This window comes from Pseudomonas mandelii (genome assembly GCF_006438925.1).
In the GTDB taxonomy this organism is placed as follows: Bacteria; Pseudomonadota; Gammaproteobacteria; order Pseudomonadales; family Pseudomonadaceae; genus Aquipseudomonas; species Aquipseudomonas mandelii_C.
Window position 1 is genome coordinate 113864 of record NZ_RCZA01000012.1, and the last position, 56594, is coordinate 170457.

General features: G+C 59.6%; 60 protein-coding genes and 2 pseudogenes (1 of these 62 cut by a window edge). 20 read left to right on the forward strand and 42 right to left on the reverse strand.

Going from position 1 to position 56594, the window contains the following annotated elements; translation table 11 throughout:
• Positions 1–43: 43 nt before the first annotated feature.
• Positions 44–895, reverse strand: a complete 852-nt coding sequence (locus EAH74_RS25225; protein ID WP_056745045.1) for a glycine betaine ABC transporter substrate-binding protein — start codon at positions 893–895, stop codon at positions 44–46.
• A gap of 286 nt (positions 896–1181) precedes the next feature.
• Between EAH74_RS25225 and EAH74_RS25235 the strand changes: the two genes are divergently transcribed.
• The gene (locus EAH74_RS25235) at positions 1182–2777 is read left to right on the forward strand and encodes a beta (1-6) glucans synthase (protein ID WP_140681899.1); all 1596 of its coding nucleotides are present in this window, start codon (positions 1182–1184) and stop codon (positions 2775–2777) included.
• A gap of 113 nt (positions 2778–2890) precedes the next feature.
• Here the strand turns inward: EAH74_RS25235 and EAH74_RS25240 are convergent, their stop codons facing one another.
• On the reverse strand, positions 2891–3259 hold the full coding sequence (locus EAH74_RS25240; RefSeq protein WP_140681901.1) for a hypothetical protein: 369 nt from the start codon (positions 3257–3259) through the stop codon (positions 2891–2893).
• Positions 3260–3483: 224 nt separating this feature from the next.
• Between EAH74_RS25240 and EAH74_RS25245 the strand changes: the two genes are divergently transcribed.
• A complete protein-coding gene (locus EAH74_RS25245) occupies positions 3484–4782 on the forward strand; it encodes a serine/threonine protein kinase (protein ID WP_140681903.1) in 1299 nt (432 codons plus the stop codon).
• Positions 4775–5563 carry an MlaA family lipoprotein gene (locus tag EAH74_RS25250; RefSeq protein ID WP_140681905.1) on the forward strand — a complete coding sequence of 263 codons (789 nt, stop codon included), beginning with the start codon at positions 4775–4777 and terminating at the stop codon, positions 5561–5563. Before EAH74_RS25245 ends, EAH74_RS25250 begins: the two co-directional genes overlap by 8 nt.
• Before the next feature lie 189 nt (positions 5564–5752).
• Here the strand turns inward: EAH74_RS25250 and EAH74_RS25255 are convergent, their stop codons facing one another.
• Positions 5753–6667 (reverse strand): DUF808 domain-containing protein, encoded by a 915-nt coding sequence (locus EAH74_RS25255; protein WP_140681907.1) that lies wholly within the window; start codon positions 6665–6667, stop codon positions 5753–5755.
• Positions 6668–6801: 134 nt separating this feature from the next.
• Here EAH74_RS25255 and EAH74_RS25260 point away from each other — a divergent pair, with 134 nt between their 5' ends.
• Positions 6802–7407, forward strand: a complete 606-nt coding sequence (locus EAH74_RS25260) for a TetR/AcrR family transcriptional regulator (protein ID WP_140681909.1) — start codon at positions 6802–6804, stop codon at positions 7405–7407.
• Between the two features lie 130 nt (positions 7408–7537).
• Here EAH74_RS25260 and EAH74_RS25265 read toward each other — a convergent pair whose 3' ends face one another.
• Together EAH74_RS25265 and EAH74_RS25270 are read right to left on the reverse strand one after the other, a co-directional pair.
• On the reverse strand, positions 7538–7996 hold the full coding sequence (locus tag EAH74_RS25265; protein WP_140681911.1) for an REP-associated tyrosine transposase: 459 nt from the start codon (positions 7994–7996) through the stop codon (positions 7538–7540).
• Between the two features lie 199 nt (positions 7997–8195).
• On the reverse strand, positions 8196–8636 hold the full coding sequence (locus EAH74_RS25270) for a GlcG/HbpS family heme-binding protein (protein WP_140681913.1): 441 nt from the start codon (positions 8634–8636) through the stop codon (positions 8196–8198).
• A 267-nt stretch (positions 8637–8903) separates the two neighbouring features.
• Between EAH74_RS25270 and gcl the strand changes: the two genes are divergently transcribed.
• The 8 genes from gcl to EAH74_RS25310 all read left to right on the forward strand — a co-directional run bounded on the left by gcl (position 8904) and on the right by EAH74_RS25310 (position 18608).
• Positions 8904–10679, forward strand: a complete 1776-nt coding sequence (gene gcl / locus EAH74_RS25275) for a glyoxylate carboligase (protein WP_140681915.1) — start codon at positions 8904–8906, stop codon at positions 10677–10679.
• A 177-nt stretch (positions 10680–10856) separates the two neighbouring features.
• Entirely contained in the window at positions 10857–11639 is a 783-nt protein-coding gene (gene hyi, locus EAH74_RS25280) for a hydroxypyruvate isomerase (protein ID WP_010456880.1), read from the forward strand.
• Between the two features lie 127 nt (positions 11640–11766).
• Entirely contained in the window at positions 11767–12657 is an 891-nt protein-coding gene (locus EAH74_RS25285; protein ID WP_074874627.1) for a 2-hydroxy-3-oxopropionate reductase, read from the forward strand.
• Positions 12658–12810: 153 nt separating this feature from the next.
• Positions 12811–14091 (forward strand): glycerate kinase type-2 family protein, encoded by a 1281-nt coding sequence (locus EAH74_RS25290; protein ID WP_140681917.1) that lies wholly within the window; start codon positions 12811–12813, stop codon positions 14089–14091.
• On the forward strand, positions 14081–15496 hold the full coding sequence (pyk, locus tag EAH74_RS25295) for a pyruvate kinase (protein ID WP_140681919.1): 1416 nt from the start codon (positions 14081–14083) through the stop codon (positions 15494–15496). Before EAH74_RS25290 ends, pyk begins: the two co-directional genes overlap by 11 nt.
• 162 nt (positions 15497–15658) lie before the next feature.
• Complete coding sequence (locus EAH74_RS25300) at positions 15659–16573, forward strand: urea transporter (RefSeq protein WP_140681921.1); 915 nt, start codon at positions 15659–15661, stop codon at positions 16571–16573.
• Between the two features lie 21 nt (positions 16574–16594).
• A complete protein-coding gene (locus EAH74_RS25305) occupies positions 16595–17419 on the forward strand; it encodes an ion transporter (protein ID WP_140681923.1) in 825 nt (274 codons plus the stop codon).
• Between the two features lie 193 nt (positions 17420–17612).
• Positions 17613–18608 carry a sulfate ABC transporter substrate-binding protein gene (locus tag EAH74_RS25310; RefSeq protein ID WP_140681925.1) on the forward strand — a complete coding sequence of 332 codons (996 nt, stop codon included), beginning with the start codon at positions 17613–17615 and terminating at the stop codon, positions 18606–18608.
• A gap of 192 nt (positions 18609–18800) precedes the next feature.
• Here the strand turns inward: EAH74_RS25310 and EAH74_RS25320 are convergent, their stop codons facing one another.
• Entirely contained in the window at positions 18801–19430 is a 630-nt protein-coding gene (locus tag EAH74_RS25320; protein ID WP_140681927.1) for a hypothetical protein, read from the reverse strand.
• A 235-nt stretch (positions 19431–19665) separates the two neighbouring features.
• On the opposite strand from EAH74_RS25320, the gene EAH74_RS25325 reads away from it, so the two are divergent.
• On the forward strand, positions 19666–20871 hold the full coding sequence (locus tag EAH74_RS25325; protein ID WP_140681929.1) for an MFS transporter: 1206 nt from the start codon (positions 19666–19668) through the stop codon (positions 20869–20871).
• Positions 20872–20971: 100 nt separating this feature from the next.
• Here the strand turns inward: EAH74_RS25325 and EAH74_RS25330 are convergent.
• Positions 20972–21220, reverse strand: a pseudogene (locus EAH74_RS25330) (type II toxin-antitoxin system HicB family antitoxin); the annotation flags it as partial.
• 88 nt (positions 21221–21308) lie between these two features.
• On the opposite strand from EAH74_RS25330, the gene EAH74_RS33635 reads away from it, so the two are divergent.
• The 5 genes and pseudogenes from EAH74_RS33635 (at position 21309) to EAH74_RS25355 (ending at position 24245) form a co-directional block, all read left to right on the forward strand.
• Positions 21309–21434 (forward strand): hypothetical protein, encoded by a 126-nt coding sequence (locus tag EAH74_RS33635; protein ID WP_275671805.1) that lies wholly within the window; start codon positions 21309–21311, stop codon positions 21432–21434.
• A 50-nt stretch (positions 21435–21484) separates the two neighbouring features.
• On the forward strand, positions 21485–22204 hold the full coding sequence (locus EAH74_RS25340; protein WP_046054308.1) for an SDR family oxidoreductase: 720 nt from the start codon (positions 21485–21487) through the stop codon (positions 22202–22204).
• 30 nt (positions 22205–22234) lie between these two features.
• Complete coding sequence (locus tag EAH74_RS25345; RefSeq protein WP_140681933.1) at positions 22235–23122, forward strand: LysR family transcriptional regulator; 888 nt, start codon at positions 22235–22237, stop codon at positions 23120–23122.
• 83 nt (positions 23123–23205) lie between these two features.
• Positions 23206–23673, forward strand: a complete 468-nt coding sequence (locus tag EAH74_RS25350) for a helix-turn-helix domain-containing protein (protein WP_140681935.1) — start codon at positions 23206–23208, stop codon at positions 23671–23673.
• Positions 23670–24245, forward strand: a pseudogene (locus EAH74_RS25355) (PIN domain-containing protein). The gene EAH74_RS25350 and the pseudogene EAH74_RS25355 overlap by 4 nt, the downstream one beginning before the upstream one ends.
• Before the next feature lie 56 nt (positions 24246–24301).
• On the opposite strand, the gene EAH74_RS25360 reads toward EAH74_RS25355, so the two are convergent.
• The 10 genes from EAH74_RS25360 to ccmA all read right to left on the reverse strand — a co-directional run bounded on the left by EAH74_RS25360 (position 24302) and on the right by ccmA (position 31667).
• The gene (locus tag EAH74_RS25360) at positions 24302–24706 is read right to left on the reverse strand and encodes a hypothetical protein (protein WP_140681937.1); all 405 of its coding nucleotides are present in this window, start codon (positions 24704–24706) and stop codon (positions 24302–24304) included.
• 14 nt (positions 24707–24720) lie between these two features.
• Complete coding sequence (ccmI, locus tag EAH74_RS25365; protein WP_140681939.1) at positions 24721–25923, reverse strand: c-type cytochrome biogenesis protein CcmI; 1203 nt, start codon at positions 25921–25923, stop codon at positions 24721–24723.
• Positions 25916–26389, reverse strand: a complete 474-nt coding sequence (locus tag EAH74_RS25370; RefSeq protein WP_140681941.1) for a cytochrome c-type biogenesis protein — start codon at positions 26387–26389, stop codon at positions 25916–25918. The genes ccmI and EAH74_RS25370 overlap by 8 nt, the downstream gene beginning before the upstream one ends.
• Complete coding sequence (locus tag EAH74_RS25375) at positions 26386–26922, reverse strand: DsbE family thiol:disulfide interchange protein (RefSeq protein ID WP_140681943.1); 537 nt, start codon at positions 26920–26922, stop codon at positions 26386–26388. The genes EAH74_RS25370 and EAH74_RS25375 overlap by 4 nt, the downstream gene beginning before the upstream one ends.
• Entirely contained in the window at positions 26919–28907 is a 1989-nt protein-coding gene (locus tag EAH74_RS25380) for a heme lyase CcmF/NrfE family subunit (protein WP_140681945.1), read from the reverse strand. The genes EAH74_RS25375 and EAH74_RS25380 overlap by 4 nt, the downstream gene beginning before the upstream one ends.
• Positions 28908–28910: 3 nt before the next feature.
• Entirely contained in the window at positions 28911–29366 is a 456-nt protein-coding gene (gene ccmE, locus EAH74_RS25385) for a cytochrome c maturation protein CcmE (RefSeq protein ID WP_140681947.1), read from the reverse strand.
• The gene (gene ccmD / locus EAH74_RS25390) at positions 29363–29539 is read right to left on the reverse strand and encodes a heme exporter protein CcmD (RefSeq protein WP_008145547.1); all 177 of its coding nucleotides are present in this window, start codon (positions 29537–29539) and stop codon (positions 29363–29365) included. The genes ccmE and ccmD overlap by 4 nt, the downstream gene beginning before the upstream one ends.
• On the reverse strand, positions 29536–30291 hold the full coding sequence (locus tag EAH74_RS25395; RefSeq protein ID WP_046054301.1) for a heme ABC transporter permease: 756 nt from the start codon (positions 30289–30291) through the stop codon (positions 29536–29538). Before EAH74_RS25395 ends, ccmD begins: the two co-directional genes overlap by 4 nt.
• A gap of 75 nt (positions 30292–30366) precedes the next feature.
• Positions 30367–31035, reverse strand: coding sequence for a heme exporter protein CcmB (ccmB, locus tag EAH74_RS25400; protein ID WP_008155797.1), 669 nt, complete (start codon positions 31033–31035; stop codon positions 30367–30369).
• Positions 31032–31667: a cytochrome c biogenesis heme-transporting ATPase CcmA gene (ccmA, locus tag EAH74_RS25405; protein WP_007894233.1), complete on the reverse strand. Its 636-nt coding sequence runs from the start codon at positions 31665–31667 to the stop codon at positions 31032–31034. The genes ccmB and ccmA overlap by 4 nt, the downstream gene beginning before the upstream one ends.
• A gap of 197 nt (positions 31668–31864) precedes the next feature.
• Here ccmA and EAH74_RS25410 point away from each other — a divergent pair, with 197 nt between their 5' ends.
• A complete protein-coding gene (locus EAH74_RS25410) occupies positions 31865–33439 on the forward strand; it encodes a flagellar hook-length control protein FliK (RefSeq protein WP_140681949.1) in 1575 nt (524 codons plus the stop codon).
• Positions 33436–33765: an EscU/YscU/HrcU family type III secretion system export apparatus switch protein gene (locus EAH74_RS25415; RefSeq protein WP_140681951.1), complete on the forward strand. Its 330-nt coding sequence runs from the start codon at positions 33436–33438 to the stop codon at positions 33763–33765. Before EAH74_RS25410 ends, EAH74_RS25415 begins: the two co-directional genes overlap by 4 nt.
• Positions 33766–33879: 114 nt before the next feature.
• On the opposite strand, the gene EAH74_RS25420 is transcribed toward EAH74_RS25415, so the two are convergent.
• The 25 genes from EAH74_RS25420 to EAH74_RS25540 all read right to left on the reverse strand — a co-directional run.
• A complete protein-coding gene (locus EAH74_RS25420) occupies positions 33880–34272 on the reverse strand; it encodes a DUF2802 domain-containing protein (RefSeq protein ID WP_140681952.1) in 393 nt (130 codons plus the stop codon).
• The gene (locus EAH74_RS25425) at positions 34273–34758 is read right to left on the reverse strand and encodes a chemotaxis protein CheW (RefSeq protein WP_010456928.1); all 486 of its coding nucleotides are present in this window, start codon (positions 34756–34758) and stop codon (positions 34273–34275) included.
• Positions 34759–34846: 88 nt separating this feature from the next.
• Positions 34847–35734, reverse strand: coding sequence for a CheW domain-containing protein (locus tag EAH74_RS25430; protein ID WP_140681954.1), 888 nt, complete (start codon positions 35732–35734; stop codon positions 34847–34849).
• A gap of 115 nt (positions 35735–35849) precedes the next feature.
• Positions 35850–36638, reverse strand: coding sequence for a ParA family protein (locus EAH74_RS25435; protein WP_140681956.1), 789 nt, complete (start codon positions 36636–36638; stop codon positions 35850–35852).
• A gap of 43 nt (positions 36639–36681) precedes the next feature.
• Positions 36682–37572 carry a flagellar motor protein MotD gene (motD, locus tag EAH74_RS25440; RefSeq protein WP_008155811.1) on the reverse strand — a complete coding sequence of 297 codons (891 nt, stop codon included), beginning with the start codon at positions 37570–37572 and terminating at the stop codon, positions 36682–36684.
• Between the two features lie 15 nt (positions 37573–37587).
• On the reverse strand, positions 37588–38328 hold the full coding sequence (locus EAH74_RS25445) for a flagellar motor protein (RefSeq protein ID WP_111451890.1): 741 nt from the start codon (positions 38326–38328) through the stop codon (positions 37588–37590).
• Complete coding sequence (locus tag EAH74_RS25450) at positions 38328–39464, reverse strand: protein-glutamate methylesterase/protein-glutamine glutaminase (RefSeq protein ID WP_140681958.1); 1137 nt, start codon at positions 39462–39464, stop codon at positions 38328–38330. Before EAH74_RS25450 ends, EAH74_RS25445 begins: the two co-directional genes overlap by 1 nt.
• A 49-nt stretch (positions 39465–39513) precedes the next feature.
• Positions 39514–41763: a chemotaxis protein CheA gene (locus EAH74_RS25455; RefSeq protein ID WP_140681960.1), complete on the reverse strand. Its 2250-nt coding sequence runs from the start codon at positions 41761–41763 to the stop codon at positions 39514–39516.
• Between the two features lie 37 nt (positions 41764–41800).
• On the reverse strand, positions 41801–42589 hold the full coding sequence (locus EAH74_RS25460) for a protein phosphatase CheZ (RefSeq protein ID WP_074874578.1): 789 nt from the start codon (positions 42587–42589) through the stop codon (positions 41801–41803).
• A gap of 30 nt (positions 42590–42619) precedes the next feature.
• Positions 42620–42991: a chemotaxis response regulator CheY gene (locus EAH74_RS25465; RefSeq protein ID WP_003183998.1), complete on the reverse strand. Its 372-nt coding sequence runs from the start codon at positions 42989–42991 to the stop codon at positions 42620–42622.
• Positions 42992–43158: 167 nt separating this feature from the next.
• Positions 43159–43899, reverse strand: a complete 741-nt coding sequence (gene fliA, locus EAH74_RS25470) for an RNA polymerase sigma factor FliA (RefSeq protein ID WP_140681962.1) — start codon at positions 43897–43899, stop codon at positions 43159–43161.
• The gene (fleN, locus tag EAH74_RS25475) at positions 43896–44726 is read right to left on the reverse strand and encodes a flagellar synthesis regulator FleN (RefSeq protein ID WP_007975361.1); all 831 of its coding nucleotides are present in this window, start codon (positions 44724–44726) and stop codon (positions 43896–43898) included. Before fleN ends, fliA begins: the two co-directional genes overlap by 4 nt.
• Before the next feature lie 116 nt (positions 44727–44842).
• Entirely contained in the window at positions 44843–46171 is a 1329-nt protein-coding gene (flhF, locus tag EAH74_RS25480; protein WP_123364560.1) for a flagellar biosynthesis protein FlhF, read from the reverse strand.
• Positions 46172–46182: 11 nt separating this feature from the next.
• The gene (gene flhA / locus EAH74_RS25485; protein ID WP_140681964.1) at positions 46183–48312 is read right to left on the reverse strand and encodes a flagellar biosynthesis protein FlhA; all 2130 of its coding nucleotides are present in this window, start codon (positions 48310–48312) and stop codon (positions 46183–46185) included.
• Positions 48313–48548: 236 nt separating this feature from the next.
• Positions 48549–49688, reverse strand: a complete 1140-nt coding sequence (flhB, locus tag EAH74_RS25490; RefSeq protein WP_123364557.1) for a flagellar biosynthesis protein FlhB — start codon at positions 49686–49688, stop codon at positions 48549–48551.
• 3 nt (positions 49689–49691) lie between these two features.
• Positions 49692–50474 (reverse strand): flagellar biosynthetic protein FliR, encoded by a 783-nt coding sequence (gene fliR, locus EAH74_RS25495; protein WP_140681966.1) that lies wholly within the window; start codon positions 50472–50474, stop codon positions 49692–49694.
• A 3-nt stretch (positions 50475–50477) separates the two neighbouring features.
• Positions 50478–50747 carry a flagellar biosynthesis protein FliQ gene (gene fliQ / locus EAH74_RS25500; protein ID WP_007948918.1) on the reverse strand — a complete coding sequence of 90 codons (270 nt, stop codon included), beginning with the start codon at positions 50745–50747 and terminating at the stop codon, positions 50478–50480.
• Positions 50744–51502 carry a flagellar type III secretion system pore protein FliP gene (gene fliP / locus EAH74_RS25505; protein ID WP_123364555.1) on the reverse strand — a complete coding sequence of 253 codons (759 nt, stop codon included), beginning with the start codon at positions 51500–51502 and terminating at the stop codon, positions 50744–50746. The genes fliQ and fliP overlap by 4 nt, the downstream gene beginning before the upstream one ends.
• Positions 51502–51960, reverse strand: a complete 459-nt coding sequence (gene fliO / locus EAH74_RS25510; protein WP_140681968.1) for a flagellar biosynthetic protein FliO — start codon at positions 51958–51960, stop codon at positions 51502–51504. Before fliO ends, fliP begins: the two co-directional genes overlap by 1 nt.
• A complete protein-coding gene (gene fliN, locus EAH74_RS25515; RefSeq protein WP_111451927.1) occupies positions 51961–52419 on the reverse strand; it encodes a flagellar motor switch protein FliN in 459 nt (152 codons plus the stop codon).
• Positions 52420–52491: 72 nt separating this feature from the next.
• Positions 52492–53460, reverse strand: coding sequence for a flagellar motor switch protein FliM (gene fliM, locus EAH74_RS25520; protein ID WP_008151077.1), 969 nt, complete (start codon positions 53458–53460; stop codon positions 52492–52494).
• Between the two features lie 9 nt (positions 53461–53469).
• Positions 53470–53970: a flagellar basal body-associated protein FliL gene (gene fliL, locus EAH74_RS25525; protein WP_140681970.1), complete on the reverse strand. Its 501-nt coding sequence runs from the start codon at positions 53968–53970 to the stop codon at positions 53470–53472.
• 208 nt (positions 53971–54178) lie between these two features.
• Positions 54179–55540, reverse strand: a complete 1362-nt coding sequence (locus tag EAH74_RS25530; protein ID WP_140681972.1) for a flagellar hook-length control protein FliK — start codon at positions 55538–55540, stop codon at positions 54179–54181.
• 83 nt (positions 55541–55623) lie between these two features.
• The gene (locus EAH74_RS25535; protein WP_140681974.1) at positions 55624–55992 is read right to left on the reverse strand and encodes an Hpt domain-containing protein; all 369 of its coding nucleotides are present in this window, start codon (positions 55990–55992) and stop codon (positions 55624–55626) included.
• Positions 55993–56022: 30 nt separating this feature from the next.
• Positions 56023–56594 carry the 3' end of an ATP-binding SpoIIE family protein phosphatase gene (locus EAH74_RS25540; protein WP_140681976.1) on the reverse strand. It continues 1135 nt past the right edge of the window, so only the last 572 of its 1707 coding nucleotides appear in the window; its start codon lies off the right edge, out of view; the stop codon is at positions 56023–56025.

Below are 56594 nucleotides of genomic sequence, written 5' to 3' on the forward strand. Positions count from 1 at the left end.
CCAAGCGGCCTTCAGAAGTGCTGACTAGACGCGTCAGCTCAAATCATTTAGTCCAATCTGCAACACGTTCCGGGTGTTTGGCGACCCAATCCTTCGCGGCGGCTTCAGGTTTGGCACCATCTTGAATGGCCAACATGACTTCGCCGATTTCGTCTTTCGACGCCCACTGGAAGTTCTTCATGAACTTGGCAACTTCCGGAGCCTTGGTTGCCAGTTCTTTGCTGCCGATGTTGTTTACAGTTTCAGCCGCGCCATAAACGCCTTTCGGGTCGTCCAGGAAGCGCAGTTTCCACTTGGCGAACATCCAGTGCGGCACCCAACCGGTGACAGCAATGGATTCGTTTTTCTTCTCGGCACGGGTCAGCTCGGCAATCATGCCGGCGCCGGAACTGGCCTTGAGTTGATAGCCGGTCAGATCGTAGTCCTTGATGGCCTGTTCGGACTTGAGCATTACGCCCGAACCGGCGTCGATGCCGACGATGCGACCCTTGAAGCTGTCGTCGGTTTTCAGATCGGCAATACTTTTAGCTTTGACGTACTCCGGCACGATCAGGCCAATTCTTGCGTCCTTGAAGTTCGGACCGTAATCGACGACTTGATCCTTGTTCTTGGTCCAGTATTCACCATGAGTCACTGGCAGCCACGCAGACATCATGGCATCGAGTTTGCCAGTGGCCACGCCCTGCCACATGATCCCGGTGGCGACTGCTTGCAGTTTCACGTCATAACCGAGTTTCTGCCTGATCACTTCAGCGGCCACGTTGGTCGTGGCAACACTGTCCGACCAGCCGTCGACATAACCGATAGTCACTGCCTTGCCTTCGGCGCTGGCTACAGTAGAACTGATCGCCAGCACCAAAGCGGCACCTGCGCCCAAGAGTCGTCGCATCTTCATCGTTACTTCCCCGAAAGTGCTGCGCTCGACGGATGCCGAGTCGCGTCAACGTATTGTTATGGTGCACAGCGCCCCCATCACGCCCACCGCAAACTCGTCCGAACATCAGCGGAGTACTGATGCGTCGATAATCAACCTCACGACAATGGGGACCTTCTCTGCCAGCGACCTCAAGGCATCGAGAAACGACATCAGAACGCCATTAATCTAGACCACCGGAGGCCCGCCGGCCAATCCGCCCAAACTTTGCATGTCAAAAGTATGCAGGCCACCAAGCACGCGGCAAATGAAGGTAACATGCGCGGCTTTGCTCCCAGACGGCCTGACCATGCCCGCGACATCCCGCTTTCCTTTTTTTGCTTATCTATTCGCCTGCCTGCTGGGGCTTTTTGCCCTTGGTGGCTTTTGGTACGGCCTCGGGAAACCGGTGGTGCTGCCGGACGTGGCCAGCGCGACACACAAGTTGCAATGCGCCTCCTACACCCCGTTCGACAAGGACCAATCGCCGTTCGATCAGCCGTTCAAGCTGCGCCCCGAGCGCATGGACGCCGACCTCGCGCTGCTGGCCAAAAGCTTCGAATGCATCCGCACCTATTCCATGACCGGCCTAGAGGCCCTGCCCGACCTGGCGCGCAAGCACGGGCTGAAACTGATGATCGGCGCCTGGGTCAACAGCAACCCTGTGGACACTGCCAAGGAAGTCGACCTGCTGATCGCCTCGGCCAACACCAACGCGGACGTAGTGACCTCGGTGATCGTCGGCAACGAAACCCTGTTGCGCAAGGAAGTCACTGGCGCGCAGCTGGCCAAGCTCATTAACAAAGTCAAAAGCCAGGTCAAACAACCTGTCACTTACGCCGACGTCTGGGAGTTCTGGCTCAAGCACCCGGAAATCGCCCCGGCGGTGGACTTCCTGACCATCCATTTGTTGCCGTACTGGGAAGATGACCCGTCAAATATCGACGCCGCACTGCAGCATGTGGCCGAAGTACGTCAGGTGTTCGGCAACAAGTTCGCGCCCCAGGACGTGATGATTGGCGAAACCGGCTGGCCCAGCGAAGGCCGTCAGCGTGAAACCGCCCTGCCGAGCCGGGTCAATGAAGCCAAGTTCATTCGTGCTTTTGTCATCATGGCGGAGCAGCAAGGCTGGCATTACAACCTGATCGAAGCCTTCGACCAGCCATGGAAACGCGCCAGCGAAGGTGCGGTCGGTGGTTACTGGGGGCTGTTCGATGCCGATCGCCAGGACAAGGGCGTGCTCGCCGGTCCGGTGTCGAACGTGCCTTACTGGACACAGTGGCTGGTGGTGGGCGGCTTGATCTTCCTTGGCACGTTGATCCTCGGCGGCCGTGTACGCAACACTCGCGCAGCGCTGGTTCTACCGCTGTTGGGGGCGTTGGCCGCTTGCTCGATTGGCGCCTGGGGCGACCTGGCCCGTGTCACTACGCGGTTTACCAGTGAATGGCTGTGGGTCGCTTTGCTGACGGCTTTGAATGTGTTGGTGCTGGCCCATGCGGCACTGACCCTGAGCGCTCGCACCGGCTGGCGCGGACGCGCGTTCAACACGCTGGAACGTCGGGCGGGCTGGTTGCTCGCCGCGGCCGGTTTTGCCGCTGCGGTGACGATGCTGGAGCTGGTGTTCGATCCGCGTTATCGCAGCTTCCCGAGTGTCGCATTCATCCTGCCGGCGCTGGTCTATCTGTGCCGCCCGGTGAGCGTGCCGCGTCGGGAGATTGCCCTGCTGACCTTCATCATCGGTGCTGGCATTGCGCCGCAGCTTTACCGTGAAGGGTTGCAGAATCAGCAGGCCTGGGGTTGGGCGCTGGTGAGTGTGTTGATGGTTGCAGCGTTGTGGCGCAGTTTGCGGGTTCGCAAGGCTTAGTCTTCGGCGCATCTGCCGGCCTCTTCGCGAGCAGGCTCGCTCCCACATTGACCGAGTTCTTCAGGATAAACACGGTTAAATGTGGGAGCGAGCCTGCTCGCGAATACTGACTATCAGGCGACGCGGGTCGCGCGGACCAAACGCAATCCAGCAATCACCACTGCAAAAACAGCCAACGTCGTGTTGTACAACGCCAGCGCCGGAAACCCGAACACCAGCGCCAGCACCGCCAACCACCACCCTGCCCGGCCCGGTAGCACAAACCCGATAACGGCTGCCGCCAATGCCGCGAAGCCCAATACGTTGAAGTGAATCATCAAGCCCAGGCTCGAACGAACCCGGCATTCCCAACGGCTCGCTTCGTCCACGCAGAGGCCGACCCATTGAGCATCCTCCATAAAGCCATAACGCGCGCCATAACTGGCGGCCAGCCATAACGGCAGGAGAACGAGCAGCAGAATCACAGGCAGACGGCGGGACATGAAGCACTCCAATAAACGAAAACGGCGGCCAGCTTAATCTGCCGCTAGCGGTAAGCAAACGCGCGGAACAGATAATTGGCCACGAAATAGCTGCAAAGTGTATCGTCCGTCTACTATTACCCCAAAATTAGGCCTGATTGGTGCCGATCCATGGCACTTTGGCGCAAACCCCGTGGTCATAGCCTGCGAACTTCATTCGGCACCTTTCTCTAAGGGATCTAGTCATGCTCCGTTACTTGCGCTTCGCCGCCCTGTTTGGCGGCCTTATTTTGAGTGCGTCCGCACTGGCAGTGGACATCGACGCTGCCAGCTATGGCTACCCCTTGACCAACCCGTTCGAGGCGACCATCGCGACGACACCGCCGGACCTGCGTCCGGAGTTGCCGCTGGACGATGACATCAACCAGGAAACCCGCAGCGTCAGGTTACGCCCGGAGCGTGAGTTCGACCTGCCGGACAACTTTTGGCCGGTGAAGACACTCACCTATCGCATCGCCACCCAGGACAAAGCCGCACCGTTGATTTTCCTGATCTCCGGCACCGGCGCGCGCTATGACAGCAGCCTCAACGAGTACCTGAAAAAGCTCTACTACAAGGCCGGCTACCACGTGGTGCAACTGTCGTCGCCAACCAGCTTCGACTTCATGAGCGCCGCCTCACGCTTCGCTACACCCGGCATCACCAAGGAAGACGCCGAAGACATGTACCGGGTGATGCAGGCTGTGCGGGCACAAAACCCGAAAGTCCCCGTCACTGATTACTACCTGACCGGCTACAGCCTGGGCGCACTGGACGCGGCGTTCGTCGCGCATCTGGATGAAACCCGCCGCAGCTTCAACTTCAAGAAAGTCTTGCTGCTCAACCCGCCGGTCAATCTCTACACCTCGATCACCAACCTGGACAAACTCGTCCAGACCGAGGTCAAGGGCATCAACAACAGCACAACGTTCTATGAACTGGTGCTGAACAAACTGACCCGCTACTTCCAGCAGAAAGGCTACATCGACCTCAACGATGCCCTGCTCTACGACTTCCAGCAGTCCAAGCAGCACCTGAGCAACGAACAGATGGCCATGCTGATCGGCACTTCGTTCCGCTTCTCGGCAGCCGACATTGCCTTCACCTCGGACCTGATCAACCGTCGCGGCCTGATCACGCCACCAAAATACCCGATCACCGAAGGCACCAGCCTCACGCCGTTCCTCAAACGCGCGCTGCAGTGCGACTTCGACTGTTACCTCACCGAACAGGTCATCCCGATGTGGCGCGCCCGCACCGACGGCGGCAGTCTGCTGCAACTGATCGACCAGGTCAGTTTGTACGCGCTCAAGGATTACCTGCACGACAGCCCGAAAATCGCTGTCATGCACAACGCCGACGACGTGATTCTCGGCCCTGGAGACCTCGGTTTCCTGCGCAAGACCTTTGGCGATCGTTTGACCGTTTATCCACTGGGCGGCCATTGCGGCAACCTTAATTACCGCGTCAACAGCGACGCCATGCTGGAGTTCTTCCGTGGCTAAATACCTCCTGCTTATCGCAGCGCTACTCTGTGCAGGCGTCGCCAATGCCGACAACAGCAAAGCCAATGCACCGGTTGTGATTGACAGTGACGGCTTCAAGGAGCCGCTGAGCAAACTCAAATTCAACCCGGGGCTGGATCAGCGCGAGTTCGAACGCTCGACGCTTAGCGCGCTGGCCGTCTACGACCCACTGGAAGAATGGAACCGCCGCGTCTACCACTTCAACTACCGTTTCGACCAATGGGTGTTCCTGCCAGTGGTCGATGGCTATCGCTATATCACGCCGAGTTTCCTGCGTACCGGCGTCAGCAACTTCTTCAATAACCTCGGTGACGTGCCGAACCTGTTGAACAGCTTGCTGCAGTTCAAGGGGCAGCGCTCGATGGAAACCACCGCGCGCCTGCTGCTCAACACCACCGTCGGCATCGCCGGCCTGTGGGACCCGGCCACCGCCATGGGTCTGCCGCGCCAGAGCGAAGACTTCGGCCAGACGCTGGGCTTCTACGGTGTACCCAGCGGCGCCTACTTCGTGTTGCCGATCCTCGGCCCTTCGAACATCCGTGACACCGGCGGCCTGGTGGTGGACTTCAGTGCGGAATCGGCGATCAACTTCCTGAACGTCTCCGAAGTCAGCTCCAACCATCCTGAGGTCTGGCTACTGCGTGGCGTCGACAAGCGCTACCAGACCGGCTTCCGCTATGGCCAGCTGAACTCGCCGTTCGAGTACGAGAAAGTGCGCTACGTGTACACCGAGTCGCGCAAGTTGCAGATCGCCGAGTAATTCATCGGCAACAAAAAAGGCCATTCGATGTGGATCGAATGGCCTTTTTCATGCACGGAATCTCAAACACTACAAGTCAACTGTGGGAGCGAGCCTGCTCGCGAAAGCGGTGTATCAGTCAACATGGACGTTGACTGTTATGGCCTCTTCGCGAGCAGGCTCGCTCCCACATTTAGACAGTGCCCGGCTTCAACCTTTCATTGCTTTCCAGAGCTTGCTGACAACCATCACACCCGCCAACACCACCGCCCCCGCCACAATCCCCGCCACCGCATTCAGCAACGTCGGCACGATAAACCCGGCACCACCCGCACCCGCGCTGACGCTTTCAATCCAGTGATGAACCACCGGCACGCCGTGGGTGAGAATTCCGCCACCCACCAGAAACATCGCCGCCGTGCCGATCACCGACAGGCTTTTCATCATGTACGGCGCCGCACGCAGGATCCCGCCGCCGATACTTTTGGCCATCTGGCCAGGCTTCTGGGTCAGCCACAAACCGAGGTCGTCGAGTTTGACGATGCCGGCCACCAGGCCATACACGCCAATGGTCATGACGATGGCAATGCCCGAAAGCACGATGACTTGTTGGGTCAGCGAGGCATCCGCCACGATGCCGAGGGTGATGGCGATGATTTCTGCAGAGAGAATGAAATCGGTGCGGATGGCGCCTTTGATCTTGTCCTGCTCGAACGCCACCAGATCGACCGCCGGATCAGCCACGGCCTCGACCAGCTCTGCATGCTCGGCCTGGTCTTCAGCCTTGCTGTGCAGGAATTTATGGGCCAGTTTCTCGAAACCTTCGAAACACAGGTACGCGCCGCCGATCATCAACAACGGCGTGACCAGCCACGGAATGAACGCGCTGATGGCCAACGCCGAGGGCACCAGGATCAGCTTGTTGAGAAACGAGCCCTTGGCCACCGCCCACACCACCGGGATTTCCCGCTCGGCACGCACACCGGAAACCTGTTGGGCATTGAGCGCCAGATCGTCGCCGAGCACGCCGGCAGTCTTCTTGGCGGCCATTTTGGTCATCAATGCCACGTCGTCGAGTACCGCGGCAATGTCGTCGATCAGCAACAGCAAACTGCTTCCTGCCATGAATCAGGTTTCCTTCTTGAATGGATGCCGCGCAGCATAACGCGGTCGGGTGCCGCACGGGGCATTCTTGAGCGCCGCGCGAGGCCGGTGCTACCATGCGCAACCGCCAGAACAGGCAAGGAACCCCCTGGTTTATGAGCACTATCCGCGAGCGCAACAAAGAACTGATCCTGCGTGCCGCCAGTGAAGAATTTGCCGACAAGGGCTTCGCTGCGACTAAAACCAGTGACATCGCAGCCAAGGCGGGATTGCCCAAGCCCAACGTCTACTACTACTTCAAATCCAAGGAAAACCTCTACCGCGAGGTCCTGGAAAGCATCATCGAACCGATTCTGCAGGCCTCGACACCGTTCAACGCCGACGGCGTGCCCAGTGAAGTGCTGAGCGGCTACATCCGCTCGAAAATCCGCATCTCCCGCGACCTGCCCTTCGCCTCCAAGGTTTTTGCCAGCGAAATCATGCACGGCGCCCCGCACCTGAGCGCCGATCTGGTTGAACGACTCAACGGCCAGGCCAAGCACAACATCGACTGCATCCAGACCTGGATCGATCGCGCCCAAATTGCCCCGATCGACCCCAATCACCTGATGTTCAGCATCTGGGCCGCGACCCAGACCTATGCCGACTTCGACTGGCAGATTTCCGCGGTGACCGGTAAAGCGAGGCTGGATGAGGCGGATTATGAAGCGGCGGCGCAGACGATTATTCGGTTGGTGCTCAAGGGGTGTGAGCCGGACTGATACACCGCAGCGCGCCCTTCGCGAGCAAGCCCGCTCCCACAGGGTTTTGTGTTGAATGCACATTTATTGATCACTGAAGATCCACTGTGGGAGCCAGCCTGCTGGCGATAGGGGACGACTCGGTTTTGGATCAAACCCAAATAGCATCCCACAGCGGATAGTCGCCAAGCCGCCCTACCAACCCGGCCCGCAATGGGTTAGCCACAATATACCGAGCGACTTTTACCAAATCCTCTTCACGACGCAGCGCTCGATCATGAAAACCTCGCTGCCAAAGACTGACGCCACGACCGGTAGACAGATTCACTGCCTTGGTACTCAACGATTTGGTCCTTTGCATCAGTCCAGCCAGCGAGCCCTGCTGCAACTCGATCAGCCAATGAAAATGATCCGGCATGACGACCCAGGCCAGTGAGTTTGTACAACCTTGGTCCTGCGCAGCGCGAAATTGCGAGACGACTAATCTGCCCAAGGTGAAGTCCTTGAAAACAGGTTCTCGGTCGAGTGTGTTTGTCGTTAAGAGATAGATGCGGCTTTGCTCGGCGTAGCGGCTGATGCGCAAACGGTTTGAAGCAGGTAAATCCAGCATTCCTTTGCCCTTTTAATGATGAAATCAAAAAGAGCCTAGCCTTGTGATGACCGACAGGCGGGGGGCGGATTTTTGGCAGGATGTGTCTGGCAGGCCGCCATCGCCAGCAGGCTGGCTCCCACAGTTTATCTCTGACACTCAGATAATCCCCTGTGGGAGCCAGCCTGCTGGCGATGGCGGTATATCAATCACCCATTAATCAAGCAGTAACCCCCGCATCCGCCCGCAACCCCAGCGCCTCGATCGCACTGATCGCACACTGCTCATCAACATCCGACAAATCGCCGCTGATACCAACAGCCCCCAGCACGTTCCCGTCCTGATCCCGAATCAACACCCCACCCGGTGCCGGCACAACACTGCCCTGCCCCAGACTATTCAAAGCGGCGATAAACGCCGGTCGTTGTTGTGCATCCAGCGCCAGCAGGCGTGAGCCTTTGCCCAGGGCGATGGCGCCCCAGGCTTTGCCGATGGCGATCTGCGGGCGCAGCAGGCTGGCGCCGTCTTCACGCTGCAGGGTGACCAAGTGCCCACCCGCATCCAGTACTGCGATGGTCAATGGAGCCGCCGAGATTGCACGCCCTGCGGAAATAGCCTGATTGGCCAGGTTGACTGCAACTTTCAAGGTTAAAGCGCTCATGGTGCCGTCCTCATTTTGTTATAGGGAAAGCGGTTGGACTGTTTTTTGTTAAGCAGTCCGATGCAACAAATAGAACACAATGAGTTATTTTTTTGTATACAATAATTCTCGAAAAGCGCCACATGCGACGAAAAGCCACAGTAGATCGGGCTTCCGACGAATGAAACGGCCGCTTGAGAAAATGGATTGACCTGCGCCGTCCGCCGTGAATACACTCTGCGCAAAGCCACTTGTATACAATTACAAAACGTAAGAGGCACCAAAACCATGAGCAAAATGAGAGCAATCGAAGCCGCCGTTCTGGTGATGCGCCGTGAAGGGGTTGATACCGCTTTTGGCATCCCGGGCGCCGCGATCAACCCGCTGTACTCCGCCTTGCAGAAGGTCGGTGGCATCGATCACGTCCTCGCTCGCCACGTTGAAGGCGCCTCGCACATGGCCGAGGGCTACACCCGCACCAAGGCCGGCAACATCGGCGTGTGCATCGGCACTTCCGGACCTGCCGGTACCGACATGGTCACCGGGCTCTACAGCGCCTCGGCCGACTCGATCCCGATTCTTTGCATTACCGGCCAGGCCCCCCGCGCCCGTATGCATAAGGAAGACTTCCAGGCTGTCGACATCACCGCGATCGTCAAACCAGTGACCAAGTGGGCAACCACCGTCATGGAGCCGGGCCAGGTGCCTTACGCGTTCCAGAAAGCCTTCTACGAAATGCGCTCCGGCCGTCCGGGTCCGGTGCTGATCGATCTGCCGTTCGACGTGCAGATGGCTGAAATCGAATTCGACATCGACGCCTATGAACCACTGCCGCTGGCCAAGCCAACCGCTAACCGCGTGCAAATCGAGAAGGCCCTGGCCATGCTCGATCAGGCCGAGCGTCCGTTGTTGGTGGCCGGTGGCGGCATCATCAATGCCGACGCCAGCGAATTGCTGGTCGAGTTCGCCGAGCTGACCGGTATTCCGGTGGTCCCGACCCTGATGGGCTGGGGCACGATCCCGGACGATCACCCATTGATGGTCGGCATGGTCGGCCTGCAAACCTCGCACCGCTACGGCAACGCGACGATGCTCAAATCCGACCTGGTGTTGGGTGTCGGTAACCGCTGGGCCAACCGTCACACCGGTTCGATCGACGTTTACACCGAAGGCCGCAAGTTCATTCACGTCGACATCGAACCGACCCAGATCGGCCGCGTGTTCACCCCGGACCTGGGCATCGTGTCCGACGCCGCTGCCGCGCTGACCGTGTTCATCGAAGTCGCTCGCGAATGGCAAGCCGCCGGCAAGCTGAAAAACCGCAGTGCCTGGTTGCAAGACTGCCAGCAGCGCAAATCCAGCCTGCAGCGCAAGACTCACTTCGACAACGTGCCGGTCAAGCCGCAGCGGGTTTACGAAGAGATGAACCAGGTGTTCGGCAAAGACACGTGCTACGTCAGCACCATCGGCCTGTCGCAGATTGCCGGCGCGCAGTTCCTGCACGTCTACAAACCGCGTCACTGGATCAACTGCGGTCAGGCCGGCCCGTTGGGCTGGACCATTCCGGCAGCGCTGGGCGTGGTCAAGGCTGATCCGACCCGCAAGGTCGTGGCACTGTCGGGCGACTATGACTTCCAGTTCATGATCGAAGAACTGGCGGTGGGTGCGCAGTTCAAGCTGCCGTACATCCACGTGGTGGTGAACAACTCGTACCTGGGGCTGATTCGTCAGGCTCAGCGCGGTTTCGACATGGACTACTGCGTACAACTGTCCTTCGACAACCTCAATGCGCCGGAACTCAACGGTTACGGTGTCGACCACGTCGCAGTCGCCGAAGGTCTGGGCTGCAAGGCGCTGCGTGTGTTCGAACCGGGCCAGATCCAGCCTGCCCTGCGCAGGGCTCAGGAGCTGATCGAAGAGTTCAAGGTGCCGGTGATCGTCGAGATTATTCTGGAGCGTGTGACCAACATTTCCATGGGCACCGAGATCAACGCCGTCAACGAATTCGAAGACCTGGCGCTGGTCGGCAACGATGCGCCGACTGCAATTTCGCTGCTGGATTGACCCGGTCTGGCCCCCTCTCCCCCCGGGAGAGGGCTGGGGTGAGGGAAAGGTTTTGCGGCGCTCGCATTATCGGGATCAGACTTCAGATTCCCCCTCACCCTAACCCTCTCCCCCAGGAGAGGGGACTGATCGCGTTTAGCCGGGCCATCTGTATTTAATCTGCACGAGGAGACCACCATGCCGCGTTTCGCAGCCAACCTGTCCATGCTGTTCACCGAGCAGGATTTTCTTGCCCGTTTTGAAGCTGCCGCCAAGGCCGGCTTCAGTGGTGTCGAATACCTGTTCCCTTACGATTTCAGCTCTGCCGAGATCAAAGCCAAGCTCGATGCCAATGGCTTGACCCAGGTGCTGTTCAACCTGCCGGCCGGTGACTGGGCCAAGGGCGAGCGCGGTATCGCGTGCCTGCCGGATCGGGTTGAAGAGTTCCGCGCCGGTGTCGACCTGGCGATTGCCTATGCGAAAGTGTTGGGCAACACCCAGGTCAACTGCCTGGCCGGTATTCGTCCACAAGGCGTCGACGATGCCACCGTGGAAAAAACCTTTGTCGCCAACCTCAAGTACGCCGCCGACAAGCTGCAAGCGGCGGGCATCAAACTGGTGATGGAAGCGATCAACACCCGCGACATTCCGGGCTTCTACCTGAACAACACGGCGCAAGCCCTGTCGATTCGCGAACAGGTCGGCAGCGCCAACCTGTTCCTGCAATACGACATCTACCACATGCAAATCATGGAGGGCGACCTGGCCCGCACCATGGCTGCGCACCTGGGCGAGATCAACCACATCCAGTTGGCCGACAACCCTGGGCGCAACGAACCGGGCACCGGTGAGATCAACTACCGCTTCCTGTTCGAACACCTGGACCGCATCGGTTATCAGGGTTGGGTTGGCTGCGAATACAAGCCGCTGACCACCACCGAGGCAGGTCTAGGCTGGCTTAAAACCCATAACGCGATCTGATCGAACACATTCACCCCTGTAGGAGCTGCCGAAGGCTGCGATCTTTTGATTTTAAAAACCTGAAGATCAAAAGATCGCAGCCTTCGGCAGCTCCTACGGCTGTTTATAAAAACAAGAGGATTTTCTCATGGCTAAAATCGGATTTATCGGCACCGGCATCATGGGCCACCCAATGGCGTTGAACCTGCAGAAAGCCGGTCACAGCCTGTTCCTGTCGGCGCACCACGACGCTGCGCCTGCTGACCTGATTGCCGGTGGCGCCGTCGCCCTGGCGAACCCGAAAGAAGTCGCGCAAGAAGCCGAATTCATCATCGTCATGGTGCCGGATACCCCGCAGGTCGATGACGTGCTGTTCCGTGCCGACGGTGTTGCGGCCGGTGTTGGCAAAGGCAAAGTCGTGATCGACATGAGCTCGATCTCGCCAACCGCCACCAAAGCCTTCGCTGCCAAAATCAACGAAAAAGGCGCTCAGTACCTCGACGCGCCAGTGTCCGGCGGTGAAGTCGGCGCCAAGGCCGCGACCCTGAGCATCATGGTCGGCGGTGAGGCTGATGCCTTCGAACGCGTTCTGCCGCTGTTCCAGGCGATGGGCAAGAACATCACCCTGGTGGGCGGCAACGGCGACGGTCAAACCGCCAAAGTGGCGAACCAGATCATCGTGGCGCTGAACATCCAGGCCGTGGCCGAAGCCCTGCTGTTTGCGTCGAAAAACGGTGCCGATCCCGCCAAGGTGCGCGAAGCACTGATGGGCGGCTTCGCATCCTCGAAGATCCTCGAAGTGCACGGCGAGCGCATGATCAAAGGCACCTTCGACCCAGGCTTCCGCATCAGCCTGCACCAGAAAGACCTGAACCTGGCCCTGGCCGGCGCGCGCGAGTTGGGCATCAACCTGCCGAACACCGCCAACACCCAGCAAGTGTTCAGCACCTGCGCAGCGATCGGTGGCAGCAACTGGGACCACTCAGCGCTGATCAAGGGCCTGGAACACATGGCGAATTTCTCGATTCGCGATAAGTAAGCAAGCCCCGCACAAAACTTTGTGGGAGCGAGCCTGCTCGCGAAAGCGGCTTCACATTCAACATCTATGTTGGCTGACACGCAGCATTCGCGAGCAGGCTCGCTCCCACAGGGGCCGCATCAAACCCAATAACAAGAAATCCGGGAGCCCGCCATGTCGGTCAATCCGCAACAATTCCTGCGCGAGCTGTTTGCCACAGCCATCGACGCGGCCCATCCGCAGCAAGTCCTCGAAGCCCATTTACCTGCCGATCGCAGCGGTCGGGTGATCGTCATCGGCGCCGGCAAAGCCGCGGCGGCCATGGCCCAAGTGGTGGAACGTTGCTGGCTGGGTGAAGTATCAGGTTTAGTGGTGACGCGTTATGGTCACGGCGCCCCGTGTGAAAAAATCGAAGTGGTCGAAGCCGCTCACCCGGTGCCCGATGCTGCCGGTCTGGCGGTCGCCAAACGCGTGTTGGAACTGGTCAGCAACCTGACCGAAGACGACCGTGTGATCTTCCTGCTCTCGGGCGGTGGCTCTGCCCTGCTGGCGTTGCCCGCGGCCGGCATCACCCTGGCCGACAAGCAGTCGATCAACAAAGCCCTGCTCAAATCCGGCGCCACCATTGGCGAGATGAATTGCGTACGCAAACACCTCTCGGCGATCAAGGGCGGCCGCCTTGGCAAAGCCTGCTGGCCTGCCACTGTTTATACCTATGCGATTTCCGATGTACCGGGCGACCTCGCCACGGTCATCGCCTCCGGTCCCACCGTGGCCGACCCGAGCACCTCCGCCGAAGCCCTGGCGATCCTCAAACGCTACGCCATTGAAGTCCCGGCCTCGGTGCGCAACTGGCTGCAGAGCCCCGAATCAGAGACAGTCAAACCCGGCGACCCTAGCCTGGCGCGCAGTCACTTCCAGTTGATCGCTCGCCCACAACAGTCGCTTGAAGCCGCTGCGGTGAAAGCGCGTCAGGCCGGTTTCAGCCCGCTGATCCTTGGCGACCTGGAGGGCGAATCCCGCGAAGTGGCCAAGGTTCACGCCGGTATCGCCCGTCAGGTCGTGCTGCACGGTCAACCATTGGCGGCGCCCTGCGTAATCCTCTCGGGCGGTGAAACCACCGTCACCGTGCGCGGCAATGGCCGTGGCGGACGCAACGCCGAATTCCTGCTGAGCCTGACCGACTGCCTCAAAGGCCTGCCCGGCGTCTATGCGCTGGCCGGCGACACCGATGGCATCGATGGCTCCGAAGACAACGCCGGCGCAATCATGACCCCGGACAGCTACATCCGCGCCGCCGTCCTCGGCCTGAGCGCCAGCGACGAGTTGGACAACAACAATGGCTACGGCTATTTCGAGGCGCTGGACGCGCTGATCGTCACTGAACCGACCCGCACCAACGTCAACGACTTCCGTGCCATCCTGATTCTCGAGAGCCCTAAAAATGACGCCTGACAAGAAGGTCAAAATCCTCGCCACCCTCGGTCCTGCCACTCACGGGATCGACGACATCCGTGAACTGGTGCAGGCCGGGGTCAACATCTTTCGCCTGAACTTCAGCCACGGCGATCACGCCGACCACGCTCAGCGCTACCAGTGGATTCGTGAAGTCGAGCGGCAGCTGAATTATCCACTGGGCATTCTGATGGACCTGCAAGGCCCGAAACTGCGGGTCGGCAAGTTCGCTCAGGGCAAGGTGCAATTGCATCGCGGTCAGGCGCTGCGTCTGGATCTTGACCCGACGCCGGGGGACGAGCGCCGGGTCAACCTGCCTCACCCGGAAATCATCGCGGCGCTCGAACCGGGCATGGACCTGCTACTGGATGACGGCAAGCTGCGACTTCGCGTGGTGACAAAGTACTCCGACGCCATCGACACCACGGTGCTGAATGGTGGCGAGCTGTCGGATCGCAAAGGCGTGAACGTACCGCAAGCGGTGCTGGAACTGAGCCCGCTGACCGCCAAGGATCGTCGTGATCTGAGCTTCGGTCTGGAGCTGGGTGTGGACTGGGTCGCGCTGTCGTTTGTGCAGCGCCCGGAAGACATCCGCGAGGCGCGCGAGCTGATCGGCGACAAAGCGTTCTTGATGGCCAAGATCGAGAAGCCTTCGGCCGTGACGCAACTGCGCGAAATCGCTGAGTTGAGCGATGCGATCATGGTTGCTCGCGGTGACCTGGGCGTGGAAGTGCCGGCCGAAAGCGTGCCGCAGATTCAGAAAAACATCATCACCATCTGCCGTCAGCTCGGCAAACCGGTGGTGGTGGCGACGCAGATGCTGGAGTCAATGCGCTTCTCCCCTGCCCCGACCCGTGCCGAGGTGACCGATGTTGCCAACGCCGTGGCCGAAGGTGCGGATGCGGTGATGCTGTCGGCGGAAACCGCGTCCGGTGAGTACCCGCTGGAAGCTGTGCAGATGATGAGCAAAATCATTCGCCAAGTGGAAAACGGCCCGGACTATCAGGCGCAACTGGACGTCAGCCGGCCTAAGGCTGAAGCGACTGTTTCCGATGCGATCAGCTGCGCGATTCGTCGCATCAGCAATGTGCTGCCGGTGGCGGTGCTGGTGAATTACAGCGAGTCCGGCACCTCGAGTTTGCGTGCGGCGCGGGAACGGCCAACGGTGCCGATCCTCAACCTGACGCCGAACCTGCAAACCGCTCGCCGTCTGACGGTGGCGTGGGGCGTGCACTCGGTGGTCAATGATCGGCTGCGGCAGGTGGATGAGGTGTGCTCGACGGCGCTGGAGATTGCCCAGGCGCAGGGCATGGCCAAGCGCGGGGACACGTTATTGATCACTGCGGGTGTGCCGTTTGGGCAGCCGGGGTCGACTAACTCCTTGCGTATCGAGACGTTGATCTAGAGCGCCCATACCGGTCTCATCGCCAGCAGGCTGGCTCCCACATTGGTTTTGTGTCGATCACGGAATCAAGACTGAACTGAGATTCAGTGTGGGAGCCAGCCTGCTGGCGATCAGCCGGGGTCGCGCTCGACCGACTCGCTCCCTTTGTCTTTCAGAACTGCCATGCCTGCCAACCACTTCAACACCCACTGCCCCGATTGGGCGACTGCCCTGTTCAACGGCTTCAGCCAGATCTTCCTCCAGCGCAACCCGCTGTGCGGTCTGCTGTGCCTGTTGGCGATTCTTTTCACCGCACCCGCCCTGCTCGGCGGTGCGCTGCTGGGCGGAGTCGCCGGGTTGCTCACCGCGCAACGACGCGGTTACGCCAAGGCCGATCGCCAGGCAGGTCTGTTCAGTTACAACGGTGTCTTGCTCGGCTTGCTGCTGAGCCTGTATTTCCCCTGGTCCGCGCTGTTGCCGCCGCTGATCATTGCTGCGGGCGGACTCAGCGCGATGATCACTCAACAATGGCTCAAGCGCGTCCGGGTCAGCCAATACCTGCCTGCCTATACGGCACCCTTCGTGGGGCTGGGCTGGTTGCTGCTGTGCTTCGCCACGCCCTCGACAAATGCGCACTTGATCGAAATCAATACGCTGAACATGCTCGCCGCACCACTGAAAGGCCTCGGCCAGGTGATGTTCCTCGGTCATCCGCTGGCCGGTGCGATGATTGCCGTGGGTTTGCTGATCGCTGATCGCCGCGCATTCTGCTGGGCGTTGTTGGCGTCTGTCGCAGGCATGGGCTGGAGCCTGCTACATCACGACTTCTACACCGCATTGATCGGCCTCGGTGGCTATAACGCCGTACTCGCCGCCCTCGCCTTCAGCTCGCAGCGCCAGAAGCCTTGGCTGCCGCTGGTCGGTATTACATCAGCGCTGTTGCTGACGCCGGTGTTTGCCGCCATCGGTCTGCCAACGCTGACCGCGCCGTTCATCCTCGCCTGCTGGCTGATCCGCACGGTTGTTCAAATGCTCGGCAAGACCACTGTCGCCCGTACGCCTTGCACTCTGGAGGAGAATCAACCTAGGCTGCGCTGATTCTCGGTTCAGGCGTTTTCCATGGACAGCAGCAAAAACTGGCGTGAAGAGCTTTACGTCATGGTTTTCCAGAGCGACACAGTGGCCGGGCGGCGTTTCGACGGCATCCTGTTGTTGATCATCCTCGCCAGCATTGTGATCGTGATGCTCGACAGCATCGATTCCATTCACCAGAACTACGCCAACGTGCTGGCGTACATCGAGTGGGGCTTTACGGTCATCTTCGCCATCGAATACGGCCTGCGACTGTACTGTTCGCCCAAGCCGTTGCGCTACGCGTTCAGCTTCTATGGACTGGTGGATTTGCTGGCGATCGTGCCCGGCATTCTTGCGTTGTATTACGCCGATGCGCAGTACCTGCTGATTATCCGGATCATTCGGATGCTGCGGATTTTCCGCGTGCTCAAGCTCAGCCCGTACCTCAAGCAAGCCAACTATCTGATGTCCGCATTGCGCGGCAGCAAGCAGAAGATCGTGGTGTTTCTGGTCAGCGTCTGCACCCTGGTGACGGTGTTCGGTACGCTGATGTACGTGATCGAAGGCCCGGAGCACGGTTTCACCAGCATTCCCAAAGGCATCTATTGGGCTATCGTCACGCTGACCACCGTGGGCTTCGGCGACATCGTGCCGAAGACACCGCTGGGTCAGGTAATTTCGTCGCTGGTGATGATCACCGGTTACTCGATCATCGCCGTGCCGACGGGAATTTTCACCGCCGAACTGGCCAACGCGATGCGCGGCGAACAACTGCAACACGACTGCCCGGTGTGCAATAAAAACAGCCACGAACATGGGGCGGCGTTCTGCTCCCGATGCGGGAATGCGTTATTTAATAAAATGGAATAAGTAAAGTACTTTTTAATCTTTAAAGGACTATGTGAGCCCCGTTATAGTCGCTGGCTAAACGGTGGCAACACCTCTTCGATGACTGGCAATTAACCCGTAGGAGCTGCCGCAGGCTGCGATCTTTTGATCTTGAAGAATCAACATCAAAAGATCGCAGCCTGCGGCAGTTCCTACAAAGAACAAGGACTGCGCAGTGAAAAAAATCTTTGGCGCCTCACTTCTGGCTGCTGGTCTGGCTCTGTCCAGCGTGGCTCAGGCCGCACCGACCCTGCTTAACGTTTCCTACGACGTGATGCGCGATTTCTACAAGGACTACAACACTGCCTTCCAGAAACACTGGCAAGCCGAGCACAACGAAAACATCACCCTGCAGATGTCCTTTGGCGGCTCCAGCAAACAGGCGCGTTCGGTGATCGATGGCCTGCCGGCTGACGTCATCACCATGAACATGGCCACCGACATCAACGCCCTGGCGGACAACGGCAAACTGATCCCGGACAACTGGGTCACCCGCCTGCCGAACAACAGCGCGCCGTTCACCTCAGCCACCGTGTTCATCGTCCGCAAAGGCAACCCGAAAGCCCTGAAAGACTGGCCCGACTTGCTCAAGGACGGTGTGCAGGTGATCGTGCCAAACCCGAAAACGTCGGGTAACGGCCGCTACACCTACCTCTCGGCCTGGGGTTATGTGCTGAAAAACGGTGGTGACGAAAACAAAGCCAAAGACTTCGTCGGCAAGCTGTTCAAACAAGCGCCGGTGCTCGACACCGGTGGCCGCGCAGCCACTACGACCTTCATGACCAACCAGATTGGTGACGTGCTGGTGACCTTCGAAAACGAAGCGGAAATGATTGCCCGTGAATTTGGTCGTGATCAGTTCGAAGTCATTTACCCAAGCGTCTCCGCCGAAGCCGAGCCGCCGGTGTCGGTGGTCGACAAAACCGTCGACAAGAAAGGCACTCGCGCTGCGGCCGAGGAATATTTGAAGTACCTGTGGTCACCGGAAGGTCAGGAGATTGCGGCGGCGAACTACCTGCGTCCGCGTGATCCGGCGGTGCTGGCCAAATACACCGATCGTTTCCCGAAAGTGGATTTCCTGTCGGTAGAGAAGACCTTTGGTGACTGGCGGACCGTGCAGAAGACTCACTTCAATGATGGTGGGATCTTTGATCAGATTTATGCGCAGTAAAGGCTGAAGCTCAATGAAAAAGGCGACCTGAGAAGGTCGCCTTTTTTGTGGTCGAACACAAAACTCGTGTTCGCTGAAGATCCCCTGTGGGAGTGAGCCTGCTCGCGATGACATTTATCCATTCGATAAATTTGTTGCCTGACACGCCGCTATCGCGAGCAGGCTCGCTCCCACAGGGTTTGCGCCAAGCAGTTACATCGGCGGTGTCACACCATCCTTGCCGGCCGAAATCGACTGAGCCGTCAGCGTCCCGTCGGCACTCTGCGTCACAAACGTCACGATCTTCACGCCCACCTTCAGCAAGCTGCGATCCCCCGGCATCAGATTGACGATCGGCACATCCTCCGGCACCAGAATCTTCTGCTGGCCGCCCTTGTAGTTGACGGTCAAGACCCGGCCATTGCTGACCACCAGATCGCCCACGCTGCCATTGGTCATGCTGCTGCCCTTGGCCAGATCGAAGGGCCGATGGCCATCGCCGCTGCCGGCCAGTTCCGGTGGGAAGACGTGGACTTCCAGTGCCTTGAGGGTTCCGTCCTCCTGCGGTATGGCAGCCGAACCGATGTAGCTGCCAGGTTTGATGTCTTCGATATTGGACAGGGTGACGGCGCGGACTTTGGTGTCTTTGGTCAGGTTGATGTCCACGTTTTCACCACTGTTGACGTGGACTTTCAGCACGTCGGGACTGACGCCGGTGATTTCGCCGCGAACGCCGATGCGCATGCCCGGCGCGTCGGCGGCCTGGGCGAGACCTGCCGTGAACAAGGTGATCAAGCTAATGGCTGAAGCGCCGCGAATCAGGTGACGGAACATCGCATTCATGGAAGTGCCTTCCGGTTATGAAACGTGAGGAGAGAACATAAGCACGCTATCGAACAGGATGTAAGTGAATGTATCATCGGACCTCAATGTTTTGACGCAAGGTTCCTCGACGGACATCACACACGTCCGTCACTCATTCCGCAAAGGAATGATTGCTATCACTCCAAGCCCCCTTCTGCCCATTCCGATAGCCCTTTAGCCTGCGCGCATTCTCTTTTGCTCAGCGAGACCCGTTATGAACCCAGCTACCCAAGTGCCCCACGGCACCGCAACAATGACCCGAGGCATGGTGCTGCTGTTTGCCTTCTGCTGCGGCGCCATCGTTGCCAACATCTACTACGCGCAACCGATCATCGGCCTGATCGCGCCGGACATCGGCCTGACCAGCACCATGGCCAGCCTGATCGTTTCGCTGACCCAGATCGGTTATGCGTTGGGTTTGTTTTTCCTGGTGCCGCTGGGTGATTTGCTGGAAAACCGCCGATTGATGATCATCACTACCGTGGTGGCGATTGCCAGTCTATTGGGTGCAGCGTTCACCGATCAGCCAAACGTGTTTCTGCTGATTTCGTTGTTGGTGGGGTTCAGTTCGGTGTCGGTTCAGATCCTGATTCCACTGGCCGCGCACTTGGCACCGGAAGAGTCTCGCGGCCGTGTGGTCGGCGGGATCATGGGCGGTTTGCTGTTGGGGATTCTGTTGGCGCGACCGGTGTCCAGCGTGGTGGCTGACCACTTCGGCTGGCGCGCGATGTTTGTGATTGCGGCGGTGTTGATGGCGGTAATCAGCATCGTGCTGGCGCTGACGATTCCCAAGCGTCAGCCTGATCACAGCGCTTCTTATGGTCAGTTGCTGGGGTCTCTGTGGACCCTGTTGCGTCAACAACCGGTGTTGCGTCAGCGCGCGTTTTATCAGGGCTGCATGTTCGCCACGTTCAGCCTGTTCTGGACCGCCGTGCCGCTGGAACTGGCGCGCAATCATGGCTTGTCGCAAACCCAGATCGCGATCTTCGCCCTGGTCGGGGCCATCGGCGCCATCGCCGCCCCCATTGCCGGTCGACTGGCCGATGCCGGCCACACTCGCATTGCTTCACTGCTGGCCCTGCTGTTCGCCAGCCTGAGCTTCCTGCCCGCCTTCATCCACCCGGCCTACAGCGTCATCGGCCTCGCGGTCACCGGTGTGGTGCTCGACTTCTGCGTACAAATGAACATGGTCCTCGGCCAACGCGCGGTCTACGCCCTCGACGCCAAAAGCCGCAGCCGCCTGAATGCGCTGTACATGACCAGCATCTTCATCGGTGGTGCGTTTGGTTCTTCGGTGGCCAGTGCGGTGTATGAACACGGTGGCTGGTTGTGGATCGTGATTGTGGGCAGTGCGTTTCCGCTGCTGGCGTTGTTGCGGTTCTTGAGTGTCTCAGAGAAGCGTTCGTTGGCCACGGCTTAAGGCGCCAAACATTTTGCCGGATCGCCGCCCGGACAAGCCTCTCTCCTGCCAAGGGGTGCGGCTTGCCCGGATTGATGTGTAGCAGATTTTCCGCGCCTCAAATCTTCAACATCCCCCAACCTCTGCCTGCAAATTCCGGATTGTCCCGATGTTTGTTTACTGACGTTGGCAATGGGATCTGCAAACCTTCCGCTCGTATCTTTTGTAGCAAGGTCTGCACGATTTCGATGGCTGCGTCATACGCCTCCTCAAACGTAGCACCAGCGGTCACCGCACCCGGGATGTCAGGTATTTCAATACCGGGTGCAGTTCTCTCATCTCCCCACTCGATAATGATTGGATAGTGCACAGCGGTTCCTCCAGCGAAGCATCAGCTTAATGAAGCGCCACTCGACCATAGATACCGGACAGGGTCAGTTCACGTTGTTTTTCAGGATGTGAAAGCCCCCATTCCAGTGCGTTATGTTATCGGTCAGGATGGCTTGATCCGTTACGCCGAGGTCAACCCGGATTACACTCAGCGTCCTGAGCCTGACGCGATGCTGGATGCGATTCGCGGCTGAACAGATCAAATGACGCCTGACCCGCGGCATGTTCTTTCAAGGAGTGTGCAATGACCCGACGTACCTTTCTCATCACCGGTGCCAGCAAAGGCATCGGCCGCGCGGTCGCCGAGCACCTGGACCGCGCGGGTCATCGGGTGGTCGGAATCGCCCGATCGCCCGACCTGAGCTTTCCCGGCATTCTGTTTCCGCTGGATCTGAGCGACAGGGCACTGACTCAGGAAGTGCTGGCGGATCTGGCCAGGACTTATGAGTTCGACGGGCTGGTGAATAACGTCGGTCTGGTGCGCCCGCAGGTACTGGGCGAAATCGACCTCGACACGTTCGACGATGTGATGCGGGTCAACCTGCATTCGGCCTTACAAGCTACTCAGGCACTGCTGCCGAACATGCGCGCCAAGGCCTGGGGTCGGGTGGTCAATATTTCCAGCCTGACCGTGCTGGGTATCACGCAGCGCACTGCATACGCCGCGGCCAAAGCGGCGTTAATCAGCTTCACGCGATCCTGGGCGCTGGAACTGGCGCAAACCGGCGTGACGGTAAACGCCGTGGCCCCGGGCCCGACCGAAACCGAACTATTTCGCGCCAACAACCCGCCAGGCAGTGAGGGTGAAGCGCGTTATCTGGCCGGTGTACCGATGGGTCGGTTGGGGCAGCCGCAAGAGATCGCTGCGGCGATTGCGTTTTTGTTGTCCGAGCAGAGCGGGTTTATCACCGGGCAAACCTTGTTTGTCGACGGTGGGTCTTCGATAGGCAAAGCGGCTTTCTGAGCTGAACATTGATCAAAACAAGGACTGTAGATGGATCGCCTCGCCGCAATGGAAACTTTCGTCTACGTGGTGGAAACCGGCTCCTTTTCCGCCGCTGCCCGGCGCTTGAATATCGGCCAGCCCGCCGTCTCGAAAGCTATCGCGCATTTGGAGGCGCGCCTCGCGGTCAGGCTGCTGTTGCGCTCGACCCGAGGCCTGACACCCACCGAAGCTGGCCTGGCCTTTTTCGAACGGTCCAAGCGTGCCATCGAAGAAGCGGACGAGGCTGACAATGCCGCTCGCGGTGCCGCCAGCGGCCTGACCGGCAACCTGCGTATCTGCGCTGCCGTGACCTTTGGCCGACTGCACATCGTTCCGCACCTCGGGCCCTTCCTCGATCAGAACCCGGACTTGAACATCGATTTGATGCTGGACGATCGCAACGTCAATCTGGTGGAAGAAGGCGTCGACATCGCCCTGCGCATGGGCGCCTTGAGCGACTCCGGCCTCACCGCCCGCAAGATCGCCGAGTGTCGGCGCATGGTGCTGGGCACGCCCGCCTATTTCGAAAAACATGGCGACCCCACCTGCCCAGCCGATTTGAGTAAACACCAAGCAGTCATCTACACCTTGGGCGGTGGTGCCAGTTGGCAATTCCGCAACGGTACAGATGATCAGTCAGTCACCATCAGCGGGCGAATCCGCGTCAACGCCGCCGAAGGTCTGCGTGCAGCCGTGCTCGCCCATCAAGGGCTGACCATGGCATCCGAATGGATGTTTGCACCGGAACTGGCCAACGGCGCGGTCAGGGAAGTAATGAAGGATTGGACGTTGCCGAATCAGGACCTTTGGGCGGTGTTTCCCACGGGCAAAATGGCCAGTGCAAAGGCTCGGGCGTTTGTGGAGTATGTGCAGGGGTTGCTGGCCAAGGAGGCCTGAAACCTATTCGTTTCGTTTATTGCGATTTTCGTTTGATTCGAATAGCCTTCCAGCATTGTTTCTTCAGAATGTCGGAAACCATCATGTCGCCAGTCATCCAACCACCGATCAATCTACCCATGGAGCGCGAAGTACAGGCTGCTATCGAAGGCCAACGCGCTCTGGCTGCCTACCTCGCCACTCAATTCGAAACTCAGCACATCCAGATCTTCGACGAGCAGAATGAAGCTCATACTGTCGAATTACCCACCTCAGCCCTCAGGTTGCTGGTCGACATTCTGGCTGAGCTAGCCGCGGGCAACGCCGTCAAAGTGGTCCCGGTTCACGCCGAATTGACCACCCAGGAAGCCGCCGACCTGCTTAACGTCTCACGTCCGCACCTGATCAAACTGCTGGAATCCGGCGAGTTGTCCTACCACAAAACCGGCAAGCACCGACGTGTGCGCTTTGCCGATTTGATGGACTATAAAAACCGGCGCGACACTGCCAGCGAGCAAGCAATGACGCTTCTCGCTGAGCAGGCACAAGCGTTAAGGACAGGATACGAGTGAGGCACTCCTCTTTTACCGCTCTATATGACGCATGTGTTCTTTACCCCGCGCCCCTGAGAGATTTTCTGATGTGGCTCGCGCTTTCCTGACGTTTTAGAGCGAAATGGTCGTTGGAGATACACAACGAATGGAAACGCAATCTCCTGAAAAACCGTCCGGATCTAACCGTCGAGCAACTGGATCGCACGTCCGAACTGATGGATCAGGGATTACCCGACGCTTGTGTCACAGGATACGAAGACCTGATCGAAGGGCTGATGCTGCCAGATATCGATGATCGACATGTGCTGGCAGCCGCCATTCGCTGTAACGCCAGCGTCATCGTCACGTTCAATCAGAGAGACTTCCCCGGTGAAGCATTGGGCCCTTTCGGTATCGAGGCTCAGCATCCTGACGAGTTCGTCGACAACCTCTTCAACCTCGACCCGGCGGCAGTGATCGCGGCGGCGCAACGCCAACGCAAGCAACTGAAAATGCCACCGATGAATGTCAGCAGCTATCTTGATCTTCTGTTGCGCCAAGGCCTGGTTCAGTCGAGCAAGGCATTGACCGAATACCGCGCCATTCTCTAAACGACTTTCTCAGACTCTAAAAAGCAAAACGGCGATCCAAGGATCGCCGTTTCTGTTTACTGCCCGAATTGTCGTCCCAACCCGCCCGGCACGCCATGGATGTCGGTCTCTTCCCATGGCCCGTCCGGGCTGATCGATCGGCTCCAGCCGTTGTCCCAGCGATAGTACGTGCGCTGGCGGTAGAAGGTGTTGGTCTGATCATCGAGTACGTACACGCCGAGCTTGGCATCCCAATGGCTGTTGCCTCCCGGTGGCGGCGCGAAGCTCGCGGAGGTGCGTGGCAGCGGTTTGGCGGGCTTGGCCGGAATGCTCGGCTTGCCCGGTGTCGGTGTCGGGGACGGCGTCGGACGCGGCTGCGACGGCGGAATCGGTGGCAGCCGTTCAGGCTGCTGCGGTTGGACCACGCAAGCGCTTAACCCCAAAACCATACTGAGCAGGGTGATACGAGCGATGACGGTCATAGTGGCGTTTCCTGTCATTTGTCCGGGCTGTCGATGGTCAGTGTTTGCTGCGTCGTGGTGCTGCTGGCCAGAGGCTGGCTGCGACCGATCCATTCGCCGGCAGTGGGTTGGCCGGCGCGGGAGATGCGCGCAACCAGTTGGACTTCAGGGAAGTTCGACAGTTTCAACTGCGGCATCATTGCGTCGGCGTCGCCCAGCTCGACGGTCGCCGGCAAGTCGGCCACGGTCAGGCGCTTGGCGGCCAATGGCGCAGGAGGCCCTGCGGTGGCGCGGGCGAAGATGAATACGCTGTCGCCCGGCTGGACCTTGGCTTTCAGCTCTGGTGCCAGATCCACTCGCACCTTGAGCAGTGCCGCCACCTTGGCGGCGGGCGCCTGGGCCACCTTGCCGCCGCTGGCTTCGAGTTTCTCGGTAGCCCGAGTAATGCCGCCTTGCAGCGCGGCGCGGGAACTGTCCTCCGGTGGCAGTTGCACCAGCAGGCGATTCCAGTAGTCGATGGCGTCCTGATAACGCTGGCTTTCAAAGGCAGCAATACCGAGCAAGCCAAGACTGGTGACTTCTTTCGGATCGGCTTTGAGTGCTTCATCGGTCAGGGCCTGAACCTTGTCAGACCACTTCTTGCCGTCGGCGAAGTACTGGGCCTGCGCCCATTGGCCCAACAGCTCCGGCTGACGACCGGCGAGGGTCACCGTGCGTTCGAAGATCTTCGCCGCATCGCCAGGGCGATCCTGAGCCATGTAAGTGCGACCGAGGAAATACAGGCCTTCAGCCGAATCCGGCTGAGCCGCGACCGCGCGCTCCAGGCGACGGGTCATCTCTTCCATCGACTGTGGCGCCTGGGAGAACTCACGGGTCAGTTCGACCTTGTCGCTCGCCCCAAAATGCAGATACAGGCCAAGACCCAGCACCGGCACCAGAATCGCCGCCAGCAAGGGCCACGGTTTGCCCAGGCGGGACACGCGTGGCGCCTCGACGCCTTCAGTGTCGGCGAGCAATTCACGGGCGGCTTCGGCGCGACCGGTGTCCATTTGCGTGGCGTCGAGAACGCCCTCTTCCTGCTGAGTCTGCAACTCAGCCACGCGCTCCTGATACAGCGCGACGTTCAGGGCCGTACGATCCTCTTCAAGCTGGGCGCGACGACCACGCAGGACGGGAATCAGCAGAAAACTCAGGGCAACCAGAAGTAGCAGACCTGCAGCGAGCCAGAAATCAATCATTCTTGGTTTTATCCAACAGGTGGTCGAGGCGCTCACGCTCCTCGGCGGAAAGCTCATCCTTGGTGTCAGCGCGTTGCACGCGACGACGGCGGACGATCACGGCGATGATCAAAAAACCGCCCAGCAGCAGGCCGGCAGGGCCGAACCAGAGCACAGCAGTCTTGGCGTTCAGAGCGGGTTTGTAGCGGACGAAATCACCGTAGCGGTCGACCATGAAATCGATGATCTGCTGGTTGTCCTTGCCCTCGCCGAGCATGCGAAAAATCTCTTTGCGCAGGTCAGCGGCGATCGGTGCATTGGAATCGGCAATGTCTTGATTCTGACACTTGGGGCAACGCAGCTCTTTGGTCAGCTCGCGAAAACGCTCGCGATCACCTTCTTTGGCGAACTCGTAGGTGTCGATGGCCGCGTGCGCCACGCCGGCCATGCTCAAACCCAATACCGCGGCGGCTATCCAGCGCTTCATGGCTTGGCCTCATCAACCAGCGCCTGATATTTGGCCGCCAGTTTTTCGCGCCAGACCTGTTCGTCGATCACACCAACGAACTTGTCGCGGATGATGCCCTTGGCATCAATGAAGAAGGTTTCCGGAGCGCCGTACACACCCAGGTTCAAACCCAAAGTGCCTTCATCGTCACGGATGTCCAGCTGGTACGGGTTGTGGAATTCCACCAGCCACTTCAAGGCGTCAGCATTGACGTCCTTGTAGTTGATGCCGTAGATCACCACGCCCTTCTCGGCCAGTTTATTCAGCACCGGGTGCTCGACCCGGCAAGAAATGCACCAGGTGCCCCAGACATTAACCAGTGCCGGTTTACCCAGAATGTCGGCCTTGGTCAGGGTCTTGTCGCCCTGCACGGCCGGCAGGGAAAACTCCGGGAATGGCTTGTTGATCATCGCCGAAGGCAACTCGGCCGGGTCCAGGTACAGACCGCGGTAAAGGAAAACAGCCACCACCAGAAAAACCACCAACGGCAACAGCATCAACCAACGTCTCATGCCGTGGCTCCCGTCATGCCCAGAGCTTCACGCACACGGCTATTCACCTTGACCCGGTAACGGCGATCCAATGCCGCCAGCAACCCGCCCAAACCGGTGAGCAGACCACCGAACCAGATCCAGCGCACGAACGGTTTGACGTGGACGCGAACGGCCCAGGCGCCATCGCCCAACGGTTCGCCGAGTGCGACATAGAGGTCGCGGGTGAAACCGGCGTCGATCCCGGCTTCGGTCATCACCGAGTTCTGCACGGTATAGAGGCGTTTTTCCGGGTGCAACACGCTGACTTCCTTACCGTCGCGGATCACCCGGATGGTGCCCTTGTCAGAAGTGAAGTTCGGACCTTCGAAATGCTTGGCGCCGTCGAACACGAAGTGGTATCCGGCCAGGTCCATGGACTCGCCCGGCGCCAGACGCAGGTCGCGCTCGGCACTGTTCTGGCTCGACAGCACGACGCCGAGGGCACACACGGCAATGCCGAGGTGAGCGACCTGCATGCCCCAATAACTGCGGGTCAGGGTCGGCAGACCTTTGATCAAGCCTTTGTGGCGAGTCTTGTCGAAGATGTCACGCACACCGGCCAGCAACACCCAGGCAGCGAGCATGAACGTCGCAATCACCGCCCAGTTGAAATCGCCGTAAGCGACGCCAGCCACCACGGCCAGCGCGGCGCTGCCGAGCAACACCGGGGTCAGCATGCTCAACAGCCATTTGACCGGGGTGTCTTTCCAGCGCACCAGCATGCCGACCGCCATCACCATCATCAGCAAGGCCATCAACGGAATGAACAGCGCGTTGAAGTACGGCGGGCCGACCGACAGCTTGGCGCCGGTCATCGCATCGAGGATCAGCGGATACAACGTGCCCAGCAGAATCATCGACGCCGCTACCACCAGCACCAGGTTGTTACCCAGCAGCAGGGTTTCCCGGGACCAGAGGTTGAAGCCAACGTGGCTCTTCACCACGGGAGCGCGCAGGGCGAACAACGTCAGCGAACCACCGACCACAAACAGCAGGAAGATCAGGATAAACACGCCGCGCTCAGGATCGGACGCAAAGGCGTGAACCGAGGTCAGCACGCCGGAACGTACCAGGAACGTTCCGAGCAAGCTCAACGAGAAAGCAGCGATGGCCAACAACACGGTCCAGCTCTTGAACACGCCACGTTTTTCCGTGACCGCCAAGGAGTGAATCAGCGCCGTACCCACCAGCCATGGCATGAAAGAGGCGTTTTCCACCGGGTCCCAGAACCACCAGCCGCCCCAGCCGAGTTCGTAGTACGCCCACCATGAACCGAGGGTGATACCGATACCGAGGAAGGCCCAGGCGACGATGGTCCACGGACGGGACCAGCGAGCCCACGCCGCATCAAGACGACCACCCAGCAGCGCTGCGATGGCGAAAGCGAAGGCCACGGAGAAACCGACATAACCCATGTACAGCATCGGCGGATGAACGATCAGGCCGATGTCTTGCAGCAGTGGGTTGAGGTCACGACCGTCCGCAGGAATCTGCGGCAGGATCCGTGCAAACGGGTTGGACGTGAGGATCAGGAACAGCAGGAAACCGGTGCTGATCATGCCCATCACCGCCAGCACGCGAGCCAGCATCACTTGCGGCAACTGCCGGGAGAACACCGACACCGCGAAGGTCCAGCCGCCGAGAATCAACGCCCACAGGAGCAACGAGCCTTCGTGCGCGCCCCATACGGCGCTGAACTTGTAGTACCACGGCAACGCGCTGTTGGAGTTGCTGGCAACGTAGGCGACGGAGAAATCATCGGCCATGAAGGCGTAAGTCAGGCAACCGAAGGAGAACAGCAGAAACGCAAATTGCCCCCAGGCGGCCGGCTGGGCGAGGCTCATCCACAAGCGGTCACCGCGCCAGGCACCGAGCAACGGCACCACGGCCTGAACCAGCGCGAAGCACAGCGCCAGAATCATGGCCAGGTGGCCGAGTTCAGGAATATAGAGTCCGGACGTCATCGATCAACCCTCCTTCGCGGGCGTTGGAGCAGATTGACCACTGTCTTTCAAAGCCTTGGTCACTTCCGGCGGCATGTATTTTTCATCGTGCTTGGCCAGCACTTCGTCGGCCACCACCACGCCGTCGGCGTTGAGCTTGCCCAGGGCAACGATGCCCTGCCCTTCGCGGAACAGGTCCGGAAGGATGCCGCGGTAGCTGATGGTCACGGATTTATTGAAGTCGGTGACGATAAATTTCACGTCCAGCGAATCGCCGGAGCGTTGCAGCGAACCTTTCTCGACCATGCCGCCAGCGCGGATGCGCGTGTCTTGCGGGGCTTCGCCGCTGGCGATCTGGGTCGGGGTGTAAAACAGATTGATGTTTTGCTGCAGGGCGCTCAGGGCCAGGCCGACGGCAGCACCGACACCGACCAGGATCGCGAGAATGATGATAAGACGCTTTTTGCGCAGCGGATTCACTTGCCGTTCTCCCGGCGCAGACGACGCGCCTCTTGTTGCAGATACCGCTTGCGGGCCAGGATTGGCGCCGCCACGTTGAGGGCCAGCACCGCCAGGCAAATGCCATAGGCTGACCAGACATACAGGGCATGATGGCCCATGGCGAGGAAGTCGCCGAATGAAGCAAAACTCATCGAGCGGCCTCCAGACTGTTCTGCACTTCGGCCTTGACCCAACTGGCGCGGGCTTCGCGCTTGAGCACTTCAAGACGCATGCGCAGCAGCAACACCGCGCCGAAGAAACAGTAGAAACCCAGCACCGTCAGCAGCAGTGGCAGCCACATCTCGGCGGGCATTGCCGGTTTTTCGGTGAGGGTGAACGTCGCGCCCTGGTGCAGGGTGTTCCACCACTCCACCGAGTATTTGATGATCGGGATGTTGATCACGCCGACAATCGCCAATACCGCGCAGGCCTTGGCGGCACTGTCACGATTGCTGATCGCGTTGCCCAGCGCAATAAGACCGAAGTACAGAAACAGCAGAATAAGCATGGACGTAAGTCGTGCATCCCAGACCCACCACGAACCCCAGGTCGGTTTGCCCCAGATCGCGCCGGTGACCAGCGCCACGGCGGTCATCCAGGCACCGATGGGCGCCGCGCATTGCAGAGCGACATCGGCCAGCTTCATCTTCCACACCAGCCCGACGATGCCACAGATCGCCAGCATCACGTAGATGGACTGGGCCAGCATGGCGGCCGGAACGTGGATATAAATGATGCGAAAGCTGTTGCCTTGCTGGTAGTCCGGCGGCGCGAAGGCCAGGCCCCACACTACACCAACGCTGATCAGCAGCAACGCCGCGACACTCAGCCACGGCAGCAGTTTACCGCTGATGCCGTAAAACCATTTGGGCGAGCCGAGCTTATGAAACCAAGTCCAGTTCATTACTGTTTCCATCACGGTTGCTCTTCGCTATGAAGAGCCAAGGGTCTTTACTGGTCAAAAATTAACCAGACCTCATTATTCGCCGACGCTGATCTTCAGGCCAGCAGCTATTGCAAAAGGTGTCAGGGTTATCGCCAGGGCGGTCAGGCTACCAAGCCACAGGAGATAACCGGTCGCCGGCATGCCCTGCAATGCCGCCTGCAAGGCGCCACTGCCGAGAATCAACACCGGGATGTACAACGGCAGAATCAGCAGCGCCAGCAACAGGCCGCCGCGCTTCAATCCCACCGTCAGGGCTGCGCCCACCGCACCGAGCAGGCTCAGCACCGGTGTACCCAGCAACAAAGAAAGCAGCAACACCGGCAGACAGGCGGTTGGCAAACCGAGCATCAATGCCAGTAATGGCGCGAGCAAAACCAGTGCCAGGCCAGAGAAGGACCAGTGTGCCAGTACCTTGGCCAAAACCAGAAGAGGCAGGGGGTGCGACGAAAGGACCCACTGTTCAAGCGATCCGTCTTCGAAATCACTGCGGAAAAGCCCGTCCAGCGAGAGTAAAACCGACAAAAGGGCCGCTACCCAGACCAGTCCCGGAGACAAGGTTTGCAACAATTGAGACTCGGGTCCGACCGCCAGCGGGAACAGGGAAACCACGATCGCGAAGAATACCAGCGGATTGGCCAACTCCGCCGGACGGCGGAACAACAATCGGGCTTCACGGGCGACCAACAGGCCGAAAACACTCATACGGCCCAATTCCCCAGATCAATGTCGCGATAGCCGGCCGGCATCCGGGTCAGCGTGTGGTGAGTGGTCAAGACCACCATGCCGCCTCGCTCGCAGTGTGCGGCCAGGTGTTCTTCGAGTTGCGCCACGCCTTGTTTGTCGAGCGCAGTGAACGGCTCGTCGAGAATCCATAGCGGCGGGCTTTCCAGGTACAACCGCGCCAACGCGACCCGGCGTTGCTGCCCGGCAGACAGTGTGTGGCAAGGAACATCCTCGAAACCACGCAGTCCGACAGCCGTCAGCGCCTGCCAGATCGCCTCATGGGAGGCCGGTTGATGCAAGGCGCAAAGCCAGCTCAGATTCTCTTCCGGCGTCAGCAAGTCCTTGATCCCTGCGGCATGGCCGATCCACAGCAGGTTACGCGCCAGCTCAAAGCGTTGCTCGTTCAATGGCTGGCCGTTGAGCAGCACCTGACCGGCAGTCGGCTGCATCAGACCGCAAAGCAGACGTAAAAGGCTGGTTTTGCCACTGCCGTTGGGGCCGCTGATTTGCAACATTTCGCCACTGGCCAGTCTCAATTCGAGATTTTCGAAGAGCAGCCGGAGGTCTCGCTCACAGGCGAGGGCAACGGTTTGCAGGACAGGACTGGTCAAGAGATCACGGGCCTTTTGGGTTCAAGTCGGCAGTGGAGCGGCCGTTAAAGGTATGCAGGATAAATGCATTGGCGGCCCGTTCTAAGGAGCTGGATCAAGTATTTGAAATGTTTTCAGCGCCCCGGATACAACGGGGCCGCATTATACATGCCATGCCCTACTCTAAAGAGGGCAATTTCCTCAGGTTGTGACCGCGTATGACAGGCGAAATGAACATCCTTCCGCTACCGCAAACCACGCCCGCGACTTCGCGACCGCTGGTGGTGAGTGGCGACCTGCTGAAATTACTGACGCCGATGGAGGGCCTGATCACTGCCGGTCAGACCGCCAAGGCCGAAGTGCTGTCGCTCAAGCAGGCGGATCAAACCTTTCAACTGTTGCTCAAGGTCACCCTCGACAGCGGCCGTCAGACCACCGTGCAAGCAACCAGCAACCTGCCGTTGCCGCAAGGTACCAGTCTGGCGATCACCCAACCGTCAGCGGGCAATCTGGCGATTACCGTGCAACAAGCCATTGCCAGCAGCGTTGCCACCCTCACCCGCATCGATACCGCGCAATTGCCCGTCGGCACCCTGCTGCAAGGCAAAGTACTGACCTCTCAGGTGTTGCCGCAGGTGCCCGGTCAGCCGACAGTGTTTCGCTCGATGGTGAGCTTGCTCAACACCGCGTTGAGCGGCAGCACCCTGAACATCGACAGCCCGACGCCGCTGCGCATCGGCACTTTGCTGAGCGCGCTGGTGCAGGACACCCAGACGTTGAAGTTCGTGCCATTGAGCAGCCGCCAGGAGCAATTGGCGGTGACCCAGCAATTGGTCAACCAACAGAGCCGCCAAGGCTCGCTGGATGGCCTGCTCAAACTTCTGCAAAACCTGCCGTCCTCGAACCAGACGTCCAGTGATCTGCGTGTCGCCGTCGACAGGTTGCTCGCCGGCCTGCCCGACGTTCAGCAACTCAGCACGCCAAAGGGGCTGGCCCAGGCACTGGCCAATAGCGGCCTGTTCCTTGAAGCCAAACTGCTCAGCGGTCAGAACCCGACATTGGCCCCGGACATGAAAGGCGATCTGCTCAAGCTGATCGCACAATTGACCCCAGGCCTGCCGGCCAACACCAATCTCAGCGCGATCATTGCCGCCAACACACTGGCCCAGGCCATGCCGAACTTCGTGCGCAGCGCCCTCGGCATGCTCGGCCAGGTCAGCGCCAAACCGCAGCCAACCCGCTTCCCGCTGCCCGAGCGTTTGCTACAAAGCATGGACGGCGAAGGCGACCTCGAGCATTTGCTGCGTTTGGCAGCAGCGGCGGTTTCACGCCTGCAAAGCCATCAACTGTCGAGCCTGGAACAGACCGGCGTCACTGACGACGGACGGTTGATGAGCACCTGGCAACTGGAAATCCCGATGCGCAATCTGCAGGACATCGTGCCGCTGCAGGTCAAGTTCCAGCGCGAAGAAGCGCCCGAGAAGGAACCGCAAAACGAACGCCGCGACGAGCGCGAACCCAAACAACAATTGTGGCGAGTGGACCTGGCGTTCGACATGGAGCCCTTGGGCCCGTTGCAAATACAGGCACAACTGATCAAAGGCAGCCTGTCCAGCCAGCTGTGGGCTGAACGCCCATACACCGCCAGCCTGATCGAAAGTCATCTGGCCGAACTGCGCCAACGGCTGCTGGCGTCCGGCCTGAATGTCGGCGACCTCGATTGCCATCTCGGCACACCGCCACAAGGCCCCCAAACCCGTCTCGAACAACGCTGGGTCGACGAAACCGCATGAAAAACCCCAACACCCCGCGCCAGGCCATTGCCCTCAAGTACGACGGCAGCCACGCCCCTACCCTCACGGCCAAAGGTGACGAAGCACTGGCCGAAGCCATTCTGAAGATTGCCCGCGAATGCGAAGTGCCGATCTACGAGAACCCCGAGCTGGTGAAGCTGCTGGCGCGGATGGAATTGGGGGAGAGTATTCCGGAGGAGTTGTATCGCACGATTGCCGAGATTATTGCGTTTGCGTGGAATTTGAAGGGTAAGTTTCCGCAGGGGCAGGATCCGGATGCGCCGATGGTCGAGAAGGACGTTACCGAGCGCGGGGATGATTATTGATGTGTGTTGAATGCAAAAGATCGCAGCCTCGTTGCACTCGACAGCTCCTACAGGGTGTACGCCATCCCATGTAGGAGCTGTCGAGTGAAACGAGGCTGCGATCTTTTGATCTTCTCAGTTCTTGTGAAGCTTACTCATCAACTCCGCCTCAGCCTGGGTCAAGCCGCAGGACTGGGTCAGTTCATCGACGCTCGCGCCCATACCGACCAGTTTTGCCGCCTGTGCAAATGACAGGCTCGACGGATCGCGCTGTTCCAGCTGAGCCAGTTTGTCCGGCAACGGGCCAACCACCGCGCGCAGTTCGTGCAGGTCTTCACCCATGCGCACGTTGCCGCTCTGGTAGTTGTCGACGCGTTTGGCCAGGTCCTTGATGCGCTGATCGCGCAGCGCATCGCCCTGGGCCTGTTGCGCGGCGATCAGTCGTTGGCCTCGTACGTACGCCAGAAACATCGCCAGCGTGCCTGCCCAAAACAGGAACAGGACAATGACTGCAACCTCAAGAATCAATCAGATGTTCTCCAGATCCGACCATTCTTCTTCGCTCATCATCTTGTCCAGCTCGACCAGGATCAGCAGCTCGTTGTTCTTGTTGCACACGCCTTGAATGAACTTGGCGGATTCTTCGTTACCGACGTTCGGCGCGGTCTCGATTTCCGACTGACGCAGGTAAACCACTTCGGCCACGCTGTCGACCATGATCCCGACCACTTGCTTGTCGGCTTCGATGATGACGATACGGGTGTTGTCGCTGATCTCGGCATTCATCAGGCCGAAGCGCTGACGGGTGTCGATCACGGTGACCACGTTACCGCGCAGGTTGATGATGCCCAGTACGTAGCTCGGGGCACCCGGCACCGGGGCGATTTCGGTGTAGCGCAGGACTTCCTGAACGCGCATCACGTTGATGCCGTAGGTTTCATTGTCCAGCTTGAAGGTTACCCATTGCAGGATCGGATCTTCGGAACCTTTTGCATTCGTCGCTTGACTACTCATACCCTGACCCCTCGAAAAACCGCTTCTGGCGGTGTGTGTTCTGTTGGCGGCATTCAACAATGCCGTCGCATACTTGTTATGTCGGCAGCTATGTCGGTTTGTGTAGCGGCTTGCTGCCGCCCATGTGCTTTGCCCCGCCGCTGGCGATCAACTCGGCCAGGGCGGATACGTCCAGCAGTGCACACATGTGCTCAATCACCGTGCCGACGAGCCATGGCCGCTGACCTCGATGACTTCTCCATTTGATTTCGTTCGGGTCCAGGCGCAACGAGCGGCTGACCTGATGCACCGCCAGCCCCCATTCGTAGCCCTGAACCGAAATAACGTATTGCAGGCCCTGGCGGAAATCGTCGCGGTAACGGTCGGGCATGACCCAACGCGCGGTGTCCAGTACTTTCAGGTTGCCGGCCTGGCTCGGCAGGATCCCGAGGAACCACTCCGGCTGACCGAACAGCGGTGTCAGCTCGTGACCGGCCAAAGAATAAATCGAGCCCAGACACACCAGCGGCACCGCCAGGGTCAGCCCGGCGACATCGAACAACAGGCATTCGAATGGCTCGGCGGCCCAGGACGGGCGACCATCGGTTTCCACGGGTGGTGGCGTGTTGCTCGGTGGCAGGTGGACTTCGACCACCGGTGGCACCAAGGCTTGCAGCAGCGGGGCGATGGTCGAGATCGGCGCCAGGATCGGTGCCGGGGCTTCGATCAGGGCGACTGCTGCTTTCTCGACGACGGGCGCAGTCACTGGCGCAGCAACGGCAGCCGCCGGGCGCGCGTCACGGGCCTGTTCTTCGAGCACCGCCAACTGAAACTCATCCAGCGCCGCTTCTACCTCGACCGCCTCAACAATCTCGACGACTTCAGCAACCGCCTCGACTTCCGGCGGCAACTCTTCAGTCGCCTCCATCAGCAAGCTGTCCAGATAAGACTGGAGCGCCAGTTGCGGGCGCGAAGTGACCTTCACCGGCCGGTTCATGCGCGCACCAGCGTAGGAGCTGCCGAAGGCTGCGATCTTTTGGCGGATTCGAAGGTGTCACAAAGCAAGATCAAAAGATCGCAGCCTGCGGCAGCTCTGACAGGTATTGGGTTCATCAGGCCACCGCCGGGGCGAGTTGTGCGGCCAACAGGTGCTTGAGCAATGCGCGGTAGGCCAGCACCCCACGGCTCTTGCCGTCGAACTGCGAAGGCGTCACGCCGGCACGGCTGGCATCGCGCAAGCGGGTATCGACCGGGATGTAGCCCTGCCAGATTTCTTCCGGGTACTTGTCGCGCAACACCCGAAGCGTGCTGAGAGAAGCCTGCGTGCGGCGGTCGAACAAGGTCGGCACGATGCTGAAGGGCAGCGCCTGTTTGCGCGAACGGTTGATCATCGCCAGGGTATTGACCATGCGTTCCAGGCCTTTGACCGCCAGGTGTTCGGTCTGCACCGGGATCACCAATTGCTGGCTCGCCGCCAAGGCATTGACCATCAGCACGCCGAGCAACGGCGGACTGTCGATCACGGCGTAATCGAAGTCCTGCCAAAGTTGCGCCAGGCTCTTGGCAATCACCAGGCCCAGGCCACTCTGACCCGGCGACTGACGCTCGAGGGTCGCGAGTGCGGTGCTCGACGGCAACAGGGAAATACTCTCGTGGCTGGTGGGCAACAACAACTGACCGGGCAAGCCTTGCGGCACACTGCCCTTGTGCAGGAACAGGTCGTAGCTGCTGTGCTCCAGGCTGTCGGGGTCGTAACCGAAGTAGCTGGTCATGGAGCCGTGGGGGTCGAGATCGACCACGACCACGCGCTTGCCCGCCTCGGCCAGTAAACCGGCTAAAGCGATAGAGGAAGTGGTTTTACCAACACCACCCTTTTGATTGGCAACGGCCCAGACTCTCATTCGGAATGTTCCTCCCGGTCGAAATGGTCGACCGAGAAATAGCTCAACGTATTAATGCGGGTGACGGAGAATTGACGGCACTCTCTCGTCCCGGCGACTTGACCGGGGTCGGTGCAGTTTGTGTGCCAGCACGCTTCAACGCGGCATCCGGTTTCGCATTAGCGGTTCCGGTACCGGTAAGGCTGCGGCGCACATCGAGATTTCGTGACACTACCAGGACGACGCGACGGTTACGCGCCCGCCCCTCGGCCGTCGCGTTGTTGGCCACTGGCTGGAACTCGCCGTAACCCACCGACGCCAAGCGACCGGGGTTCACACCCTGCATCGCCAGCATGCGCACGATGCTCGCCGACCGGGCCGAGGACAGCTCCCAGTTGGTCGGGTATTGCGCGGTGCGGATCGGTTGATCGTCAGTGAAACCTTCGACGTGAATCGGGTTGTCGAACGGCTTCAGAATCGCGGCAACCTTGTCGATGATGTTGAACGCGATGTCGCTGGGCATGGCGTCGCCGCTGCCGAACAACAGGCTGGAATTGAGTTCGATCTCGACCCACAACTCGTTGCCGCGAATGGTCATCTGGTTGGAGCTGATCAAGTCGCCGAACGCGGCGCTGATGTCGTCGGCGATGCTTTTGAGCGGATCGCTGGCACCCGCGATACCGGCGTCGACCTGCTCGGCGTCTTTAACCAGCGGCTTGGCCGGGGTCACGGTCTTCGGTCGCTCGTCGCCGATCGGAATCGGCTTGAGGGCGCGGTCGGAGTCGGTAAAGACCCCGATCAACGCTTCGGAAATAACCTTGTACTTGCCTTCGTTGATCGAAGAGATCGAGTACATCACCACGAAGAAAGCAAACAGCAAGGTGATGAAGTCGGCGTAGGAAACCAGCCAACGTTCATGGTTTACATGTTCTTCAGGTTGCCGACGACGAGCCATAGTCCATTACCCCCATCAATCCATGAAGCCCTGAAGCTTCAACTCAATAGAGCGAGGGTTTTCACCTTCGGCGATCGACAGAATGCCTTCCAACAACATTTCGCGATAACGCGACTGCCGCAAAGCGATGGACTTGAGTTTGGCGGCAATCGGCAGCAGCACCAGGTTGGCACTGGCCACGCCGTAGATGGTCGCGACAAAGGCCACGGCGATGCCGCTACCCAGTTGCGATGGATCGGCCAGGTTGCCCATCACGTGGATCAGGCCCATCACCGCACCGATAATGCCGATGGTCGGCGCGTAGCCGCCCATGCTTTCGAAGACTTTGGCGGCTTCGATGTCGCGGCTTTCCTGGGTGTAGAAATCCACTTCCAGAATGCTGCGAATCGCTTCCGGCTCGGCGCCGTCCACCAGCAGTTGCAGACCTTTGCGCGAGTAGTTGTCAGGTTCGGCGTCGGCCACCCCTTCCAGACCCAGCAGGCCTTCCTTGCGCGCGGTCAGGCTCCAGTTGACGACGCGATCGACGCCACCGGCGAGGTCGATGCGTGGAGGGAACAGGATCCAGGCCAGAATCTGCATGGCACGCTTGAAAGCGCTCATCGGTGCTTGCAACAGCGCCGCACCGATGGTCCCACCGAGTACGATCAACGCCGCCGGGCCGTTGGCCAGGGCGCCGAGGTGACCGCCTTCAAGGTAGTTGCCGCCAATGATGGCGACAAACGCCATGATGATCCCGATAAGGCTTAAAACATCCATCAGATACAAGCCTCGACCAGATGCTTGCCGATATCGTCCAGGCCGTACACCGCATCGGCGAGTTCGGCTTTGACGATGGCCATCGGCATGCCGTAGATCACGCAGCTGGCTTCATCCTGAGCCCAGATCGAGCTGCCGCCCTGCTTGAGCAGACGCGCGCCTTCGCGACCATCGGCGCCCATGCCGGTCAATACGACCGCCAGAACTTTGTCACCGTAAGACTTGGCCGCGGAACCAAAGGTGATGTCCACGCACGGCTTGTAGTTCAGACGTTCGTCACCCGGCAGGATTTTCACCGCGCCACGGCCGTCGATCATCATTTGCTTGCCACCCGGCGCCAGCAACGCCAGGCCCGGACGCAGGATGTCGCCATCCTCGGCTTCCTTGACGCTGATGCGGCAGAGCTTGTCCAGACGTTCGGCGAACGCCTTGGTAAAGGCGGCCGGCATGTGCTGAATCAATACGATCGGTGCGGGGAAGTTGGCCGGCAATTGGGTCAGAACCCGCTGCAGGGCCACCGGGCCGCCAGTGGACGTACCGATGGCGACCAGTTTGTAGGCTTTGCGTTTCGGCGTTGGCGACGACGAGGCTGGCGCGTACGTACGTGCCGGAATCGGAGCCGGTGCCGGTGCCGGACGCGCAGGCGCGCTGCTGCCGTAGCTGCTGACGCTCGAAGGCGCAGGCGTCGGGGACGGTGCGGCGACAGGTGCCGGAGTGCTGTAGGTGTTGGCGCGACGGTTACTGCGCGAAATACTGAGGATCTTCTCGCACAGCAGTTGCTTGACCTTCTCCGGGTTACGGGAGATGTCTTCGAAATTCTTCGGCAGGAAATCCACCGCGCCAGCGTCCAGCGCGTCGAGGGTTACCCGAGCGCCTTCGTGGGTCAGCGAGGAGAACATCAACACCGGGGTCGGGCAGCGCTGCATGATGTGCCGCACCGCCGTGATGCCATCCATCATCGGCATCTCGTAGTCCATGGTGATCACGTCTGGCTTGAGTGCCAGCGCCTGATCAATCGCCTCTTTTCCGTTGGTCGCCGTGCCGACGACCTGGATATTCGGATCCGCTGAAAGAATTTCCGAGACGCGGCGGCGGAAAAACCCCGAATCGTCCACCACCAGGACTTTAACTGCCATAAACACTCCGTTAGACGGAGCGAGGCTCAGTCGCCCCGCCCCACCAGAATCAAATACGCCGTGCGGCGTAACGCTTGAGCATGCTCGGAACATCGAGAATCAGCGCAATGCGGCCGTCACCGGTGATGGTGGCGCCGGACATGCCCGGGGTTCCCTGGAGCATTTTGCCCAATGGCTTGATGACCACTTCTTCCTGACCCACCAGTTGATCGACGACGAAGCCGATCCGCTGAGTGCCCACCGAAAGGATCACCACATGGCCTTCGCGCTGCTCTTCGTGAGCGGCGGAGCTGACCAGCCAGCGTTTGAGGTAGAACAATGGCAGCGCCTTGTCCCGCACGATCACCACTTCCTGGCCGTCCACCACGTTGGTGCGCGACAGGTCGAGGTGGAAGATCTCGTTGACGTTCACCAGCGGGAACGCAAACGCCTGGTTGCCCAGCATGACCATCAGCGTCGGCATGATCGCCAGGGTCAACGGGACCTTGATGACGATCTTCGAGCCCTTGCCCTTGGTCGAATAGATATTGATGGTGCCGTTGAGCTGGGCGATTTTGGTTTTCACCACGTCCATGCCCACGCCGCGTCCGGAGACATCGGAAATTTCGGTCTTGGTCGAGAAACCCGGCGCGAAGATCAGGTTGAAGCAATCGGATTCGCTGAGGCGATCCGCTGCATCCTTGTCCATCAAGCCTTTCTTCACGGCAATGCCGCGCAGAACATCGGCGTCCATGCCCTTGCCGTCATCGGAGATCGACAGAAGGATGTGGTCGCCTTCCTGTTCAGCGGACAGGATCACCTTGCCGCTGCGAGGCTTGCCCATCGCTTCACGCTCGGCCGGCTCTTCAATACCGTGGTCGACCGAGTTGCGCACCAAGTGGACCAGCGGGTCGGCCAGGGCCTCGACGAGGTTCTTGTCGAGGTCGGTTTCTTCGCCGACCAGTTCCAGGTTGATCTCTTTCTTGAGCTGGCGAGCCAGGTCGCGAACCAGACGCGGGAAGCGCCCGAAGACCTTCTTGATCGGTTGCATCCGGGTCTTCATGACCGCGGTTTGCAGGTCGGCCGTGACCACGTCGAGGTTCGACACGGCCTTGGACATGGCTTCGTCGCCGCTGTTGAGGCCCAGACGGACCAAACGGTTACGCACCAGTACCAACTCGCCGACCATGTTCATGATTTCGTCGAGACGCGCGGTATCGACCCGCACGGTGGTCTCGGCTTCGCTGGCCGGTTTTTCCGGTGGCGGCGCGGACGGGGCACGAGCCGGAGCCGGGGCAGCAGCAGCGGCAGGCTTCGGCGCTTCGGCTTTAGGCTCGGGCGCTTTGGCAACGGGTTTCGGTGCAACAGCCTTGGCCGCTGGCGCCACAACCGATGCGCTGGCGCCGGACGCGGCGCCCACTTCAGTGAACTTGCCCTTGCCGTGCAATTCGTCGAGCAGCGATTCGAACTCGTGATCGGAGATCAGGTCGCTGCCAGCCGCCTTAGCGGTTGGCGCAGCCGGGGCCGGAGCCGCAGCAATGGCCGATTCCAGCGCGTCGACAGCAAAGTTACCCTTGCCGTGCAGCTGATCGAGCAGAGCTTCGAACTCGTCGTCGGTGATATCGGAGCTGTCGCCTGCCGCTTTCGGGGCAGCCGGTGCGGCTGGCGCCGGGGCTACCGCATCGACGGCGAACTGGCCTTTACCGTGCAACTGATCGAGCAACGACTCGAACTCGGCATCGGTAATTTCGTCGCTGGCCGCTGCATTGCTGCTCGGCGCTGGCACAGCTGCCGGGGCTTCTGCCTGAGCCTTGACGGCGTTCAGCGAGTCCAGCAGTTGTTCGAATTCGTTATCGGTGATGTCACCCGATTCGCTCTCGGCGGCAGGTTCTTCCACCACTTCGGCGACCGGTGCCGTTTCATCGGCGGTTTGCGGCTCGGCCAGACGGGCCAGTGCCGCAAGCAATTCTGGCGTGGCAGCCGTAATCGGGCTGCGCTCACGGACTTCGGTAAACATGCCGTTCACCGCATCCAGCGCTTCGAGAACTACGTCCATCAGTTCCGAGTCGACGCGACGTTCACCCTTGCGCAGGATGTCGAACACGTTCTCGGCGATGTGACAGCACTCCACCAGCTCGTTGAGCTGGAGGAAGCCGGCGCCTCCTTTTACAGTGTGAAAACCGCGAAAAATTGCATTGAGCAAGTCCGCATCATCAGGTCGGCTTTCAAGCTCGACCAGCTGTTCGGACAGTTGCTCTAGAATCTCGCCGGCCTCAACCAGGAAATCCTGAAGGATCTCTTCATCGGCGCCGAAGCTCATTAAGGGGGTGCTCCTAAAGGTCTAAAAACCTAAAAACCTAAAATCCAAGACTGGATAGCAAATCGTCCACATCGTCCTGACCGGACACAACGTCTTCTCTTTTATCGGCATGAATCTGCGGACCTTCACCCTGAGAGAGATGTTTTTGCGGATCTTTTTCTGCAAGCATCGCTTCACGGTCATGTTCGATGCCCGCAAAGCGGTCCACCTGACTGGCCATAAGCACGAGCTTGAGCAGGTTGCTTTCAACTTCGGTGACCAATTGGGTCACACGCTTGATCACCTGACCGGTGAGGTCCTGGTAATCCTGAGCGAGCAGAATGTCGTTCAGGTTGCTCGACACAACGCGATTGTCTTCGCTGCTGCGTGTCAGGAAACCGTCGACTCGCCGAGCCAGCTCGCGGAACTCTTCAGCCCCGACTTCGCGACGCATGAACCGTCCCCAGTCGGTGCTCAAGGCCTGGGCTTCGTTGCTCAGGCCATTGACCAGCGGCGTGGCGTTTTCCACCAGGTCCATGGTGCGGTTGGCAGCAGCCTCGGTCAGCTTGACCACATAGCCCAGTCGTTCGGTGGCATCCGTGATCTGTGACACTTCTTCCGCTTGCGGCATGTTCGGGTCAATCTGGAAATTGACGATCGCGCTATGCAGCTCGCGAGTGAGCTTGCCCACTTCCTGATACAGGCCACGGTCACGGGTCTGATTGAGCTCATGGATCAGTTGCACAGCGTCGCCGAACCTGCCTTTTTCAAGGCTTTCGACCAGTTCGACCGCGTGTTTTTTCAGGGTCGATTCGAAATCGCCCTGTGAAGACTCGTTATGCTCCATAGCTCCCCCGTGGCGCAGTGGCTTCGCACATCAACCGATGCGTTCGAAAATCTTCTCGATTTTTTCTTTTAACGCCTGGGCCGTGAAGGGCTTGACCACATAGCCGTTAACTCCGGCCTGGGCTGCCTCGATGATCTGCTCGCGCTTGGCTTCAGCGGTCACCATCAGCACCGGCAGGTGCTTGAGCTTTTCATCGGCACGCACGTGGCGCAGCAGGTCGATACCGGTCATGCCAGGCATGTTCCAGTCTGTTACCAGAAAGTCGATGCTGCCGCTGTTGAGAACCGGAATGGCAGTAGTGCCATCGTCAGCCTCGACCGTGTTGGTGAACCCAAGGTCACGCAACAGGTTTTTAATGATCCGCCGCATCGTTGAGAAGTCATCAACGATGAGGATTTTCATGTTCTTGTCCAATTCGACCTCCAAGCAGTCTTAAACGCGCCCAGCACCTGGACGCGCCATTTCAATCAATCCGGCAAAGCACTCAATGACTGTCTGGAGCACAACAGATCGGGACCGGTACGGTTCAACACCCCACCAGCCGCGTTCGCAGTGTCCCCACACTGCCTTCAGCGCGCTCGCCACTCCCCCAAACGCCCCCGCAAACGGGCCGCGCACTGGCTGTGTAACTGGCTGACCCGAGATTCGCTAACCCCCAGGACCTCACCGATTTCCTTGAGATTCAACTCTTCGTCGTAGTACAGCGCCAACACCAGTCGCTCGCGCTCCGGCAAATTGGCAATCGCGTCCGCCAGCGCCGCCTGGAAGCGTTCATCTTCCAGATCGCGTGACGGCTCGAGATGAACACTGGCGCCATCCTCGTGCAGCCCTTCGTGTTCGCCGTCCTGCAACAGATCGTCGAAACTGAATAAGCGGCTGCCCAGGGTGTCGTTCAAAATCCCGTAATAATCGTCGAGACTCAATTGGAGTTCGGCCGCAACCTCGTGATCTTTAGCGTCACGGCCGGTTTTAGCTTCAATCGAGCGAATGGCGTCGCTGACCATCCGGGTATTGCGGTGGACCGAACGTGGCGCCCAGTCCCCCTTGCGTACTTCATCAAGCATCGCGCCACGGATTCGTATGCCCGCGTACGTCTCGAAACTCGCGCCTTTGCTGGCGTCGTATTTGGTCGACACTTCAAGCAGGCCGATCATCCCGGCCTGGATCAGGTCTTCAACCTGGACACTGGCCGGCAGACGCGCCAGCAAGTGGTAAGCAATGCGTTTAACCAGTGGCGCGTAACGCTCGATCAGCTCGTACTGCGCGTCACGTGCCGACTTCTTGTAGAGGTTGTAGCCACTGGCTGTCATAGCACCGGTCCTGCCGTTTGTTGCACGAGGCGCTCGACGAAAAACTCCAGGTGCCCACGCGGGTTGGCAGGTAGCGGCCAGGTATCGACCTTCTGTGCAATCGCCTTGAACGCCAGTGAGCACTTGGAACGCGGGAAGGCTTCGTAAACGGCGCGCTGCTTCTGCACAGCCTTGCGCACGCTTTCGTCGTAAGGCACCGCGCCGACGTATTGTAAGGCGACGTCAAGGAAGCGATCCGTGACCTTGGTCAACTTGGCGAACAGGTTGCGCCCTTCCTGCGGACTCTGGGCCATGTTGGCCAGGACGCGGAAGCGGTTCATGCCGTAATCGCGGTTCAGCAGTTTGATCAGTGCGTAGGCATCGGTGATCGAAGTCGGCTCGTCGCAGACCACCAGCAAGACTTCTTGCGCTGCGCGGACGAAACTGACGACCGATTCACCAATGCCCGCCGCGGTGTCGATCACCAGCACGTCGAGGTTGTCGCCGATATCGCTGAACGCCTGGATCAGGCCGGCGTGTTGAGCCGGGCTCAAATGAACCATGCTCTGTGTGCCGGACGCGGCCGGGACGATGCGAATGCCGCCAGGGCCTTGCAACAGAACGTCGCGCAGCTCGCAGCGGCCTTCGATCACGTCGGCCAAAGTACGTTTGGGTGTCAGCCCCAACAGAACGTCGACGTTCGCCAGCCCCAGATCGGCGTCCAACAGCATGACGCGCCGACCGAGCTCAGCTAGAGCCAGGGACAAGTTCACTGACACGTTAGTCTTCCCGACGCCACCTTTGCCGCCGGTCACCGCGATCACCTGTACGGGATGCATGCTGCCCATGAATTTTCTTTACCTTGTCTTACTTAGACGGAGGCCACATTACTGGCTGCGCGTTCATTAACTGAACAATGCATGGCAGACCATCGATGTAGGTACAAAAACTGTTCATTAATACCTCAGCCGACCTGCTTGGTCGGGCTGTGGTAAATATCAGCGAACATATCAGCCATGGCTTCTTCGCTGGGTTCTTCTTGCATTTGCACGCTTACGGCGCGACTGACCAACTGATGACGACGCGGCAGATGCAAATCATCCGGAATCCGCGGGCCATCGGTCAGGTAGGCCACCGGCAATTCATGACTGATGGCCAGGCTCAACACCTCGCCCAGACTTGCCGTTTCATCCAGTTTAGTCAGGATGCAGCCAGCGAGCCCGCAGCGTTTGTAACTGTGATAAGCGGCCGTTAGAACCTGTTTCTGGCTGGTGGTTGCCAAAACCAGGTAATTTTTCGATTTGATGCCACGACCGGCCAGGCTTTCTAGCTGCATGCGCAGTGCCGGATCGCTGGCCTGAAGGCCCGCGGTATCGATCAGTACCACGCGTTTGCGCAACAAAGGCTCCAGCGCCTGCACCAGCGACTGGCCCGGATCGACATGCGTCACCGACACATTGAGGATCCGGCCCAACGTCTTGAGTTGTTCCTGAGCACCAATACGGTAGCTGTCCATGCTGACCAGCGCGATATTTTGCGCGCCGTACTTGAGCACGTAACGGGCCGCGAGTTTGGCCAGGGTGGTGGTCTTGCCCATGCCGGCGGGGCCGACCATGGCAATCACGCCACCCTCTTCCAGAGGCTCGACTTCCGGTGTGGCGATCATCCGCGCCAGGTGTGCCAGCAACATGCGCCAGGCCTGACGAGGTTCTTCAATATCGGTAATCAGCGCCAGCAAATCGCGCGACAACGGGCCGGACAGACCGATGCGTTGCAGGCGACGCCAAAGATTGGCCTGGGCCGGGCGGCTGCCTTGCAGCTGATTCCAGGCCAGGGAGCCGAGTTGCACTTCCATCAGTTCGCGCAGGCTGTTGAGTTCGAAACGCATCGAGTCGAACGCCCGTGGGTCGACGCCACCGGTGGCAGGTGCCGCGGCCGGTGCAGGACGACGGGGTTCGGTGTAGGTCGGCTCGATCAGCGGCTCGGCGGCAGTCAGTGGCAGGCCGGCGAACAATTGGCGATTGGTGGACTTATCGCTCTCGCCATCGCTGCGCAGGCTCAGTTCGGCCTGGGCGGTGACGATCCGCGACTGGGTCTTGCGCAGCTCATCTTCGAGTTCCATGTTCGGAACGCGCGGAGCCAGCGCCGACAACTTGTAATCCAGGGCAGCCGTCAGCTCGACACCACCGGCGATCCGGCGGTTGCCAATGATGGCGGCATCAGCGCCCAGCTCATCACGAACCAGTTTCATGGCCTGACGCATATCGGCGGCGAAAAAACGCTTAACTTGCATAAACCACTACCTCAGCCGTTGGGCCCTACTGTCGCAACGATGGTCACTTGCTTGTTGTCAGGAATTTCCTGGTAAGCCAACACATGCAAACCCGGGACTGCCAATCGGCCGAATCGCGACAGCATCGCGCGAACCGGACCGGCTACCAGCAGAATCACCGGTTGACCTTGCATTTCCTGACGCTGCGCCGCATCGATCAACGAGCGTTGCAGTTTCTCAGCCATGCTTGGCTCCAGCAGAACGCCCTCTTCCGAGCCTTGTCCTGCCTTCTGAAGACTATTGAGCAATATTTGTTCCAACCTTGGCTCCAGGGTGATCACTGGTAGCTCGGAGTCAGTCCCTACAATGCTTTGGACGATTGCGCGGGATACACCGACGCGAACCGCAGCCACCAGCGCGGCAGTATCTTGACTCTTGCTGGCATTGTTTGCGATGGCTTCGGCAATGCTGCGGATGTCCCGTACTGGCACCTGTTCGGCCAGCAACGCCTGCAATACTTTGAGCAGCTGCGACAGGGAGACCACGCCAGGCACCAGCTCTTCGGCCAGTTTTGGCGAGCTTTTGGCCAGCAATTGCATGAGTTGCTGCACTTCTTCGTGGCCGATCAACTCGCTCGAGTGCTTGTACAAAATCTGGTTCAAGTGGGTTGCCACTACCGTACTGGCATCGACCACGGTGTAACCGAGGGATTGAGCCTGGGCACGCTGGCTGATTTCGATCCAGACCGCCTCCAGACCGAAAGCCGGATCTTTGGCGGTAATGCCGTTGAGCGTGCCGTAGACCTGCCCCGGGTTGATCGCCAGTTCGCGATCCGGGTAAATCTCCGCTTCGGCCAGGATCACCCCCATCAGGGTCAGGCGATAGGCACTCGGCGCCAGGTCGAGGTTGTCACGGATGTGCACGGTCGGCATCAGGAAGCCCAGATCCTGGGACAGCTTCTTGCGCACGCCCTTGATCCGCGCCAGCAACTGACCACCCTGATTGCGGTCCACCAGCGGAATCAGCCGATAGCCGACTTCCAGGCCGATCATGTCGATCGGAGTGACGTCGTCCCAGCCAAGCTCTTTGGTTTCCTGAGCGCGGGCTGGCGATGGCAGCAGTTCCTGCTGACGCTTGACCTCTTGCAAGGCCTGAACCTTGACCACGTTCTGCTTCTTCCAGAACAGGTACGCGCCGCCAGCTGCCAGGGCTGCCATGCTGAGAAAGGAGAAATGCGGCATGCCGGGCACCAGGCCCATCACTGCCATCAAACCCGCCGCCACGGCCAACGCTTTGGGCGAGGCGAACATCTGGCGATTGATCTGCTTGCCCATGTCTTCCGAACCGGAAGCACGGGTCACCATGATCGCTGCAGCTGTAGATAAAAGCAGTGATGGCAATTGCGCCACCAAACCGTCACCGATGGTCAACAGCGCGTAAACCCGGCCGGCGTCGCCGAAGGTCATGCCGTGCTGGAAGATACCGACCGCCATGCCGCCGATCAGGTTGATGAAGAGAATCAGCAGACCGGCAATGGCGTCACCGCGAACGAACTTGCTGGCACCGTCCATGGAACCGTAGAACTCGGCTTCCTGTGCCACTTCCATCCGGCGCAGTTTGGCCTGGTTCTGGTCGATCAGGCCGGCGTTCAAGTCGGCGTCGATCGCCATTTGTTTACCGGGCATCGCATCGAGGGTGAAACGCGCGCTCACCTCGGAAATCCGCCCGGCGCCCTTGGTCACCACGACGAAGTTTATGATCATCAAAATCGCGAAGACGACGATACCGACCACGTAGTTACCGCCGATCACCACCTCGCCGAAGGCCTGGATCACCTTGCCGGCGGCGGCATGGCCGTCCTGACCGTGGAGCATCACCACCCGCGTGGAGGCCACGTTCAGCGCCAGTCGCAGCAATGTCGCCACCAGCAGAATGGTCGGGAACACCGCAAAGTCCAGTGGCCGCAAGGCGTAAACACAGACCAGCAAGACGACAATCGACAACGCGATGTTGAACGTGAAGAACACGTCCAGCAGGAACGGCGGCACCGGCAACATCATCATCGCCAGCATGACCAGCAGCAACAACGGCACACCCAGATTGCCTCGACTTAAGTCGGCAACGTTTGTGCGAGCACTGTTGAATAACTGAGAGCGATCCACCGGTTTTCCCCGTTCCTTTAAAGCAAACTTTTTGACGCCTGAAGCAGGCGCAGAGCGGCTACTGCAAGAAGCCTTCCAACTTTTGCCGAGGCGGGGAATAGAGGGGTGTATTGAGCTTTGTAGCAGCTGTCGAGCCTGCGAGACTGCGTCCGAGAACGAAGTTCTCGCAAAGGTTTACGACTGCTGCGCAGCCGGACGCAGCCTCGCAGGCTCGACAGCTGCTACACGCGTCTCTCTCAGGAATCGCGCCGCAGGTCGGGCGGAATCGGCAGGTCGTCCTTGAGCGGATCCGGGCGTTTACCCTTGCCGGCGCGGTGCTGGCGGATCTGGTAGACGTAAGCGAGCACCTGGGCGACGGCAAGGTAGAGCCCGCCAGGGATTTCCTGATCAAGTTCGGTGGAGTAGTAGATCGAACGCGCCAGTGCTGGCGACTCAAGCAGCAGCACTTCGTTGGCCACAGCGATTTCACGGATTTTCAAGGCCAGGAAGTCGCTGCCCTTGGCGATCAGCATCGGCGCCCCGCCCTTGTCCGGATCGTACTTGAGCGCTACGGCGTAGTGAGTCGGGTTGGTGATCACCACATCGGCGTCGGGGATTGCCGCCATCATCCGGCGCTGGGACATGTCGCGCTGCAGCTGGCGAATCCGCTGTTTGACCTCCGGGCGCCCCTCCTGATCCTTATGCTCGTCGCGTATTTCCTGCTTGGTCATCAGCAGTTTCTTGTGGCTCTCCCAGAGCTGCACCGGCACGTCCACCGCGGCGATGATGATTAGCCCACAGGACATCCATAACGTACTCCAGCCCACTACCTGCAGGCAGTGAATGACGGCCAGCTCCAACGGTTCGTGGGCGATGCGTATCAGGTCATCGATGTCTGACGATAACACCTGCAGGGCCACCGCCAGGATGATCAAAAACTTCGCAAACGCCTTAAGCAGCTCCGCCACCGCCTTGAACGAAAACATCCGCTTGAGGCCGGCGGCAGGGTTCATCCGACTGAACTTCGGTGCCAGGGAACCCGCTGCGAATAGCCATCCACCCAGGGAGATTGGGCCGATCAACGCGGCCAGCACCAGGGTGATCATGATCGGCTGAATCGCCAGCAAGGCTGTCAGCCCTGAACTCAACAGGTAAGTGCTCATGGAGCGCTGATCGAGAATGACTTCACGGGACAGGGAGAAATTCTGCCGCATCAATTCCATCAAGTCTTGCGCCAGCGCCCCGCCGAAAATCAGCAGCGCACCGGAACCCGCCAACATGATCGCCAGCGTGTTGAGCTCTTTTGAACGCGCGATCTCGCCTTTCTCGCGAGAGTCCTTCTTGCGCTTCTCCGTGGGGTCTTCTGTTTTGTCCTGACCGCTTTCGCTCTCAGCCATGACTCAGCGCGCCCGTGCCAGTTCGCGTAACAACTGCAAGGCCTCGGAGGCCAGCGGTTGATACTGATTAATAATGTCCGCCAGCCCGACCCAGACAATGAACAGCCCGAGCACCAGGGTCAGCGGGAAGCCGATGGAGAAGATGTTCAGCTGTGGCGCCGCCCGGGTCATGATGCCAAACGCAATGTTGACCACCAGCAACGCAGTGATCGCCGGCAACACCAGCAACAGCGCAGCACCGAGGACCCAGCCGAGCTTGCCGGCCAGTTCCCAGTACTGATTGACCAAAAACCCGCTACCGACCGGCAGCGTAGTGAAGCTTTCGGTGAGGATTTCGAACACCACCAGATGGCCATTCATCGACAGGAACAACAGCGTCACCAGCATGGTGAAGAACTGCCCGATCACCGCCACCGAGACGCCGTTGGTAGGGTCGACCATCGAAGCGAAACCCATGCCCATCTGAATGGAGACGATCTGCCCCGCGACCACAAAGGCCTGGAAGAACAGCTGCAAGGAGAAACCCAGCACTGCACCGACGAGGATCTGCTCGGCGATCAGCAGCAGCCCGCTCAAGTCCAGCGCATTGACCGGCGGCATCGGCGGCAACCCGGGGGCAATCACTACCGTGATCGCGAGGGCAAAATAAAGGCGCACTCGCTTGGGCACCAGAGTCGTCCCGAAAACCGGCATGACCATCAGCAAGGCACCGATACGAAACAGCGGCAGCATGAACGTCGCCACCCAGGTACTGATCTGGGTATCGGTCAGCTGGAGCAGCGACATGGTTTAGCCGATGACCTGAGGAATACTGCCGTACAACTGCAGGATGTATTCCATAAAGGTCTGCACCAGCCACGGACCGGCGACGATCAACGTCACCAGCATCACCAGCAGGCGCGGCAGGAAGCTCAGGGTCTGTTCGTTGATCTGCGTAGCGGCCTGGAACATCGCCACCAACAGCCCCACGAGCAAACTCGGAATCACCAGCACGGCGACCATCATGGTGGTCAGCCACAGCGCTTCCCGGAAGATGTCTACCGCAACTTCTGGCGTCATGGCGATACACCGCCGAAGCTGCTCGCCAGCGTACCGATGATCAACGCCCAGCCATCCACCAGCACGAACAGCATGATCTTGAATGGCAGGGAAATGATCAGCGGCGAGAGCATCATCATACCCATGGCCATCAGCACACTGGCCACGACCAGGTCGATGATCAGGAATGGAATGAAGATCATGAAGCCAATCTGGAACGCGGTTTTCAGCTCGGACGTGACGAACGCCGGAACCAGAATCGTCAGCGGCGCCTGATCCGGCGACGCGATGTCAGTGCGCTTGGACAAGCGCATGAACAACTCCAGATCGCTGCTGCGAGTCTGGGCGAGCATGAAATCCTTGATCGGCACCTGCGCCTTGGCCACGGCGTCCTGAGCGGTGAGTTTCTCCGCCAGATACGGCTGCAAGGCATCCTGATTAACCCGGTCGAATACCGGCGCCATGATGAACAGAGTCAGGAACAGCGCCATGCCCGTGAGGATCTGGTTCGACGGCGTTTGTTGCAGGCCGAGGGCCTGACGCAGGATCGAGAAGACGATGATGATCCGGGTGAAACTGGTCATCAGCATGACGAACGCCGGGATAAAACTCAGCGCGGTCATGATCAGCAGGATTTGCAGGCTGACCGAGTATTCCTGAGCGCCGTTGGCGTTGGTACCCAGGGTGATCGCCGGGATCGATAACGGATCGGCGGAGAACGCCAGCGGCGCGGCCAGCATCAGGGCCAGCGTCAAGACGATGCGTAGCGCACCCATTACTTCTTATCCTTCTGATCCTTGCCCATCAGCTCCATCAGGCGCTGGGCAAACTCGGGAGTCGCTTTTTCAGTACCGCTGGGCACTTGCACCGGCTCCTTGAGCACGTGCAACGCGGTGATGGTGCCGGGGCTCAAGCCAAGCAGAATCTGCTCGTTGCCGACCTGCACCAGCATCAGACGGTCACGCGGGCCGAGCGCGCGGGAGCCGATCAGTTCGATGACCTGCCCCTTGCCGGCCGGCCCGGCCTGTTGCACCCGACGCAGCAACCAGGCAAGGAAGAAGATCAACCCCAGCACCAGCAGCAAACCGAACACCAACTGCGTCAATTGCCCGGCCACACCGCTGCTGACCGCGGGTGCAGCGGCCGCAGTAGCGGTCGCTACCGGCTCGGCAGCCATAACGCTGAACGGCAACGCCAGCGCTAACCCTGACAAAACCCCCAGAATCTTTTTCACTCAGCGCAACTTCTTGATGCGTTCGCTTGGGCTGATCACGTCAGTCAGGCGGATGCCGAACTTCTCGTTGACCACCACCACTTCACCGTGAGCGATGAGCGTGCCGTTGACCAGCACGTCCAGCGGTTCGCCGGCCAGACGATCGAGCTCGATCACCGAACCCTGGTTAAGCTGCAGCAGGTTACGGATGTTGATATCAGTGCTGCCGACTTCCATGGAAATCGACACCGGGATATCGAGAATCACGTCCAGGTTCGGACCGTCGAGAGTGACCGGTTCGTGGTTTTTCGGCACGCTGCCGAACTCTTCCATCGGCAGACGGTTGGACGGCGAACTGGCGGCATCGGCGGCCAGCAAGGCGTCGATGTCGTCCTGCCCGGCGTCGCCGGTTTCTTCCAGGGCAGCAGCCCATTCATCGGCCAGCGCCTGGTCGTCCTGGGTGTTCATATCGTTAGCCATCAATTTGTCCTCGGCGGGCATCCATTCAATCTGGAGCCGTCAGTTAAAAGCACAGGGGGTTAGGAGCGCCGGTCAGCGGCGCTCGATCGGCTCGATCACTTGCAACGCGAGGTTGCCTTTGTGCGACCCCATCTTGACCTTGAACGCAGGCACGCCGTTGGCGCGCATGATCATTTCGTCCGGCATTTCGACCGGGATAATGTCCCCCGGCTGCATGTGCAGAATGTCCCGCAGGCGCAACTGGCGACGGGCAACCGTGGCACCGATCGGTACGTCAACGTCCAGCACGTCCTGACGCAAGGCGTTGACCCAGCGTTCGTCCTGATCGTCGAGGTCCGACTGGAAGCCGGCGTCGAGCATTTCGCGTACAGGTTCGATCATCGAGTACGGCATGGTCACGTGCAGGTCGCCGCCACCGCCATCGAGCTCGATGTGGAAGGTCGACACCACAATGGCCTCGCTCGGGCCGACGATGTTGGCCATGGCCGGGTTCACTTCCGAGTTGATGTACTCGAAGTTCACTTCCATGATCGCCTGCCAGGCTTCTTTCAAATCGACGAAGGCCTGTTCCAGCACCATGCGCACTACACGCAATTCGGTGGGTGTGAATTCACGCCCTTCGATCTTCGCGTGACGGCCGTCGCCGCCGAAGAAGTTGTCCACCAGCTTGAACACCAGTTTGGCGTCGAGAATGAACAGTGCGGTGCCGCGCAACGGTTTGATCTTGACCAGGTTGAGGCTGGTCGGCACGTACAGCGAGTGCACGTATTCGCCGAACTTCATCACCTGCACGCCACCGACGGCAACGTCCGCCGAACGGCGCAGCATGTTGAACATGCTGATGCGGGTGTAACGGGCGAAACGTTCGTTGATCATTTCCAGGGTCGGCATACGTCCACGGACGATGCGATCCTGACTGGTCAGGTCGTAGCTTTTGACACTGCCGGGTTCAGCAGCGGTATCGGTCTGTACCAGACCATCGTCGACGCCATGCAACAGCGCATCGATCTCATCCTGGGACAGCAGGTCCTGCACGGCCATGTCGTGTTCCTACTGCAGTACGAAATTAGTGAAAAGCAACTGTTCGATGACCACTTTGCCGAGTTCTTTCTGCGCCACTTCCTGGACGCTGGCCGTGGCTTTCTGACGCAACATTTCCTGCCCTACAGGCGATGCCAGGGTGGCGAAGTCCTGCCCGGAGAACAGCATGACCAGGTTATTGCGGATGACGGGCATGTGGACTTTGAGCGCGTCAAGATCGGCCTGATTGCGCCCCTGCATGGTGATGCTCACCTGCATGTAGCGCTGACGGCCGTTCTGGTTGTAATTGGCCACGAAGGCTGGAGCCATGGGCTCGAAAATCGCTGGCTGCTTGCCGACCGGGGCGGTTTCAGCCGCGGCGGCAGGCTTGCTCTGGGCGCTGTGCATGAAGAACCAGGTCGCCCCCACGGACAAGCCGATCGCCAGCAGCAGGGCCACCACCACCGCGATGATCAGCTTGAGTTTGCCTTTGGTTGCGGGGTCTTTTACTGCTGCTTCGCTCTTCGCCATGCCAATAATCCGTCACTATTCGGGTTTTCACAGTCGCACGGCAAGGCAAGAGCAAGTGTTATGCCAGAAGTGTCTGAGGGAAAATGGACTGCGGCTGGTTGAGGCCGAAAATCAAAAGATCGCAGCCTTCGGCAGCTCCTACATTGGAATGTGTACATCCTGTAGGAGCTGCCGAAGGCTGCGATCTTTTAGGGGGCGTCGCAAATTATCAGGCGTAATAATCGACTGCGCTGGAGCCGATGACGCTGGTCGTGCTGGCTGCGACTTCGGCAACGCTGGCCGGAAGCTCTTCGTCCATCGAATCGAGACGACCACCGCTGGCGTTGGTGCGCCCCCCCTGACTTTGACCCTGTTGAGCCTGTTCCTGCCCTTGGCCCTGCCAGCCACGGGACTGGTCGGACACATTGACGTCGACCTGGCCCATGCCCTGCTGCGCAAACATGTCACGCAAGCGATGCATCTGCCCGTCCAGCGCTTCGCGAACGCTTGGATGGGCACTCATGAACGTCACTTGAGTCTGCTGATCCGGAACCATGTTCACCCGAATGTCCAGCCGCCCCAGTTCGGCCGGTTGCAACTGGATGTCTGCAGCCTTGAGATTGGCACTGGACAGGTACATGACCCGGTTCACTACTTCTTCGGTCCAGCCACTCTGATGCATGGCGATCGGCTGATTGACCGGCACTGCGTTGGCGGTTTTCGGCGTGGCCGCCTGGGTCAGTGCTGCCAGACGGTTGGCGAAATCGTCGACCCGGGTATCGCTACTCGCGGACTTCAGGTCCTTGAGACCGTCATCGATAAGGCCACTGAAGGCTTTGTCACCGCCCTGGCTGGTGCTGTCCTTGTCGACTTGCACATCGAGCATACTTGCCATGCCGGCGGCGAAGGTCTGCGCCGAGGTTGACTCGCCGTCGGCCTGGGCCTGGGCCGAGGTCGGTGCCGCTTTGGGCTGGGCCTGACTCGCAGCCGAAATATGGCCGCCCTGCTCCATGGCCATACGCACGGCGGGCAGTGCGTCGAGGGGATCGGCTTCGGGATCGAAATCGGTGTCAGTGCTTGCAACAACCGGAGTCGTTGCCGCCGTCACAGCCACCTCGACCTGCGGTTGCGGGGTGACGACAACGGGCGGAGCTGCCGGTACCGGCGCAGGCACCGCAGGTTGTACTGCCTGCATCAACGCAGGATCCAGCGTCGGGTCAACGGGCGCGGCATCGGCAACCGGAGTCTGCGCAGTATCCGACCCGTCATCGCTGGCGGGCTCGTCGTCAGCCTGCGCCGGTTTATCGGCGGGCAAGGATTTGCCGCTATCGGCAACCGCAGGTTCCGGGGCGGCAGACTTGTCGTTGCTGACGTCCTTTTTGTCGGGGCTGTCCGGCGCTTTATCGCGTATCGGCTTGGCCGATCCATCACCCACCGCAGAGGGTTTGTTCTGGGCTTGATTGGCGTAGACCTGAGCGAAGCTGGATGCCTTATCCCCAGGCTCAGCAGCCGGCGCCGGTGTATTGGCGCAAGCGACTTGAGTCTTGGCCTGCGCGGCGGCCTGAAGAAGCATATTGGGGGTAACGGGCATGGAACGGTCTCCGCTGCACTGGGATCGTAGGTACAGTTGACGGAGATTACTGCAAAGGTCGCGCCAGGTTTGAGTGGCAGGCGCTAAAAGCGCCGGACGGTCTCATTGGCAGAGAGAGTACGCTGACGCTCGGCCTCATAGAGCGGCCGGACAAACGCAAATTCGTCACCAATTTCGCCCACCAGTTTTTCAATGCCGGCGAGGCTTTTTTGCTTGGCGCGCTGCTCCAGCTCATGGCACAACTCAGCCAGGCGAATGGCGCCCATGTTGCTGCTGCTGCCCTTGAAACTATGGGCAGCATTCATGAGTTGCGCGGCATCTTCAGCCTTTCGCAAGATGCGTAAACGCTCTTCGGAATCGGCGAGAAAGGTATCCAGCAACATCGGATACTCATCCTCCATGACCTCTTGCAACGCGTTCAGCACGTCGCGGTCCAGGTGTGTGTCAGCCACTTGCTCACTCCTTGATCAAGAATGCGTGGATTATGCCAGAGCCTCCCAGAAAAACTCCACGCGGGCACTTCGACCATCGTCGGACCAACTCGCATTGTGGCCCAGTTGACGGATCAGACTGACGCCACGTCCCGACAGACGGACACCATCGACGGGCCGCTCCATCACCCGCGCGACATCGAAACCCTTGCCACTGTCTTCAACCCGAACAGCCAAGCACCCGCCCTTGCCCTTGGGTGTCACCTGCAAATGCACCCGCACGAAGCCGTCCTGCAAAGCATCCAGGCGCGCATTGCGCTGTTGATAATAGCGGGTGAAACCCGAGGCATCGCTCTTGAGCGCCGAATCCAGCCCCAGCACTCCATGCTCCAGGGCATTGGAATACAGTTCAGCCAATACACTGTAGAGCGCCCCGCTCTGAGCCCGCAGACCGTGGACCTCAAGCAGCAATTGCAGAAGATACGGCAGCGGATTGAAGCGTTTGAGCGTGGCGGCGCGAAATTCGAAACTCACTGACCAGTCCAGCGGGCAGGACTGACCACTGTCGGAATACACCAGCGCCGGCGGGCTCAGTTGTGCGGCCTCCAGCAGACTGACCTCGA

Bases quoted from the DNA above. Each gene is read 5' to 3' on its own strand.
- EAH74_RS25285 (WP_074874627.1), top strand. From the start codon at position 11,767: ATGGCTAAAATCGGATTTATCGGCACCGGCATCATGGGCCACCCAATG.
- EAH74_RS25320 (WP_140681927.1), bottom strand. From the start codon at position 19,430: ATGAATGCGATGTTCCGTCACCTGATTCGCGGCGCTTCAGCCATTAGC.
- fliN (WP_111451927.1), bottom strand. From the start codon at position 52,419: ATGGCTAACGATATGAACACCCAGGACGACCAGGCGCTGGCCGATGAA.
- fliM (WP_008151077.1), bottom strand. From the start codon at position 53,460: ATGGCCGTGCAGGACCTGCTGTCCCAGGATGAGATCGATGCGCTGTTG.
- EAH74_RS25265 (WP_140681911.1), bottom strand. From the start codon at position 7,996: ATGCTGGATTTACCTGCTTCAAACCGTTTGCGCATCAGCCGCTACGCC.
- motD (WP_008155811.1), bottom strand. From the start codon at position 37,572: ATGGCTCGTCGTCGGCAACCTGAAGAACATGTAAACCATGAACGTTGG.
- gcl (WP_140681915.1), top strand. From the start codon at position 8,904: ATGAGCAAAATGAGAGCAATCGAAGCCGCCGTTCTGGTGATGCGCCGT.
- EAH74_RS25290 (WP_140681917.1), top strand. From the start codon at position 12,811: ATGTCGGTCAATCCGCAACAATTCCTGCGCGAGCTGTTTGCCACAGCC.
- EAH74_RS25375 (WP_140681943.1), bottom strand. From the start codon at position 26,922: ATGAGACGTTGGTTGATGCTGTTGCCGTTGGTGGTTTTTCTGGTGGTG.
- fliP (WP_123364555.1), bottom strand. From the start codon at position 51,502: ATGGGTGCGCTACGCATCGTCTTGACGCTGGCCCTGATGCTGGCCGCG.
- EAH74_RS25410 (WP_140681949.1), top strand. From the start codon at position 31,865: ATGACAGGCGAAATGAACATCCTTCCGCTACCGCAAACCACGCCCGCG.
- EAH74_RS25530 (WP_140681972.1), bottom strand. From the start codon at position 55,540: ATGCCCGTTACCCCCAATATGCTTCTTCAGGCCGCCGCGCAGGCCAAG.
- EAH74_RS25445 (WP_111451890.1), bottom strand. From the start codon at position 38,328: ATGGATGTTTTAAGCCTTATCGGGATCATCATGGCGTTTGTCGCCATC.
- EAH74_RS25380 (WP_140681945.1), bottom strand. From the start codon at position 28,907: ATGACGTCCGGACTCTATATTCCTGAACTCGGCCACCTGGCCATGATT.
- EAH74_RS25340 (WP_046054308.1), top strand. From the start codon at position 21,485: ATGACCCGACGTACCTTTCTCATCACCGGTGCCAGCAAAGGCATCGGC.
- fliR (WP_140681966.1), bottom strand. From the start codon at position 50,474: ATGTCGCTGCTCCAGCTGACCGATACCCAGATCAGTACCTGGGTGGCG.
- EAH74_RS25240 (WP_140681901.1), bottom strand. From the start codon at position 3,259: ATGTCCCGCCGTCTGCCTGTGATTCTGCTGCTCGTTCTCCTGCCGTTA.
- EAH74_RS25305 (WP_140681923.1), top strand. From the start codon at position 16,595: ATGGACAGCAGCAAAAACTGGCGTGAAGAGCTTTACGTCATGGTTTTC.
- fleN (WP_007975361.1), bottom strand. From the start codon at position 44,726: ATGGGCAGCATGCATCCCGTACAGGTGATCGCGGTGACCGGCGGCAAA.
- EAH74_RS25455 (WP_140681960.1), bottom strand. From the start codon at position 41,763: ATGAGCTTCGGCGCCGATGAAGAGATCCTTCAGGATTTCCTGGTTGAG.
- EAH74_RS25325 (WP_140681929.1), top strand. From the start codon at position 19,666: ATGAACCCAGCTACCCAAGTGCCCCACGGCACCGCAACAATGACCCGA.
- EAH74_RS25260 (WP_140681909.1), top strand. From the start codon at position 6,802: ATGAGCACTATCCGCGAGCGCAACAAAGAACTGATCCTGCGTGCCGCC.
- EAH74_RS25270 (WP_140681913.1), bottom strand. From the start codon at position 8,636: ATGAGCGCTTTAACCTTGAAAGTTGCAGTCAACCTGGCCAATCAGGCT.
- EAH74_RS25370 (WP_140681941.1), bottom strand. From the start codon at position 26,389: ATGAAGCGCTGGATAGCCGCCGCGGTATTGGGTTTGAGCATGGCCGGC.
- fliQ (WP_007948918.1), bottom strand. From the start codon at position 50,747: ATGACGCCAGAAGTTGCGGTAGACATCTTCCGGGAAGCGCTGTGGCTG.
- EAH74_RS25435 (WP_140681956.1), bottom strand. From the start codon at position 36,638: ATGAGAGTCTGGGCCGTTGCCAATCAAAAGGGTGGTGTTGGTAAAACC.
- EAH74_RS25465 (WP_003183998.1), bottom strand. From the start codon at position 42,991: ATGAAAATCCTCATCGTTGATGACTTCTCAACGATGCGGCGGATCATT.
- EAH74_RS25245 (WP_140681903.1), top strand. From the start codon at position 3,484: ATGCTCCGTTACTTGCGCTTCGCCGCCCTGTTTGGCGGCCTTATTTTG.
- hyi (WP_010456880.1), top strand. From the start codon at position 10,857: ATGCCGCGTTTCGCAGCCAACCTGTCCATGCTGTTCACCGAGCAGGAT.
- ccmB (WP_008155797.1), bottom strand. From the start codon at position 31,035: ATGAGTGTTTTCGGCCTGTTGGTCGCCCGTGAAGCCCGATTGTTGTTC.
- EAH74_RS25300 (WP_140681921.1), top strand. From the start codon at position 15,659: ATGCCTGCCAACCACTTCAACACCCACTGCCCCGATTGGGCGACTGCC.
- EAH74_RS25460 (WP_074874578.1), bottom strand. From the start codon at position 42,589: ATGGAGCATAACGAGTCTTCACAGGGCGATTTCGAATCGACCCTGAAA.
- fliL (WP_140681970.1), bottom strand. From the start codon at position 53,970: ATGGCGAAGAGCGAAGCAGCAGTAAAAGACCCCGCAACCAAAGGCAAA.
- flhB (WP_123364557.1), bottom strand. From the start codon at position 49,688: ATGGCTGAGAGCGAAAGCGGTCAGGACAAAACAGAAGACCCCACGGAG.
- EAH74_RS25360 (WP_140681937.1), bottom strand. From the start codon at position 24,706: ATGACCGTCATCGCTCGTATCACCCTGCTCAGTATGGTTTTGGGGTTA.
- ccmD (WP_008145547.1), bottom strand. From the start codon at position 29,539: ATGAGTTTTGCTTCATTCGGCGACTTCCTCGCCATGGGCCATCATGCC.
- flhF (WP_123364560.1), bottom strand. From the start codon at position 46,171: ATGCAAGTTAAGCGTTTTTTCGCCGCCGATATGCGTCAGGCCATGAAA.
- fliA (WP_140681962.1), bottom strand. From the start codon at position 43,899: ATGACAGCCAGTGGCTACAACCTCTACAAGAAGTCGGCACGTGACGCG.
- EAH74_RS25235 (WP_140681899.1), top strand. From the start codon at position 1,182: ATGAAGGTAACATGCGCGGCTTTGCTCCCAGACGGCCTGACCATGCCC.
- EAH74_RS25395 (WP_046054301.1), bottom strand. From the start codon at position 30,291: ATGAACTGGACTTGGTTTCATAAGCTCGGCTCGCCCAAATGGTTTTAC.
- EAH74_RS25350 (WP_140681935.1), top strand. From the start codon at position 23,206: ATGTCGCCAGTCATCCAACCACCGATCAATCTACCCATGGAGCGCGAA.
- ccmI (WP_140681939.1), bottom strand. From the start codon at position 25,923: ATGATTGATTTCTGGCTCGCTGCAGGTCTGCTACTTCTGGTTGCCCTG.
- EAH74_RS25225 (WP_056745045.1), bottom strand. From the start codon at position 895: ATGAAGATGCGACGACTCTTGGGCGCAGGTGCCGCTTTGGTGCTGGCG.
- EAH74_RS25255 (WP_140681907.1), bottom strand. From the start codon at position 6,667: ATGGCAGGAAGCAGTTTGCTGTTGCTGATCGACGACATTGCCGCGGTA.
- EAH74_RS25415 (WP_140681951.1), top strand. From the start codon at position 33,436: ATGAAAAACCCCAACACCCCGCGCCAGGCCATTGCCCTCAAGTACGAC.
- EAH74_RS25425 (WP_010456928.1), bottom strand. From the start codon at position 34,758: ATGAGTAGTCAAGCGACGAATGCAAAAGGTTCCGAAGATCCGATCCTG.
- EAH74_RS25450 (WP_140681958.1), bottom strand. From the start codon at position 39,464: ATGGCAGTTAAAGTCCTGGTGGTGGACGATTCGGGGTTTTTCCGCCGC.
- pyk (WP_140681919.1), top strand. From the start codon at position 14,081: ATGACGCCTGACAAGAAGGTCAAAATCCTCGCCACCCTCGGTCCTGCC.
- EAH74_RS25345 (WP_140681933.1), top strand. From the start codon at position 22,235: ATGGATCGCCTCGCCGCAATGGAAACTTTCGTCTACGTGGTGGAAACC.
- EAH74_RS25430 (WP_140681954.1), bottom strand. From the start codon at position 35,734: ATGAACCGGCCGGTGAAGGTCACTTCGCGCCCGCAACTGGCGCTCCAG.